Annotated in this window: 59 protein-coding genes and 3 tRNA genes (1 of these 62 running past the window's edge); 43 read left to right on the forward strand and 19 right to left on the reverse strand. The window is 58.6% G+C overall.

Annotated features, from left to right (window positions below):
- The first annotated feature begins 36 nt into the window (after window positions 1-36).
- A complete protein-coding gene (gene proS, locus ACR0KC_RS13565) occupies window positions 37-1377 on the forward strand; it encodes a proline--tRNA ligase (protein WP_170818770.1) in 1341 nt (446 codons plus the stop codon).
- Between the two features lie 30 nt (window positions 1378-1407).
- Here the strand turns inward: proS and ACR0KC_RS13570 are convergent, their stop codons facing one another.
- Window positions 1408-1764 (reverse strand): hypothetical protein, encoded by a 357-nt coding sequence (locus tag ACR0KC_RS13570; RefSeq protein WP_170401488.1) that lies wholly within the window; start codon window positions 1762-1764, stop codon window positions 1408-1410.
- Between the two features lie 392 nt (window positions 1765-2156).
- Here ACR0KC_RS13570 and ACR0KC_RS13575 point away from each other — a divergent pair, with 392 nt between their 5' ends.
- On the forward strand, window positions 2157-3443 hold the full coding sequence (locus tag ACR0KC_RS13575) for a lipoprotein-releasing ABC transporter permease subunit (protein ID WP_170401484.1): 1287 nt from the start codon (window positions 2157-2159) through the stop codon (window positions 3441-3443).
- Window positions 3436-4122 (forward strand): ABC transporter ATP-binding protein, encoded by a 687-nt coding sequence (locus tag ACR0KC_RS13580; RefSeq protein WP_480771958.1) that lies wholly within the window; start codon window positions 3436-3438, stop codon window positions 4120-4122. The genes ACR0KC_RS13575 and ACR0KC_RS13580 overlap by 8 nt, the downstream gene beginning before the upstream one ends.
- Here the strand turns inward: ACR0KC_RS13580 and ACR0KC_RS13585 are convergent.
- Window positions 4106-4543 (reverse strand): DMT family transporter, encoded by a 438-nt coding sequence (locus tag ACR0KC_RS13585; protein ID WP_170818768.1) that lies wholly within the window; start codon window positions 4541-4543, stop codon window positions 4106-4108. The genes ACR0KC_RS13580 and ACR0KC_RS13585 overlap by 17 nt on opposite strands.
- 97 nt (window positions 4544-4640) lie before the next feature.
- Between ACR0KC_RS13585 and ACR0KC_RS13590 the strand changes: the two genes are divergently transcribed.
- Window positions 4641-5048, forward strand: a complete 408-nt coding sequence (locus tag ACR0KC_RS13590) for a c-type cytochrome (protein WP_170392112.1) — start codon at window positions 4641-4643, stop codon at window positions 5046-5048.
- Window positions 5049-5053: 5 nt separating this feature from the next.
- Here the strand turns inward: ACR0KC_RS13590 and ACR0KC_RS13595 are convergent, their stop codons facing one another.
- Window positions 5054-5740 (reverse strand): hypothetical protein, encoded by a 687-nt coding sequence (locus ACR0KC_RS13595; RefSeq protein ID WP_223116794.1) that lies wholly within the window; start codon window positions 5738-5740, stop codon window positions 5054-5056.
- Window positions 5741-5782: 42 nt separating this feature from the next.
- Window positions 5783-6445, reverse strand: a complete 663-nt coding sequence (locus ACR0KC_RS13600; RefSeq protein ID WP_170512305.1) for a DNA-3-methyladenine glycosylase I — start codon at window positions 6443-6445, stop codon at window positions 5783-5785.
- A 334-nt stretch (window positions 6446-6779) separates the two neighbouring features.
- Between ACR0KC_RS13600 and ACR0KC_RS13605 the strand changes: the two genes are divergently transcribed.
- The 6 genes from ACR0KC_RS13605 (at window position 6780) to ACR0KC_RS13630 (ending at window position 13861) form a co-directional block, all read left to right on the forward strand.
- A complete protein-coding gene (locus ACR0KC_RS13605) occupies window positions 6780-7730 on the forward strand; it encodes an ABC transporter substrate-binding protein (protein ID WP_170392106.1) in 951 nt (316 codons plus the stop codon).
- Window positions 7731-7740: 10 nt separating this feature from the next.
- Window positions 7741-8790, forward strand: coding sequence for a betaine/proline/choline family ABC transporter ATP-binding protein (locus ACR0KC_RS13610; RefSeq protein WP_170512340.1), 1050 nt, complete (start codon window positions 7741-7743; stop codon window positions 8788-8790).
- Entirely contained in the window at window positions 8787-10850 is a 2064-nt protein-coding gene (locus ACR0KC_RS13615; RefSeq protein WP_480706742.1) for an ABC transporter permease, read from the forward strand. Before ACR0KC_RS13610 ends, ACR0KC_RS13615 begins: the two co-directional genes overlap by 4 nt.
- A gap of 105 nt (window positions 10851-10955) precedes the next feature.
- Window positions 10956-11621, forward strand: a complete 666-nt coding sequence (locus ACR0KC_RS13620) for an NnrU family protein (protein ID WP_170563835.1) — start codon at window positions 10956-10958, stop codon at window positions 11619-11621.
- A gap of 72 nt (window positions 11622-11693) precedes the next feature.
- Entirely contained in the window at window positions 11694-12230 is a 537-nt protein-coding gene (locus tag ACR0KC_RS13625) for a DUF2478 domain-containing protein (protein ID WP_480706739.1), read from the forward strand.
- Window positions 12231-12388: 158 nt separating this feature from the next.
- On the forward strand, window positions 12389-13861 hold the full coding sequence (locus ACR0KC_RS13630; protein WP_480791137.1) for an ArnT family glycosyltransferase: 1473 nt from the start codon (window positions 12389-12391) through the stop codon (window positions 13859-13861).
- A gap of 86 nt (window positions 13862-13947) precedes the next feature.
- On the opposite strand, the gene ACR0KC_RS13635 is transcribed toward ACR0KC_RS13630, so the two are convergent.
- Window positions 13948-14031, reverse strand: a tRNA-Tyr gene (locus ACR0KC_RS13635).
- 116 nt (window positions 14032-14147) lie between these two features.
- On the opposite strand from ACR0KC_RS13635, the gene rlmB reads away from it, so the two are divergent.
- The 5 genes from rlmB to ACR0KC_RS13660 all read left to right on the forward strand — a co-directional run bounded on the left by rlmB (window position 14148) and on the right by ACR0KC_RS13660 (window position 17055).
- Window positions 14148-14921, forward strand: a complete 774-nt coding sequence (gene rlmB / locus ACR0KC_RS13640) for a 23S rRNA (guanosine(2251)-2'-O)-methyltransferase RlmB (protein ID WP_170625271.1) — start codon at window positions 14148-14150, stop codon at window positions 14919-14921.
- 12 nt (window positions 14922-14933) lie between these two features.
- On the forward strand, window positions 14934-15209 hold the full coding sequence (locus ACR0KC_RS13645) for a hypothetical protein (protein ID WP_255612144.1): 276 nt from the start codon (window positions 14934-14936) through the stop codon (window positions 15207-15209).
- A gap of 175 nt (window positions 15210-15384) precedes the next feature.
- On the forward strand, window positions 15385-15756 hold the full coding sequence (locus tag ACR0KC_RS13650) for a YHS domain-containing (seleno)protein (RefSeq protein WP_170735482.1): 372 nt from the start codon (window positions 15385-15387) through the stop codon (window positions 15754-15756).
- Window positions 15757-16047: 291 nt separating this feature from the next.
- Window positions 16048-16518 (forward strand): CoA-binding protein, encoded by a 471-nt coding sequence (locus ACR0KC_RS13655; RefSeq protein ID WP_170392089.1) that lies wholly within the window; start codon window positions 16048-16050, stop codon window positions 16516-16518.
- Between the two features lie 120 nt (window positions 16519-16638).
- A complete protein-coding gene (locus ACR0KC_RS13660; protein ID WP_480706735.1) occupies window positions 16639-17055 on the forward strand; it encodes a VOC family protein in 417 nt (138 codons plus the stop codon).
- Between the two features lie 53 nt (window positions 17056-17108).
- Here ACR0KC_RS13660 and ACR0KC_RS13665 read toward each other — a convergent pair whose 3' ends face one another.
- The 3 genes from ACR0KC_RS13665 to hisF all read right to left on the reverse strand — a co-directional run bounded on the left by ACR0KC_RS13665 (window position 17109) and on the right by hisF (window position 18802).
- On the reverse strand, window positions 17109-17657 hold the full coding sequence (locus ACR0KC_RS13665; protein WP_480586685.1) for a hypothetical protein: 549 nt from the start codon (window positions 17655-17657) through the stop codon (window positions 17109-17111).
- 69 nt (window positions 17658-17726) lie between these two features.
- A complete protein-coding gene (locus tag ACR0KC_RS13670) occupies window positions 17727-18044 on the reverse strand; it encodes a phosphoribosyl-ATP diphosphatase (RefSeq protein WP_170401439.1) in 318 nt (105 codons plus the stop codon).
- Window positions 18041-18802 carry an imidazole glycerol phosphate synthase subunit HisF gene (hisF, locus tag ACR0KC_RS13675; RefSeq protein WP_480706733.1) on the reverse strand — a complete coding sequence of 254 codons (762 nt, stop codon included), beginning with the start codon at window positions 18800-18802 and terminating at the stop codon, window positions 18041-18043. Before hisF ends, ACR0KC_RS13670 begins: the two co-directional genes overlap by 4 nt.
- Window positions 18803-18922: 120 nt before the next feature.
- Here hisF and ACR0KC_RS13680 point away from each other — a divergent pair, with 120 nt between their 5' ends.
- Window positions 18923-19369 carry a DUF302 domain-containing protein gene (locus ACR0KC_RS13680; protein ID WP_480439179.1) on the forward strand — a complete coding sequence of 149 codons (447 nt, stop codon included), beginning with the start codon at window positions 18923-18925 and terminating at the stop codon, window positions 19367-19369.
- Window position 19370: 1 nt separating this feature from the next.
- Here ACR0KC_RS13680 and hisA read toward each other — a convergent pair whose 3' ends face one another.
- Complete coding sequence (gene hisA / locus ACR0KC_RS13685) at window positions 19371-20090, reverse strand: 1-(5-phosphoribosyl)-5-[(5-phosphoribosylamino)methylideneamino]imidazole-4-carboxamide isomerase (RefSeq protein WP_170401433.1); 720 nt, start codon at window positions 20088-20090, stop codon at window positions 19371-19373.
- A gap of 134 nt (window positions 20091-20224) precedes the next feature.
- Here hisA and ACR0KC_RS13690 point away from each other — a divergent pair, with 134 nt between their 5' ends.
- Window positions 20225-20626 carry a DUF2147 domain-containing protein gene (locus ACR0KC_RS13690; protein ID WP_170563813.1) on the forward strand — a complete coding sequence of 134 codons (402 nt, stop codon included), beginning with the start codon at window positions 20225-20227 and terminating at the stop codon, window positions 20624-20626.
- A gap of 3 nt (window positions 20627-20629) precedes the next feature.
- Here the strand turns inward: ACR0KC_RS13690 and hisH are convergent, their stop codons facing one another.
- Window positions 20630-21268, reverse strand: a complete 639-nt coding sequence (hisH, locus tag ACR0KC_RS13695; protein WP_170401427.1) for an imidazole glycerol phosphate synthase subunit HisH — start codon at window positions 21266-21268, stop codon at window positions 20630-20632.
- Window positions 21269-21856, reverse strand: coding sequence for an imidazoleglycerol-phosphate dehydratase HisB (hisB, locus tag ACR0KC_RS13700; RefSeq protein WP_480706730.1), 588 nt, complete (start codon window positions 21854-21856; stop codon window positions 21269-21271).
- 154 nt (window positions 21857-22010) lie between these two features.
- Here hisB and ACR0KC_RS13705 point away from each other — a divergent pair, with 154 nt between their 5' ends.
- A complete protein-coding gene (locus tag ACR0KC_RS13705) occupies window positions 22011-22250 on the forward strand; it encodes an Lrp/AsnC family transcriptional regulator (protein WP_170325761.1) in 240 nt (79 codons plus the stop codon).
- On the opposite strand, the gene ACR0KC_RS13710 is transcribed toward ACR0KC_RS13705, so the two are convergent.
- From ACR0KC_RS13710 to ACR0KC_RS13720, 3 genes are all read right to left on the reverse strand, one after another.
- A complete protein-coding gene (locus ACR0KC_RS13710; protein ID WP_170512318.1) occupies window positions 22247-23113 on the reverse strand; it encodes a GNAT family N-acetyltransferase in 867 nt (288 codons plus the stop codon). The genes ACR0KC_RS13705 and ACR0KC_RS13710 overlap by 4 nt on opposite strands.
- Before the next feature lie 85 nt (window positions 23114-23198).
- Window positions 23199-23273: transfer RNA gene (locus ACR0KC_RS13715), tRNA-Gly, on the reverse strand.
- Between the two features lie 33 nt (window positions 23274-23306).
- A tRNA-Gly gene (locus ACR0KC_RS13720) sits at window positions 23307-23381 on the reverse strand.
- 119 nt (window positions 23382-23500) lie between these two features.
- On the opposite strand from ACR0KC_RS13720, the gene ACR0KC_RS13725 reads away from it, so the two are divergent.
- Window positions 23501-23683, forward strand: a complete 183-nt coding sequence (locus tag ACR0KC_RS13725) for a hypothetical protein (RefSeq protein ID WP_170512283.1) — start codon at window positions 23501-23503, stop codon at window positions 23681-23683.
- 9 nt (window positions 23684-23692) lie between these two features.
- On the opposite strand, the gene ACR0KC_RS13730 is transcribed toward ACR0KC_RS13725, so the two are convergent.
- Window positions 23693-24076 carry an MAPEG family protein gene (locus ACR0KC_RS13730; RefSeq protein WP_480706728.1) on the reverse strand — a complete coding sequence of 128 codons (384 nt, stop codon included), beginning with the start codon at window positions 24074-24076 and terminating at the stop codon, window positions 23693-23695.
- A gap of 71 nt (window positions 24077-24147) precedes the next feature.
- The gene (locus ACR0KC_RS13735; RefSeq protein ID WP_480706726.1) at window positions 24148-27585 is read right to left on the reverse strand and encodes a pyruvate carboxylase; all 3438 of its coding nucleotides are present in this window, start codon (window positions 27583-27585) and stop codon (window positions 24148-24150) included.
- A 293-nt stretch (window positions 27586-27878) separates the two neighbouring features.
- On the opposite strand from ACR0KC_RS13735, the gene ACR0KC_RS13740 reads away from it, so the two are divergent.
- Entirely contained in the window at window positions 27879-30488 is a 2610-nt protein-coding gene (locus ACR0KC_RS13740; RefSeq protein ID WP_480706724.1) for an ATP-dependent helicase, read from the forward strand.
- Between the two features lie 3 nt (window positions 30489-30491).
- On the opposite strand, the gene ACR0KC_RS13745 is transcribed toward ACR0KC_RS13740, so the two are convergent.
- Window positions 30492-30782 carry a DUF1330 domain-containing protein gene (locus ACR0KC_RS13745; RefSeq protein ID WP_170401405.1) on the reverse strand — a complete coding sequence of 97 codons (291 nt, stop codon included), beginning with the start codon at window positions 30780-30782 and terminating at the stop codon, window positions 30492-30494.
- Window positions 30783-31156: 374 nt separating this feature from the next.
- Window positions 31157-31381: a DUF1127 domain-containing protein gene (locus ACR0KC_RS13750; protein ID WP_480706722.1), complete on the reverse strand. Its 225-nt coding sequence runs from the start codon at window positions 31379-31381 to the stop codon at window positions 31157-31159.
- A gap of 900 nt (window positions 31382-32281) precedes the next feature.
- Between ACR0KC_RS13750 and mraZ the strand changes: the two genes are divergently transcribed.
- From mraZ to ACR0KC_RS13800, 10 genes are all read left to right on the forward strand, one after another.
- The gene (gene mraZ / locus ACR0KC_RS13755; RefSeq protein ID WP_170392059.1) at window positions 32282-32785 is read left to right on the forward strand and encodes a division/cell wall cluster transcriptional repressor MraZ; all 504 of its coding nucleotides are present in this window, start codon (window positions 32282-32284) and stop codon (window positions 32783-32785) included.
- Between the two features lie 4 nt (window positions 32786-32789).
- Window positions 32790-33782, forward strand: a complete 993-nt coding sequence (gene rsmH, locus ACR0KC_RS13760) for a 16S rRNA (cytosine(1402)-N(4))-methyltransferase RsmH (RefSeq protein WP_480706982.1) — start codon at window positions 32790-32792, stop codon at window positions 33780-33782.
- A complete protein-coding gene (gene ftsL / locus ACR0KC_RS13765; protein WP_170392057.1) occupies window positions 33779-34147 on the forward strand; it encodes a cell division protein FtsL in 369 nt (122 codons plus the stop codon). The genes rsmH and ftsL overlap by 4 nt, the downstream gene beginning before the upstream one ends.
- Window positions 34144-35931, forward strand: coding sequence for a peptidoglycan D,D-transpeptidase FtsI family protein (locus ACR0KC_RS13770; RefSeq protein WP_170392055.1), 1788 nt, complete (start codon window positions 34144-34146; stop codon window positions 35929-35931). The genes ftsL and ACR0KC_RS13770 overlap by 4 nt, the downstream gene beginning before the upstream one ends.
- Before the next feature lie 22 nt (window positions 35932-35953).
- Window positions 35954-37435 (forward strand): UDP-N-acetylmuramoyl-L-alanyl-D-glutamate--2,6-diaminopimelate ligase, encoded by a 1482-nt coding sequence (locus ACR0KC_RS13775; RefSeq protein ID WP_480591851.1) that lies wholly within the window; start codon window positions 35954-35956, stop codon window positions 37433-37435.
- Window positions 37432-38850, forward strand: coding sequence for a UDP-N-acetylmuramoyl-tripeptide--D-alanyl-D-alanine ligase (locus ACR0KC_RS13780; RefSeq protein ID WP_480706719.1), 1419 nt, complete (start codon window positions 37432-37434; stop codon window positions 38848-38850). The genes ACR0KC_RS13775 and ACR0KC_RS13780 overlap by 4 nt, the downstream gene beginning before the upstream one ends.
- A complete protein-coding gene (gene mraY / locus ACR0KC_RS13785) occupies window positions 38850-39932 on the forward strand; it encodes a phospho-N-acetylmuramoyl-pentapeptide-transferase (RefSeq protein WP_480706717.1) in 1083 nt (360 codons plus the stop codon). The genes ACR0KC_RS13780 and mraY overlap by 1 nt, the downstream gene beginning before the upstream one ends.
- Window positions 39929-40459 carry an AAA family ATPase gene (locus ACR0KC_RS13790; RefSeq protein ID WP_480706715.1) on the forward strand — a complete coding sequence of 177 codons (531 nt, stop codon included), beginning with the start codon at window positions 39929-39931 and terminating at the stop codon, window positions 40457-40459. Before mraY ends, ACR0KC_RS13790 begins: the two co-directional genes overlap by 4 nt.
- A gap of 13 nt (window positions 40460-40472) precedes the next feature.
- Window positions 40473-41867: a UDP-N-acetylmuramoyl-L-alanine--D-glutamate ligase gene (gene murD, locus ACR0KC_RS13795; protein ID WP_480771959.1), complete on the forward strand. Its 1395-nt coding sequence runs from the start codon at window positions 40473-40475 to the stop codon at window positions 41865-41867.
- Window positions 41868-41979: 112 nt separating this feature from the next.
- Window positions 41980-42354, forward strand: coding sequence for a glycine zipper family protein (locus ACR0KC_RS13800; RefSeq protein ID WP_255611713.1), 375 nt, complete (start codon window positions 41980-41982; stop codon window positions 42352-42354).
- On the opposite strand, the gene ACR0KC_RS13805 is transcribed toward ACR0KC_RS13800, so the two are convergent.
- Complete coding sequence (locus ACR0KC_RS13805; protein ID WP_170401383.1) at window positions 42351-43529, reverse strand: BaiN/RdsA family NAD(P)/FAD-dependent oxidoreductase; 1179 nt, start codon at window positions 43527-43529, stop codon at window positions 42351-42353. The genes ACR0KC_RS13800 and ACR0KC_RS13805 overlap by 4 nt on opposite strands.
- A gap of 193 nt (window positions 43530-43722) precedes the next feature.
- Here ACR0KC_RS13805 and ACR0KC_RS13810 point away from each other — a divergent pair, with 193 nt between their 5' ends.
- The 13 genes from ACR0KC_RS13810 to ftsZ all read left to right on the forward strand — a co-directional run.
- Window positions 43723-44058, forward strand: a complete 336-nt coding sequence (locus ACR0KC_RS13810) for a cupin domain-containing protein (RefSeq protein WP_170392042.1) — start codon at window positions 43723-43725, stop codon at window positions 44056-44058.
- 252 nt (window positions 44059-44310) lie between these two features.
- A complete protein-coding gene (gene ftsW / locus ACR0KC_RS13815; RefSeq protein ID WP_480706712.1) occupies window positions 44311-45474 on the forward strand; it encodes a putative lipid II flippase FtsW in 1164 nt (387 codons plus the stop codon).
- On the forward strand, window positions 45474-46571 hold the full coding sequence (locus ACR0KC_RS13820) for a UDP-N-acetylglucosamine--N-acetylmuramyl-(pentapeptide) pyrophosphoryl-undecaprenol N-acetylglucosamine transferase (RefSeq protein ID WP_170420828.1): 1098 nt from the start codon (window positions 45474-45476) through the stop codon (window positions 46569-46571). Before ftsW ends, ACR0KC_RS13820 begins: the two co-directional genes overlap by 1 nt.
- Window positions 46568-47974, forward strand: a complete 1407-nt coding sequence (gene murC, locus ACR0KC_RS13825) for a UDP-N-acetylmuramate--L-alanine ligase (protein WP_480706710.1) — start codon at window positions 46568-46570, stop codon at window positions 47972-47974. The genes ACR0KC_RS13820 and murC overlap by 4 nt, the downstream gene beginning before the upstream one ends.
- 4 nt (window positions 47975-47978) lie before the next feature.
- Window positions 47979-48227 carry a DUF2484 family protein gene (locus tag ACR0KC_RS13830; protein WP_170401374.1) on the forward strand — a complete coding sequence of 83 codons (249 nt, stop codon included), beginning with the start codon at window positions 47979-47981 and terminating at the stop codon, window positions 48225-48227.
- Window positions 48224-48490: a DUF2484 family protein gene (locus tag ACR0KC_RS13835; protein ID WP_170392032.1), complete on the forward strand. Its 267-nt coding sequence runs from the start codon at window positions 48224-48226 to the stop codon at window positions 48488-48490. The genes ACR0KC_RS13830 and ACR0KC_RS13835 overlap by 4 nt, the downstream gene beginning before the upstream one ends.
- Window positions 48491-48513: 23 nt before the next feature.
- Window positions 48514-48807, forward strand: coding sequence for a hypothetical protein (locus ACR0KC_RS13840; protein ID WP_170392030.1), 294 nt, complete (start codon window positions 48514-48516; stop codon window positions 48805-48807).
- Window positions 48804-49730, forward strand: coding sequence for a UDP-N-acetylmuramate dehydrogenase (gene murB, locus ACR0KC_RS13845; RefSeq protein WP_480567197.1), 927 nt, complete (start codon window positions 48804-48806; stop codon window positions 49728-49730). The genes ACR0KC_RS13840 and murB overlap by 4 nt, the downstream gene beginning before the upstream one ends.
- A gap of 108 nt (window positions 49731-49838) precedes the next feature.
- Window positions 49839-50756: a D-alanine--D-alanine ligase gene (locus ACR0KC_RS13850; protein WP_480567196.1), complete on the forward strand. Its 918-nt coding sequence runs from the start codon at window positions 49839-49841 to the stop codon at window positions 50754-50756.
- Window positions 50744-51748 carry a cell division protein FtsQ/DivIB gene (locus ACR0KC_RS13855; protein WP_170512290.1) on the forward strand — a complete coding sequence of 335 codons (1005 nt, stop codon included), beginning with the start codon at window positions 50744-50746 and terminating at the stop codon, window positions 51746-51748. Before ACR0KC_RS13850 ends, ACR0KC_RS13855 begins: the two co-directional genes overlap by 13 nt.
- An 8-nt stretch (window positions 51749-51756) precedes the next feature.
- Window positions 51757-53091, forward strand: a complete 1335-nt coding sequence (gene ftsA, locus ACR0KC_RS13860; RefSeq protein ID WP_170392023.1) for a cell division protein FtsA — start codon at window positions 51757-51759, stop codon at window positions 53089-53091.
- Entirely contained in the window at window positions 53078-53497 is a 420-nt protein-coding gene (locus ACR0KC_RS13865; protein ID WP_170401361.1) for a hypothetical protein, read from the forward strand. The genes ftsA and ACR0KC_RS13865 overlap by 14 nt, the downstream gene beginning before the upstream one ends.
- Before the next feature lie 348 nt (window positions 53498-53845).
- On the forward strand, window positions 53846-55103 hold the 5' portion of the coding sequence (gene ftsZ, locus ACR0KC_RS13870) for a cell division protein FtsZ (protein ID WP_480706706.1). 344 nt of this gene lie beyond the right edge of the window; only the first 1258 of its 1602 coding nucleotides appear in the window; it begins with the start codon at window positions 53846-53848; the stop codon falls past the right edge of the window.

A 55103-nucleotide genomic window follows, 5' to 3' on the forward strand; every position in this document is an offset into this window, starting at 1 on the left:
ACCTTGCAGCGAAATTCTCACCCGTAAGGTTACGTTATGCGCCTCAGCCGTTACTTTCTGCCCGTTCTCAAGGAAAACCCCTCGGAGGCTCAGATCGTCAGCCACCGGCTGATGCTGCGTGCCGGGATGATCAAACAGGCCGCCGCCGGGATTTATTCCTGGTTGCCATTGGGCTTCAAAGTTCTGCGCAAGCTGGAGAACATTGTGCATGAAGAGCAGGCGCGGGCTGGGCACATCGCGATCCAGATGCCGATTCTGCAATCAGCCGACCTGTGGCGCGAATCCGGTCGTTATGACGATTATGGCCAGGAAATGCTTCGCATGCAGGACCGCCACGGTCGCGATATGCTGTACACGCCAACCGCCGAGGAACTGGTGACCGACATCTTCCGCGGCCACGTGAGCAGCTACAAAGACCTGCCGCTGACGCTCTATCAGATTCAGTGGAAGTTCCGCGATGAAATCCGCCCACGTTTCGGCGTGATGCGGGGGCGCGAGTTCTACATGAAGGACGGATACAATTTCGATCTGACCAAAGAAGACGCGCTGCACGCCTATAACCGCCACTTGGTCAGTTATCTGCGTACTTATGAGCGGATGGGTCTGCAGGCCATCCCGATGCGCGCTGATTCTGGACCTATCGGCGGTGACTACACGCATGAGTTCCTCGTACTGGCCGATACCGGCGAGTCCGAGGTCTTTTATGACAGCGCGGTCACCGATCTGACCTTCGGCGATCGTGAGATCGACTATGATAGCCGCGAACAGTGTCAGGCGATCCTCGAAGAGTTCACTTCTAAATACGCCCGAACGGACGAAACCCACGACGAAGCCCTGTTTGACCAAATCCCCGAAAACCGCCGCCGCGTGGCGCGTGGTATCGAAGTGGGGCAGATCTTTTATTTTGGCACCCAGTATTCCGAAGCTCTTGGAGCGACTGTGCAAGGCCCCGATGGCAAGCCGGTTCCGGTGCATATGGGCAGCCACGGCATCGGCGTTAGCCGCCTGATCGGTGCGATCATCGAAGCCAGCCATGACGATAAGGGCATCATTTGGCCCGAAGGCGTGACTCCATTCCATTGCGGCATTGTGAACTTGAAGCAAGGTGATGAAGAGGCGGACGCGGCGTGCGATAAACTCTACAGCGCGTTGACTGCGTTGGGGCTTGAGCCGCTTTATGATGATCGGAATGAACGGGCAGGGGGCAAGTTTGCCACCATGGACCTGATCGGTCTGCCGTGGCGCATCACAGTGGGCCCGCGTGGTCTGAAGAACGGTGTGGTCGAACTCACCAGCCGCCGTACCGGCGAAAGTGAGGAACTCAGCCCCGAAGCGGCCGTCACCAAGATCGCAGAAATCTATGAGGGCATCGCCTGAACAAGGCGGTGCAACCTTCGGCGGTTTAGCTCAGGAAGCTGAGGTCGGACGTGCGGTCAGGAAATCGCCGTCCGCTTCGCTGCCGCGTGCGACCACGATCGGGCGACCAAAGCGGCGTACAAGTTCCGCCAGTTCGAAGCCCAGAAACCGCAATCCACAGACGCGTTCGTCAGTGGCGCGATCCGTGATGCACAGCCGCCCCTGCCGGAAAGCAAGGCGATAGCCTTTGTCCCGCAGTATGTCGGCCAAACCGGCCCAGCTTGCTGCGCTTGTGAAAACTGGCCTGATCGCTGCCCGCAACAATGCGGCGCTTTCGCAATCCAGTTCTGTTGCTGCTGAACGGGCAGTAATCGGGCCCGTACCTTCCATATGTTCTTGAATACCCATGAGCGTGCCTCCGCCCTTAAACTCTTAAAATGTGTCCCCCACACAAATAGGGTGACAAAGTTTCTCACACTAATCAATTTGTGAAACAATATTTCGCACCTGAATGTTGCGATTGTGACTCAGTCGGGTGCTGATATCTCACATTGACTTCATAACTGAAACAATAAGCCCTTGTCTGTGAAGGGGTTCACAACCATTGGTATAATTTGCGGCCAGTGATTTCTCGCGCTGCCGGTGATGAGTTGGCGCTTGGGGCAAATGATTCGTTTCAAACTGTTCTTTTCGCCCCTTTATCGGGCGCAGTAACGCCGAACCGGTGTCCGCACGATAACTGGCTTGACCATCCGGCGAAATGTCGAAAGGGTCGCGAAAAATCTGAACCCGAGGCAGAAATGGCCAAATCTCCCCCGCCCTTTGCCCCTTTCGAATGGAAAATCGCCTGGCGATACCTCCGTGCCCGTAGGGCCGAAGGGGGCGTTAGCGTGATGACCTGGATCTCGCTGATCGGGATTACGCTCGCTGTGTTCGCTCTGATCGCGACGCTGGCTGTTCGGTCCGGATTCCGGTCAGAATTCGTGGGCACTATTCTTGGGGCCAACGCACATGTCACGGTGTATTCCGCCGGAGAAATCGATGCGCAGGGGCGGCTAGACCGCACCATCACGGAATTCGATGAAATGGCCGAGCGGATCGCGCAGGTGCCGGGGGTCGAACGGGCAGCACCGCTTGTCAAAGGGCAGGTGCTGATCACCAATGCGGACCGCAGTTCAGGCGTGCAGGTCTTTGGCATTCGTCCCGACGATCTGGCCGAGTTGCCCGGTATTGCAGAAAGCGAAGAGGCCTATGGTGACCTGTCCCGGTTCCCGGACGGCATCGCCATCGGCTCGGGCGTGGCGCGGGCCATCGGGGCGACGGTGGGGGATCGGGTCAAACTGACCTCGCCCAACGGTGTCAAAACCGCATTTGGCACATCTCCCCGCGTGAACGCTTATGAGGTGGTCTATGTCTTTTCTGCCGGGCGCTATGACATCGACCGCACGCGCGTCTACATGCCGTTTGCCGAGGCGCAAAGCTTCTTCAACCGTGAAGGCGTGGCGGACGAGATCGAAGTGATGGTCGAGCGCCCCGAAGAGTTGACCCCGATCCTGATTCCGATCCTTGAGGCCGCAGGTGAGCGCAGCCAGATCTGGACTTGGCAGGATGCCTCTGGAGGATTCCTGCGGGCGCTGGAGGTCGAAGACAATGTGATGTTCATCATCCTGTCGATCCTCGTGCTGATTGCAGCAATGAACATCGTCTCGGGGTTGATCATGCTGGTGAAGAACAAAGGGCGCGACATCGGTATCTTACGCACCATCGGGCTCAGCGAAGGATCAGTGCTGCGGGTGTTCTTCATTTGCGGGGCCTTTACGGGAATCATCGGAACAGCGATGGGCGTCGTACTGGGCTGCCTCTTCGCCATCTATATCGACCCGATTTTTTCCTTCGTGAATTACGTCATGGGCGGCGGCGTCTGGGACCCGTCCATTCGCGGCATCTACGCCTTGCCCGCCGAATTACACCTGTCTGACGTCATGAAAGCGATCGGGCTGTCACTTGGCCTGTCTTTCCTTGTCACCTATTTCCCGGCTCGTCGCGCAGCGCGGCTGAACCCGGTTGAGGCGCTGCGCTATGAGTGATGTGACTTTGAGGCTCAGCGGTCTGACCAAGACCTATCTGCAAGGCACCCCAGGAGAGGTGCAGGTTCTGCGCGGTGCCGATCTGGAGCTGCGCGCGGGTGAGGCTGTGGCACTGGTTGCGCCATCCGGGGCGGGCAAGTCGACCCTACTGCATATCGCGGGCCTGCTGGATACCCCGGATACAGGCGAAGTCGAAGTCGCGGGGCAGGGCGCGACGGGCAAAGGGGATCGCACGCGCACAGCGATCCGTCGGCGCGATGTTGGCTTCGTCTATCAGTTCCACCATCTGTTGCCTGAGTTTACGGCGCTGGAGAACATCGTGTTGCCGCAACTGGCAAACGGTGCTTCCGAGAAAGCAGCGCAAGCCCGTGCGATGCAGTTACTTGATCGCGTTGGCGTCGCTCCGCGCGCAGAGCACCGGCCAGCAGCCTTGTCGGGCGGAGAGCAACAGCGCGTGGCCTTCTGCCGGGCACTGGCAAATCAGCCACGTGTGCTGCTGGCGGATGAGCCGACCGGCAATCTGGACCCCGATACCTCGGATCAGGTGTTCGCGGCCCTTATGGCGCTGGTGCGGGATGAAGGGCTTTCGGCGCTGATCGCGACGCATAACCTTGATCTGGCGGCGCGGATGGACCGGATGTTGCGGCTGGAAGGGGGCGTGCTCAGGCCAGCTGAGTGATGGCGACCCCGATTGCCATTACTGCAATGCCTCCTGCCCGCATGAATGTCAGCGGCGTAACCTGAGCGCCGAACAGACCGAAATGGTCAATCGCAGCTGTGCTGATCAACTGGCCGAGCAAGACGAAAAACACCGCATTGCCCACGCCAAAATGTGGGGCCACATGGGTGATTGATAGCACATAGAAGGCGATTAATACGCCGCCCAGCAGCAGATGTTTGGGGGCTTGGGTGAGTTTGGCAAAGGCATCGGATCCACCGAGTAACAACAGCGCCAGCGCTGAAGCGACAAAGGCGATCGCGAACAGGACGACGGCGGCCGCATTGGGTGAGCCGATCAACCTGCCCAAGGCTGCATTCAGCGCGGCGAGGATGGGAACGCCGATCCCGGCGGCCAGCATGATGGCTGCGTATTGTGTCATTGCCTTTTGTCCCTGCGCCTATTTCGTTGATCTGGATCATTGCGTCAGCGCGACCTCCCGGCAAGTCTCGAATTGCAAGGCAGGAGGGAGAAAAGTGATGATCCGATCAATACTTGGCGCGGGCGCGCTGACTGTACTTACCATGATACCACAGGCCTCTTCAGCTCAGGACGTGGAGACCGGGGCCGAGCTGTATCAGCACTATTGCGCTACCTGTCATGGACTGGATGCAACAGGGCATGGGCCAATGGCCGGGGTGCTGGTGATCCAGCCGACAAACCTGAGAACGCTGGCCGATGCAAATGGTGTATTTCCGACAGCGCGCGTCGTAGCGCGGATTGACGGGCGCGAACCGTTGGTTAGCCATGGCAGCCCGATGCCGGTTTATGGCCCCTATTTCGAAGGTAACGACACCGCGATCAAAACGCCGGAAGGGCAGCCAATCCTGACCAGCAAGCCAATCGTGGATCTAGTGGCTTACCTGAAGACCCTGCAAGTAAACTAACAAGCTCAGCGACAGATACCATTAATCTCTGCGCCCGCCCAGGGTATCAGGACGGAGCTTTCGCGCCTGCTACCGGGCAATTTCGAGACTTCGAATTGGGCGCTTAGCATATCGTGCAGACGCTTGGTTCGAGGTGCGTCGGGGTCGAGCGCCCGGCAGCAAACATATTCCTCGACGATGGCGCCCTGCTGTTCGTAGCCATAGGCCAGAAAATCGGGCGAAGTATCAAGGTCGAACAGGTAAGGATCGTCCTTCCGGCCATGCTCTGCCGCAGCGCGGAACGGGTGATAACCAGTTGTCTTGCGATTTTGCCACTGCCAGACATGGGTTAATTCATGCGCAAGCAACATTGCCCCGATCAGGTTCACCTGATCGGGGTACTGGCTCATGTAGTCGTCCAGATACCAGTCCTTCGTGAAGTATACATGATTGAACAGCGCAACGCCCGCGGGTTTGCCGGTCACGGTTTCCTCTTTGACAGGTGGTAAGATTCGTTCACGGCAGGCAACCCGAGGGCGGGCTTTGCGGGTAAATGTAACCGCTGCGACGGGGGCACCCTCTACCAATCGCACACGATCCAGATTCAATGTGTCTCCGTGGATTTTACTGACAAATGCGCGCTCGTGATCGGTTAGAGGTCGACCACAGGCTACAAATAGAAACAGCAATGAAATCAACAGGGGGCGGATCATGGCATTGAGCCTAATGCGGCAGCTCGGCGCTGCAAGTCGTTTTCAAAGGCTCATCGCCAGAACCCGGCTGATTTCCGTCAGCGATCGCCCGGATTGTCCCATCCATGTATTGAACGCGGCCTGCACCGCGGCCATTGCTTTTTTGGAGGTTGCAGGTTTGTCGATAACGCCCTCAGCGATCAGACGAGCTGTTACATCTTGGGACAGAATAAAGCTGTCCCGACCGGCAAATCGCATAGCATACTGCGCCGAAGCACCGCCAAGCCGCGATCCGCGCTTGGCGAGCATCTGTAGCAAGCCGACATAATCCTGTGATGGCCACCCGCCCAGAATTTGCCCGACGCCACCTTCCGCGCGGAGTTCTAGCAGAAACGCGGCATTGTCGCGCACTGTGGCAATCTTAGTTCCGTTGCGGACAATGCGGGTGTCCTGCAGCAGTGCGTCGAATTTCTCGTCATCCATGAATGCGCAGCGTCCAATGTCGAAGCCGTCAAATGCCGTTTCGAATCCGTCCCACTTCGATTCGATCACTTTCCAGTTAAACCCTGCCTGGAACACGGTTTTCGTAATAATCGATAACCAGCGATCATCTGACATCGCCACCAATTCGGCGATTGGTTTAGGCTTGCTTAGCTTGCTTTCCAGTTCGGCGGGGCCGCCGTGGCGATCAGCCGATATCTGGTAGATCTTTTCAAAGTGACGCATCTCCCAGACCCTCCCTTATCCAGATGCTGCCTTATTAAGAAGATTTGACAAGGCAAATCAGATCTTGAGATGAAGCGCGTGTTTTATATTGACTAGTCAATCAATATCTTTGACGGTTCCGAACTGACGGTGTTAAGTGTGTGTATTGCCGAGTGGAGCAGCAGGGATGGGTTGTGTTTTCACGCTTGATGAAGCGCGTCGGACCCGGAACAACTGTTCCCTTTCCTTTTTCGGCTAAACTTGTGCATGTTGCGAAATGTGCTGTGACCACAAATGATCCTGGGCGGGCTCGATATCGCCATGGGGCAAACGTAAAAAACAGGGAGTTGTTGTTATGAAAAAGCTAAGCGTGAGCTTTTTGGCTATCGCAGTGGCCGGGGCGGCCCATGCCGCAGATATGGGCGCGGTCGATGAACCGATCAAGCTGGCGATCAACGAATGGACCGGTCAACATGTGACCACCCATGTGGCGGGTGAGATGCTGAAGGCTGCCGGTTATAACGTAGAATACGTGACCGCCGGGATGATGAATCAGTTCCAGGCGTTGGCCGATGGGGACATTGACGCGACATTGGAAATCTGGTCGTCCAACGTGTCCGACGAATATGCCAAGAAGATCGACGAAGGCACCGTTGTTGAAATCGGCGATCTGGGGCTTGATGCCAAGGAAGGCATTGCCTACCCGGCACATGTGGCGGAGCTCTGCCCGGGCCTGCCTGCGTGGGAAGCGCTGAAAGAGTGTGCGCAAGTTTTTGCTACGGCTGAAACTCTGCCCGGTGGCCGTCTGGTCGATTACCCAGCGGATTGGGGTACGCCCGGCGCGGATCGTATGACCGGTCTTGAATTGCCGTTCAAAGCGGTCCCCGCGGGTTCCGAGGGCGCTTTGATCGCCGAATTGCGCGCCTCGACCGAGCGCAAGTCGCCGTTGCTGATCACCTTCTGGCAGCCACATTGGGCGATGTCGGCATATGACGTACAGTTTGTCGAACTGCCTGCAGGCGAAGAGGCGTGCTTTAACGATCCGTCTTGGGGCCCGAACCCCAACGCAGTGAATGATTGCGATTTCTCGCCGTCACGTATCTTCAAGGCCGGTTGGAGCGGCATGGCAGACAAGTGGCCCGCTGCCTATGAAATCCTGACTAACTATCAGCTTTCGGTCGAAGACCAGCAGCCAATGATGGGGGCGATCGACGTAGATGGTGGCGCGGTCGAAGAAGTCGTCGCGGCTTGGATGGCCGAGAATGAAGACAAATGGCGCCCCGTCGTTGACGCGGCAACGCAGTGAGTCCGCTTAAGTGACTGAAGCGAATACGCCAGCCATCGCCTGCCAGAATCTCTGGCAGGTGTTTGGCCAAGGTGCCGACAAAGCTCTGACCGACGCGCTGTCTCGGTCAGGGAGTGACGCTGACAAAGCCGCCGCCGATTTGCGCGAACTGGGGTTTATCCCTGCTGTTCAGGATGCCAATTTCGAGGTCAAAGAAGGCGAGCTTTTTGTCATCATGGGTCTGTCCGGCTCGGGCAAATCAACGCTGATTCGTTGCATTTCGCAACTTCTGCCCGGTACGGGCGGCGAGATCCGTGTGGATGGCGAGAATGTCATCGGCGCATCGAAGAAGACCCTGACTGAACTAAGGCGCAAGAAGCTGGGCATGGTTTTCCAGCATTTTGGCCTGTTCCCTCATATGACCGTGGCCGAAAACGTGGCTTATCCGCTGCGTGTGCAAGGCGTCGGTAAAAAGGAACGTTTGGCGCGTGCGCAGGAAGTAATCTCGCTGGTCGGCCTGGAAGGCCGCGAAGATAGCTTTCCTCGGCAGCTTTCGGGTGGTCAACGCCAACGCGTAGGGATCGCGCGCAGCCTTGCGGTGAATCCCGATATCTGGTTTCTGGACGAGCCGTTCTCGGCCCTTGATCCTTTGATCCGTCGCCAACTGCAAGATGAATTCCTACGCATCCAGGCGACGTTGAAGAAATCCATCGTCTTTATCACTCACGACATTCAAGAGGCGCTGAAACTGGCCGACCGCATCGCCATCATGCGCGATGGCAAGATCGTTCAGATCGGCACGCCGACGGATATCGTGCTGCGTCCGGTGGACGACTACGTGCGCGAATTTTCTAAGGACGTGGCCAAAGGCCAGCATGCCAAGGTTGCTTCGGTCATGCGTGATGATGCTGATCGTGGGCCGGATGATCCGGGCTTGACCACATCCATGACGCTCGACGCGGCGCTCGCACATTGCATGGAGCTGTATGAACCCGTTCCTGTCCGCGATGCAGACGGCAATATTGTCGGTACGGTTCATCCGTCCGATCTCGCCGCAGCCCTGCAGGTGGATGAAGCATGACCGCTGTGACGGATATCCCCGCGCGGCAGGCCCGCCTGACGGCTGGGGCGCAGGCCGCGCTGATTACCCTTGTCGTTGGCGCGGTTTGCCTTGCGCTGGAAGGCGTCGCCCCAAGGCTGGTCACATGGCCCAAAGAATGGGAACTGCCTGCAACGCAATGGGTTGGGGCGTTTCTCGACTGGTTTCTGAATGGCATTAAACCGGCGATGCGGTTGTTTTCGGACCTGATGACGTATCCGATGAATGCTGCAAACTACGTGCTCGGCAGCACGCCCTGGCCGATCTTGATTGGGGTCGTCACTGCGCTGGGTTGGTATCTGGGCGGTTTGCCGATGGCGGCGCTGGGGTTCTTTGGCCTCAGCTTCGTTCTGGCTTCAGGCTATTGGGCCGAGAGCATGAATACACTGGCCCTTGTCGCCGTATCTGTCCCCGTGGCGCTGATTATGGGCGGGGCTATCGGTATTCTTGCCAATGAAGTGCCACGTGTGAAGGCCTTTGTTCAGGCAGTACTGGACATCATGCAAACGGTGCCGACCTTTGCCTATCTGACGCCGCTGCTGCTTCTGTTTGGCTTCGGTCCGGTGGTCGGCCTGATCGCTTCGGCCATCTACGCCGCGCCACCTATGGCTCGCAACGTTATGCTGGGGCTGGAACGGGTAGAGCCCGAAATCAAAGAAGCTGCGATCATGTCCGGCGGGACGCGCTGGCAGCAGCTCTTTCAGGTCGAAATTCCTGCTGCCACGACTCAGATCATGGTTGGTGTGAACCAATGCCTGATGGCCGCCCTGTCGATGGTGATCATCGCTGCGGTCATCGGCGGCTTCAACGACATCGGCTGGGAAGTCCTTTTGACCATGCGCAAGGCACAGTTCGGTGAATCCCTCATGGCCGGTTTGGTCATCGTTGTCTTCGCAGTGATCATCGACCGGATGAGCGGTACTTTGGCAACCGAGCGCAAGCGATATGACAGCCGCGTTGTCTGGGCGATGCTGGGCTTTGCAGTGCTATTTACCGCTGCCTTCTGGTCCCGGTTGCCGAACCCGTCTGACCTTACAATTCTGGACCCGATGGCCGAGGCGATTGACACCGGCCTGACCTCATTTACGCAGGCTAACGGGCCTTGGCTGGACGCACTCAAGAACAACTCTCTCTTCTATGTGTTGTTGCCCTTGCGGATCGGTCTGGACCAGGCTGTACTACCGTTCACCTGGGGGTTCCAGTGGACCCCGAGCATGAGCTGGGGTCTGTTCGCCGCCGGTGCGGCTATCGCTCTGCTGATGGCATGGCGCGGGCATCTGACCGGTGGACTGATCGTTCTTATCCTGATCGGCATGCTGGAAACCGGCATATCAAACCTGCCTTGGCCGTTTGTCCTGACCGGCGCGGCTGCGCTGGGTTGGGTCGCGGGTGGCTGGCGTCTTGCAGCGCTGTCGGTTGGGCTGCTGTGTACCATCCTCGTTTCAGGCCTGTGGGAGCGGGCACTCCTGTCGCTCTACCTCAGCGGTGCCGCAGTGTTTTCCTGCGCAGTAGTCGGAGGGCTGATCGGTCTTGCCAGCGCAGTTTGGGGGCCGGTCTGGAAAGTGGTTCGCCCGATCTGTGATATGCTGCAGACGATCCCACTGTTTGTGTTCCTGATCCCAGTTCTGATGGTGTTTCAGATCGGTGAGTTCTCGGCCTTCCTGGCGATCTGCGCCTACGCCATCGTCCCGATGATCCGCTACACGCGACACGGGCTGGTCAACACACCCGAGGAAATGATGGAAGCCGCAATCTCCAGCGGCGCGACCGAGTGGCAGATCATGCGCGACGTCCGCGCGCCCTATGCCGCACCGACCATCCTACTGGGGCTGAACCAGACCATCCTCTATGCCTTCGCCATGCTGGTGATTGCGGCACTGATCGGGACAACCGGTCTGGGCCAGTCGATTTATCTGGCGCTGGGACAGGCGGATGTGGGGCTTGGCATCTCGGCCGGTGCTGCCATGGCAATTTTAGCACTGATCGCTGATCGTATGGTGCAGGGTTTTGCCGAGGAACGCCGAAAGGCACTGGGCCTGTAAGACAGGGCAGGGGCGGGTAACCGCCCCTTTGCCCTCACTTGATTTCGGACAAAGACCAGCGCGCTGTCACGGCCTAAACCGGGCGCAACACGTTCGGAGATTACGATGACCGGTTGGGGCCTCTTCCTCGCAGCACTTGCCACATTCCTTCTTAGCCACATGATTCCAGCACGCCCCGCAGTGCGCGGCTGGCTGATCGGTACGATGGGAAAGCGCGCATATTTCGCCAGCTATTCAATGATTTCGCTAGCAGTTTTGGCCTGGTTGATCATCGCCGCCGCAAATGCACCCTATGTCGAAGTGATCCCGCCGCTTCCAATCTTTCGCTGGGTGCCTTTGCTGGTCATGCCTATAGTCTGCTGGTTGGCCATTGCGGGCCTGTCGATCCGGAACCCGTTCTCATTCGGAGGGCTGGGGCACCGTCCGTTCGATCCCGAAAACCCTGGAATCCTGCGCACGACGCGTCATCCGATACTTGCGGCGTTGATGCTATGGGCTTTGGCACATCTGTTGGCCAATGGAAGCCTGTCGCATGTCATCTTGTTCGGCTTGTTTGCTGGCTTTGCGGTGATGGGCATGGCGCTCATTGATCACCGCACCGCGCGCAATTTGGGGACGCAGTGGGTACGCCTTTCCCGCAATACCGCGCGCCTGTCACTCAGCGCGCCCCGCCCTTGGCCCAGCCTTTGGGTCTGGTTGACTGCTTTGGCTTCTTACGCGGTTCTCCTCCACCTGCACGCATCGGTGATCGGGCTTTCTCCGTTGCCTTAATGGATGAAGGTGGTCGGACAAGCCGACGCGTGCTATCTGAAAAGTCACCAATTGAACTTTGAGGTCCAAAAAATGCATCTGGCCTATGTTACGACAACCGATCGCGGCGCAACCGATCGCCTGCTTAGCGAATTTGCGGATGGTCTTGTGCAGGCCGGAACACCGATTGCCGGGGTTGTGCAGACCAACACCGAATGTGCCGACGGATATAAATGCGATATGGATCTGAAAGTCATGCCGACCGGGGAAACCATTCGCATCTCACAATCTCTTGGCAAGAACGCTCGGGGTTGCCGTCTGGATCCGGCTGAATTGGAACGGGCCGTCGGCCTCGTGACGCGGTCGCTTGAGGATGGCCCTCAATTGCTGATCATCAACAAGTTCGGAAAGCACGAGGCGGACGGGCGGGGCTTTCGCCCTATTGTCGCCGACGCACTCGAGCGTGAAATTCCCGTCTTGGTGGGCGTCAATCAGTTGAATATTGAAAAGTTTCAGGAATTCGCCGGCGGCATAGCCGAGGCGCTTGGCCCCGATGTCAGCAGCCTGACTGAGTGGTTTGACAAAATATCCCAAACTGACGTTCAACCCGCCGCGGCATCTGGCGGCTGAAGCCCAGGCATCCATCTGCTGAGCTGCGCGCATTGTTTCACGCGCCCAACTGCCGCAAAAATGGTGGACTTGAGCCCACACATCGGGTCTAGCTTCGGTCAAAGTTGCAATCCGGCGGCCAGATATCCTGGGCGAGTGCCGACGAAATGGGCTTATCCATGATCGAAGATCAGTGCGTCTCAGATGAGCGATCTCTGGAAGCCGCTTGCGGGGTCGATGACCCGGCAGCGAAGCAATCCCGTCTCGATGGGTTGATGTCGACAGATCGCTTCTGGTTAAGCATAGTCACGGCTTACTTTCTGCTTCATGTCGTATTGCGAGTTGCAACCGGCGGCGCGCTTGGTCTGGATGAGGCTGAGATACTTCTTGATGCGCGCCGCTTGGAATGGGGCTACGGCCCGCAACTGCCACTTTATGCCTGGCTGCAATGGGGCATCTTTCAGATCACCGGTCCCGGCATATTAGGGCTGTCACTGCTGAAGAACGGGATGCTGCTGGCGACGGTTGTCACGCTGTACCTGACCATACGAACCCGTCATGCGCCACTGTGGGCAGGGCTGTCGGTCCTGTCACTTCTGATGCTCTATCAGTTTAGTTGGGAGGCGCAACGCGCGCTGACGCATACCGTTCTGGCCAATCTCTGCTCGGTTCTGACCTTCGCGGTGATTTGGGGGCTAATTCGCAAACCGACGACTTGGGGATTCGTCTTGCTGGGCGTAGTCGTGGCAATGGGAAGTTTGTCAAAATACAACTATGCGATCGCGCTGCTGGCCATGTTGCTGGCGGCTTTCAGTGCATCTGAGACGCGCAAGCCTCTCTGGTCGCCTCGACTGCTGCTTTCGTTGGGTGTCGCCGCATTGCTTGTCACACCACCGGTGCTATGGGTTCTGAACAATCCCGAACACGCATTTGCAAGCGCGCGCAAGTTGGACATGAGCAGCGATGGCCCAACCACATTGATCGCGCTGCAAGGCTTGGTTGAGTTGGCCTTGGCGTCGGCTGGGTTTGTATCGCTCTTGCTGATCGTACTGGGCGTCCTTTGGTCGATCTATCTCAGGCAAGGGGTGGCCGCCAAAGGCGATGATCTGTGGCGATTGATGACGCGTACTCTAGTCTGGGCGTTGTTACTTATGGCGGCTGTAGTGCTTGTGAGCGGAAGCACCAACGTAAAGGATCGCTGGCTGCAACCGATTTTGATTTATGCCGGCCCCGTACTGTGTTTGTGGCTACTACCCAGAACAGGTCGTAAAGGCGTAAACCGATTTGCTCAGGTCAGCGCCGTTCTAGCGGTGTTTATCGGACTGGCGATGCTGCATCACAATCTGGCAGGGGATGCCAAACGCGCGGCCCCTTTCGCTACTTTGACCTCTGAGATAATCGCGCAAACAACGCCCGAAAGTGCAATTGTTGCTGACAATTGGATTTCCGGAAACATGGCCTATTTTGCGCCCGATCAGCCTGTTTACAGCGATCGGGACCCGCGCGCGCCAAATGCTGCTCTTCGGGTTTGGGAATCGGCTCGAAATGTCCCGAAGGACGTCGACCCAGCACAGGTGAAAACCTTGGTAGCGCCATACCGCTTTGACAACAACGAAGAGATGACGCTGTCATTTGGACCTGTGTCGCAATAGCGCGGGGACCATGGAAGTTGACATCGAACGTTGCTATCACCCAGATATCGGCCTGAACGAATGGCTCAATTTTTTCGGTGAGTAAGTGGTGGGCGACCCTGGAATCGAACCAGGCGTGCGTCTCCGCGAGGGAGTTACAGTCCCCTGCCACACCTTGCGGCCTGTCGCCCACTGTCAGGCGTTGCACCTGACGTGGAGGCGTGATTACTAGCGCGTCTAAAGGGCGTCAACAGGAAAATACCGCTTTGACGCAGGAAACCGAATTCCCGGCCCGGAGGCCCGTATCATGAAGAAACCAAAGTGGGTCGTTGAGAAGGAACAGGCGCGCAAAGCGGCTGCGGCAGAAACCGTCTGGCTGTTCGGTCTACACGCCGTACGCGACGCGCTGATGAACCCGAAACGGCAGAAGCTGCGCCTGATTGTGACGCGCAATGCCCGCGACAAACTGCTGGAAGCTATTGAATTTGCGGAGATTGTACCCGAGATCGTTGATCCGCGAAAATTCACCGCACCGATTGATCCGGGATCGGTTCATCAGGGCGCGGCACTTGAGGTCAAGCCGCTGGAATGGGGTGGGCTTGCCGAGAATTGTATCGGGCAGGAAAACCCACGTGTGCTTCTGCTGGACCGGGTGACAGACCCACATAACGTCGGGGCGATTCTACGCTCGGCAGAAGTGCTGGGCGCCAGCGCCGTCATTGGCACCCGCCACCATTCAGCGCCCGAGACCGGCGCTTTGGCAAAAACTGCCAGCGGCGCGTTGGAACGACAGCCCTATCTACGCGTGCGCAATTTGGCCGATACGATCATCGAGCTGCAGAACATGGGGTATTTAGTCCTGGGTCTGGATGGTGAGGCCGAACAGACGATAGAAGCCACGCTGGGCGACAAGCGTGATCGCCCGGTGGCGCTGGTGCTCGGGGCCGAGGGGCCCGGGTTGCGGCAGAAAACCAAAGAAACCGTCGATCAATTGGTAAAAATTGACGCGGCGGGGGGATTTGGTTCTCTAAACGTCTCAAATGCCGCGGCTATCGCACTATATGCATCCAAACCCAGATGACAGGAGGCCCCCATATCCACTCCACATAAAATTGCCACCTGCTGCTATTGCGGTACCCGTGCCGCATTGGTTCTTCGGGGAAAGCAACAGCACGAGCTGAGTTGCGCAAGCTGCGGCGCACCCCTGCATAATCTCAAGATGGTGCCAAAAGCCAAACTGGCAGATCGGCCGATCAAAAGTTACCAGCCGGCACAGAAGCACAAAAAATACAAAAAGAAGAAAAAGCGGGGTCTGTTCTCAAAGGTGTTGGACGAAGCCTGGGACGTGATCGAAGACGTTTTCGATTAACAACCGCACGCCCGTTCACATCGGCGTCATGGGGGTTTCAGATACGGTTTGAAATATGCATCTTGAAGCCCTCTAACCGCAATCCAGTGAATCACCTATGTTGTCTCGACGTTCCTTCTTGATCAGTCTCTTTTGTACCCCGTTTGCCTCTGTCGTCGGTGCGCAGGAAATGCCCATGTTCTACGTGGACGATGGGATGGCGGTCTCAGGCTATGATGCGGTTTCTTATTTCAAGGCTGGAGCACCAGAGTTGGGTCAGCCCGACATAGCGCTGATGTGGAAGGGTGCGATTTGGCGGTTTGCGTCAGAGGAAAATCGCGATCGATTTGAACGCAATCCGCGCGCCTATGCCCCGCAGTTTGGTGGTTACTGCGCCTATGCGATGGCGAAAGGCCTGCTAAGCAGTACCGATCCCAAGGCATGGCAGATTGTGGATGGGCGGTTATATCTGACCCACTCGGAAGCGATCGAACGTATCTGGGAACGCGATGTCACCAATTACATCCGCGAGGCCGAGGGGCATTGGCCTGCGGTTCTTTACCAATAAAACCTATTGCTCTTGGCTTAAGATCGGCGCGCGGCTTATGTAACGAGCCGTTCTGACCATGATCGCCGAAGGAAATGCGCACGGTCCCATTCGGCGGCATTCCGCCTTTTGTGATGTGTCATCACAAAAATGCGCGCGACCTCTTTTTTTTAGAAAACTCATGCTTAAATGTCACAGTGACCGCGGAATGGAACTGCCGCGGGTCATTTCACTGTCCCTCGTTCCAACAACTGGCGCTCAGGAGTTTCCTGGGCGCTTTTTTCTTTGCATGCGCTTGCTTATGGTGTGCTCATGAATGACTACTCCGACGATGTTCTGACCCAAATCCTTAGGCGCACCAAAGTGGTTGCGGTGGTTGGGGTTTCAATGAACCCGGTGCGGCCCAGCTATTACGTGGCGCGTTATCTGTCGCTCAAGGGATATCGGGTGATTCCGGTCAATCCGGGCCATGCAGGCAAGATGCTGTTTGGCCAGACGGTGCAGGCTTCGCTGTCCGATATTCCCGAGCCCGTCGATATGGTTGACATCTTTCGCCGCTCCGAGGCCGTGCCACCCATTGTCGACGAGGCGCTGGATGCGTTTCCCGACTTGCGCACCATCTGGATGCAGATCGGAGTTGAACATGCCGAGGCCGCTGCTAAAGCGCAGGCCCGCGATATCGACGTAGTCATGAACCGCTGCCCCAAGATCGAATATCAGCGCTTGTTTGGCGAACTGCGTATGGGTGGGTTTGCGACTGGAGTGATTTCGTCCAAGCTGTGACGGCCCTGACGTTTGTGTCTACGTCCCGGCCTGAATTGAACAGAAATGGTGCATTTGTTGAGGGGGAGGTCCAATTGACCTATACCCATTCAGCAAACCAATAAGACAGGACCATGCGGAATGATTGCTTATGTGACTGTTGGTGTTGACGATATCACGCGTGCCGAGCGGTTTTATTCGGCGTTCCTGCCCGCCCTTGGTTTTGCGTTGGAGCGGTATCACGGAGACTTGAGCTATGCGCTGCCAGTGCCGCCGGGGCAATCCCCGGTTCAGCCCGAGTTCTATGTAAAATCACCCTTTGATGGAGGCGCGGCTTCGGCTGGCAACGGGTCCATGGTGGCGTTTGAGGCGCGCACCCAACAGCAGGTTCGCGACCTTCACGCCGCTGCGCTTGCCGCAGGCGGGTCTGACGAAGGCCAGCCGGGCTTTCGCGCCTCGTATGGTCCGAATTTCTATGTCGGCTATCTGCGCGATCCTCAGGGCAACAAAATCGCGCTGTTTTCCAGCAATCCAAACGAGCCGGGGCGCGACGGGTAACGCTTTCGTCGGGTCGCTATGGCGCTTCGATCACTGCCCGCAGAAGCTCAGTCTCACGGGCTGGATGTTTGTTCCTGTCGCCGCTTTTCCAGAACCACTTCGCGTGGAACCCACTCGTAACGGGTGTCCTCAACCAGGGGCGACCAGAATAGCACTCCGCCATAGCGCCAGGGATCCAAGACAACGCCTTCGTACATGCTCTCTCCCTTGCGGCTGATAATGGCAGTGCTGTGGTCGATGCGGAACGGGTTATCCGCGTTGGCGATGGCGCGGTGCATTTCCAGAGTGCGGAACTGCTCCTGATCCAGTCGCCGCTCAATATCTTCAGCCCAGTGCCAGCACAGACCACGCGGACGCAGACCCTTGTTGACCTTGGCGTTGTGGATAAGCGGAGGGTCGGTGATCTCGTATTCCTGCGCCAGTTGCGCAGTATAGGCATAGGCGATGCGGGCGGCGCGGGTGGCCTCTTCCGGGTCGATATCGGGGCCGAGGCTTTGGATTTCAGCCGCCAGCCGCTGGACCTCATCTCCGGAAGACGGGGGAGGGGTGGCACAGGCGGCGAGGGTGGCAAGCGCTGCCGCGAACACCAAAGCTCTGATCATCTGCGCGTCCTTTGCCTCAATGCACCCGAAGCCGCAGTATAGCGGGCCGGGTCATCGCACGAAACCCGCTTAGTCTTTTGGTCGGGATGCCTTCTCCGTGATGCCGCTGGTGCCCTGTCGACGGGCCAGTTCGCCCAGCACATCATCCAGCGCAACATCGCGCGCGGCCAGCATCACTAGCAGGTGATAAAGCACATCAGCCGCCTCGGAGGTCAGTTTTCCCCTGTCCCCTTTGGCGGCTTCGATGATTGCTTCAATGGCTTCTTCGCCGAATTTCTCGGCACATTTCTCGGGACCTTTGGCCAACAGCTTGGCGGTCCAGCTGCTGTCTGGTTCTGCCCCTTTACGGGCCTCAATCGTAGCCGCCAGATCGTGCAGAATGCTCATGTCAGCCTCATCGGAATGCCAGCGGCGGCCATATGCACTTTGGCCTCGTGGATGGTGTATTCGCCGAAATGGAAGATCGAGGCGGCAAGTACCGCGCTGGCGCCACCTTTGGTCACACCTTCGACCAGATGATCCAGATTGCCCACGCCCCCGCTGGCGATGACCGGCACATCTACCGCGTCGGAAATCGCGCGGGTCAGGGGCAGGTTGAACCCGGCCTTGGTGCCATCGCGATCCATCGAGGTAAGCAGGATTTCCCCCGCGCCCTTGGCGACAACGGTTTTGGCAAATTCAACCGCGTCGATGCCTGTTGGCTTGCGCCCGCCATGGGTGAAAATCTCCCACTTGCCGGGGCTGACGGTCTTGGCGTCAATGGCGCAGACAATGCATTGGCTGCCGAACTGATCCGCTGCTTCGGCGATGACGTCCGGATTCGCGACGGCGGCCGAGTTAAAGCTGACCTTATCAGCCCCCGCCAGCAACAGGGCCCGCACGTCATCTTTGGTGCGCACGCCACCACCTACAGTCAGAGGCACAAAGCACTGCTCTGCCGTGCGTTGGACCACATCGAACATCGTGCCGCGGTTCTCATGCGTCGCATGGATGTCCAGAAAGCAGATCTCATCCGCTCCGGCGGCGTCGTATGCCTTGGCCGATTCCACGGGGTCACCAGCATCGCGCAGGCCAACGAAATTCACACCTTTGACCACACGGCCATCGGCGACATCCAAACAGGGAATGATGCGGGTTTTCAGCATGGGCTTTCCTTTGCTCGGGGCACCTGTACCGGCAAAGCCCCGCCGATGCCAGACTTGTGATTGTGATCTGTCGCGAAGCCATGGAAATTAGGGGTGAAATTTATGAAAAGGATTACGCAAATGCGACAACTTCTTTTGGCTTCAATTCTCACATTCGGAGGCGCCCTGTCCGCCATGGCTGACGACATCATCAAAGTGGAAACCAACAAATCTGTGGCCGAGGCGCTGGACGCGCTGGAAGCCGCCGTGGGCAATGCGGGCGCTACCGTGTTTGCCCGCGTGGATCACGCGGCGGGGGCGGAAAAGGTCGGAACGCCGATCCCGGCCAATCAGGTGCTGATTTTCGGCAACCCGGCTCTGGGCACTCCCGCCATGCAGATCGACCCGCGCGCGGGGCTGTTCTTGCCGCTGAAGGTGCAGGCCTACGAAGACGCAAACGGACAGGTCTGGCTGGCTTATGAAGATCCGAAAGAGACGATGGACGAGCTCGACGAAGTCGAGAAATCCCCCGTCATCGAAAAGATGCGCGGCGCTTTGGCGAAACTGACCGCCGCCGCTGCTCAATAACTCAGTTCAGGGCGCGAATGGCCTCTTTTAGGTCAATCGCGCCATCATATAGCGCGCGGCCAGAGATCGCGCCGTTCAACTCGACGCCACAATCGCGCAGGGCGATCAGGTCGTCCAGTGAGCTGACGCCTCCCGAGGCAATCACCGGAATCGAAACCGCCTGCGCGAGCGCCGCCGTGGCTTCGATATTCGGACCCTGCATCGCACCGTCGCGGTTGATGTCTGTATAGATGATCGCTGCCACGCCCGCGTCCTCGAAACTGTGCGCCAGATCGGTGACCTGTACGTCGGTCTCTTCGGCCCAGCCCTTGGTGGCAACCATGCCGTTTCGGGCATCTATACCGACGGCTACCTTGCCCGGGAAGGCTTTGGCAGCTTCGCGCACCAGATCAGGGTTTTCGACTGCAACGGTGCCCAGAATCACCCGCGCCAGACCTTTCTCGATCCAGGTTTCGATCGTGGCCATATCGCGGATGCCGCCGCCTAGCTGCGCGGGCACGTCACAGGCTTTCAGAATTGCCTCAACGGGTGCCGCATTAACAGGTTCCCCGGCAAAAGCACCGTTCAGATCAACCAGATGCAGCCACTCGCAACCAGCCTCGACAAAGGCGCGGGCCTGCGCAGCAGGGTCTTCGTTAAAGACCGTCGCCTTATCCATTTCACCACGCAGCAGGCGCACGGCGTTGCCGTCTTTCAGATCGATGGCGGGGTAGAGGATCATTTCGGGCGGCCCTATATCACTGTTACACGCGCGGGATATCGCACAGGCAGGGCAGGGGCGCAACGCGACGCTAAGTCATTCTTGCCCGGTGCCGAACGGCAGGTCAGACTGACCGGAAAGACAGGGAGATAACCATGAAGACATATTCTCTTGCAGCGGTCTTCGCTGCGATGGCCACCACCGCCTTTGCTGCCGATCCAGTAGACGGGCTGTGGAAGACCGCTCCGGGCGATACGGGCGGCTATTTGCATGTGTCGATTTCGGAATGTGGCAGCGCCATCTGCGGAACTATCGACAGCGCATTTGATGCTCAAGGCAACCAACAGCTGGAGTACGAAAACCTTGGCAAGCAGATCATCTGGGACATGATCCCCGAGGGCAACGGCAGCTATGACGACGGCAAAATCTGGGCCCCGGATCGCGACAAAACCTATAGCTCGAAAATGACGCTGGACAGCCAGAACAAACTGACCGTTAAGGGATGTGCCGTTGGGGGTCTGGTCTGCCGAGGTCAGGTCTGGACACGGGTTCAGTAAATCTCAGGGCTTCCAGGTCAGGAAATTGCCGATCATCCGCAGGCCAACGTCTTGGCTTTTCTCAGGGTGAAACTGCATCCCAACCATAGTGTCGCGGCCAATCACGGCCGTGACCTCTTGCCCGTAGTCCACATAGGCCAGCCGTTGCGCCGGATCCATCACCCGGAAGTGGTAGGAGTGCACAAAATAGGCGTGATCGCCTGATTTTATCCCGTCAAAGACCGGATGGTCGCTTTCCAGAATCAGATCGTTCCAGCCCATATGTGGCACCTTGAGCGCGCTGTCCGAGGGCTCGATCTTCACAACATCACCTGCGACCCAGCCCAGACCGTCGGTCTCAGCATATTCATGGCCCTTGGTCGCCATCAGCTGCATTCCGACGCAGATGCCCAGAAACGGGCGGCCTTTCTGCTCGACGGCTTCTACCATAGCGTCATAGATGCCTTTGTGGCCGCGCAACTCGGCGGCGCATGCCGGGAAAGCGCCATCACCGGGCAGAACCAATCGATCAGCCCGCGCGACAACATCTGCATCCGATGTCACGACGACCTCGCCCGCATCCAGTTCGCGGGCCATCCGTTGAAACGCCTTCTCCGCCGAGTGCAGGTTACCGCTCTCGTAGTCAATGATGGCTGTCAGCATCTACAGCGCGCCCTTAGTCGAGGGAATCGCATCCGCCTTGCGTGGGTCGGTTTCGACCGCATCGCGCAAAGCACGGGCAACGGCCTTGAAGGCGGCCTCGGCAATGTGGTGGCTGTTGAAACCATGCAACTGATCGATATGCAGGGTGATCCCGCCATGGGTGCTGAGCGCCTGAAAGAACTCGCGCACCAGCTCGGTGTCGAATGTGCCAATCTTTTGCGTCGGTAGATCCACGTTCCAGATCAAGAACGGACGGCTCGAGAGATCCAGCGCACAACGCACCTGTGCGTCATCCATCGGCAGGTGGCATTCTCCGTACCGACGAATACCTTTTTTATCCCCTAGCGCCTGCGTCAGTGCCTGACCCAGCGCAATCCCGGTGTCTTCGACCGTGTGGTGGTCGTCGATGTGGTAATCACCCTTGGCACGGATCGTCATGTTGATCAGCGAATGCCGCGCCAATTGATCCAGCATGTGGTCAAAGAACCCGACGCCGGTCTCGTTGTCATACTGGCCGGTGCCGTCCAGATTGACCTCGACCGAAATCTCGGTTTCGGCGGTCTGACGGCTGATCTTAGCGCTGCGCATGGGCGAATTCCTTTTGCTACAGGCGCGCTTATAGACCCGGATGGGCGACCTATCCAGACCGCTTTAAGCCTTCGTCGCAAACTGTTGCAGGGGATTGCACCCGGACGCGGCCCGTGCCAGCCTGCGGGCAACACGAACCAACAAGGCCCGGCCCATGTCCACCTGCGTTTTCATCCAGATCCGTTGTAAACCCGGCACCACTTACAAAGTCGCCGAAGAGATCGCGCTGCGTGAAATCCATTCCGAATTGTATTCCACAAGCGGCGAATACGACCTGCTGCTGAAGCTCTACATCCCCGAAACCGAGGATGTGGGCCATTTCATCAACGAAAACCTGCTGGTGATTCCCAATATCGAACGCTCGCTGACCACGATGACGTTCAAGGCGTTCTAACCCAGTTCAAACGTCGTGATGCCATATATCCGGTCAAGGTCGATGTCCGGCGCGTGACTGGAATACATACGCCCCGTTTCAAATACCTTGGTCAGCCCCAACTGTTTGGCCAATTCCATGGCTTGTGCGTTTGGATTAGGCTTGTCGATGAATACCTCGGCCTTTGCCTGATCGGCGGGTAGCGTCGTCAGAAGGGAAACCAAAAGCGCCTGCGCGATTTGTGGATTGTTGGCAAACAGAGGCCCGACCTTGTACCCGCTCAGGCAGCGCCGCAACGTTGCATAGCCTTTGATCCGCCCATTTTCCTCAAACACCCGCGAAACGTGGCTGGGTGCCTCCAACCAGCCGCGCAAGAACGTGTCGCGCGCGGCGGGGAACAGGCCTCGGTCATACGACTTTAGATCATCGGTTAGTGCGTTGATTGGACGAACCCGAGTGTCCTCCACGCGACCCAGGGCATCCAGGATGCCGCCGACGGTGCCCGCGAATCGATAATTGTCATACGCCAGTTCAAAACCGAATTTCCGATAGTTGTCCTGCTGTTCGACCACACCATCCATGCCCATGTTACGATCCTGGCAATGTGCCTTGACCGCTTCGGCGACCTGCAATCCGTATCCCGAGCCGCGAAACTCGGGACGCACGATGTAGAAGCCAAGAAATGCGTAGGCATCATCGTAGTTCACGGCGGATGCGGACGCGATCATCTGGCCGTCCAGGAAACCGCCCTTGAATCCTTCGGGGTCCGAACTGCGAAAACAGACCGCGTCGTGCAGCCCGGGGTTCCAGCCTTCCTGTCCCGCCCAATCTACAGCGGTTTGAAGTTCGTCTGCTGTTAAGGCGCGAATGACGTAATCGGGCATATCCGCATCTCCGTCGTGATTTCATGTGCAGCAAAGATGCCGCAGCAATCGCGAAAGAACCAGCATGTTCGGAGAGTTTGGTATCTGGAGCGGGCGAGGCGATTCGAACGCCCGACCCTAACCTTGGCAAGGTTATGCTCTACCCCTGAGCTACGCCCGCATCAGATACTTATATGGTCCGTAGACCTCTCAATGGAGCGGGCGAGGCGATTCGAACGCCCGACCCTAACCTTGGCAAGGTTATGCTCTACCCCTGAGCTACGCCCGCGCCGTTGAGTGAGGAGGGATGTATAAATTCCCACACGAGGCTGCAAGCGGAAAAACACAAAAAACAGCAAAAAATCTTTCGACGGAAATTCGGGGCTGCGGTGTTCAAGAGATATAGCAATGAACGAAATAAGGGATTGGGCAGAGGAAATGAAAGATATTGCAGACATTAAAATGGCGGCATTGGCGGCGCTGATTGTTCTTACCACCGTGATCTACAGTCAGAGCGATGAAACACTGGCAGAGGCGCAGCCTAGCCTCCCGCATGCTCCTTTGATCGAGACGCAGGTTTTGACGGGCTAAATCGCGCGCTCAAACAGCCAATGCGAGATTCGCGATCGCGGCAATCAGAATTGCAGTGAAGGTCAGACCCATTCCGATCTGGCGCAGGATGATGATCTGTGGGGTCTTGCCAAAACCATAAGCGTGCAGAAGCCTGCCCGCCAAAAGTAACATCCCCAGCAGGTTCACAAGCCAGCCGCCAGCATCTTGCAGTTCGACCATGGCGATAAGCAGCAAAGCAAAGGGAGCGTATTCGGCGCAGTTCGCATGCGTTCGCATTGCCTTGATCATGGCCTTGTCGCCATGATCCCCGACCGATATTTTGCCCACCCGGCGTTGCCGAATGACATTCACGCTGAGTGCGACGTACAGAAATGCGATCAACGCGGCGTAGATCGGGGTGATGGTCAGCATGCGGCCTCCTGATGTTGAAAGGGCCGCCCGGTTCCCCGAACGGCCCTTATTAGCTTAGAAGGCTAAACCGGTTATTCCAGTTCGACCAGCAGATCCTTGGCGTCGATTTGACCTCCGGGCTGGACGTGAACGGCCTTGACCACCGCGTCGCGCTCGGCGTGGATACCTGTTTCCATCTTCATCGCTTCGATGGTCAGCAGTAGATCGCCTTCTTTGACTTCTTGACCTGTGACAGCGGCAACAGTTGCAACGACACCCGGCATTGGCGCGCCGATATGGTTGGGGTTACCAACTTCGGCCTTTGGCCGCTGAGCGGTTGATGCTTTCACCAAACGGTTCGGCACGCGGATCACGCGGGGCTGACCGTTGAGTTCGAAGAACACGCGAACCTCGCCATTCTCGTCCGTCTCGCCGATGGCCTGACAGCGAATCTCCAGCGTCTTGCCGGGATCGATCTCGGCGGTGATCTCCTCGCCCGGCTCCATGCCGTAAAAGAAGGTGCGCGTGGGGAGGGTGCGGACCGGGCCATAGGTGCGGTGACGGCCCATATAGTCGAGGAACACCTTGGGATACATCAGATATCCGTTCAGGTCCTCGTCATCGATCTCTTTGCCCTCAAGCTGTTTGGACAAATCGGCGCGGGTGGCCTCGAGATCGACCGCTTCGACATGCTTGCCGGGGCGTTCGGTGTTGGGGGCCTCGTCCTTCAGGACCTTCTGGATGATGGTATCGGGGAACCCGCCCGGAGGCTGACCCAGATTGCCGCGCATCATGTCCACCACCGAGTCGGGGAAGGCGACATCAGTGTTCGGGTCTTCGACCTGCGCGCGGGTCATGTTCTGGCTGACCATCATCAGCGCCATGTCACCGACCACCTTGGACGACGGCGTCACCTTGACGATATCGCCGAACATCTGGTTCACGTCCGCATACATCTGAGCAACCTCGTGCCAGCGTTCTTCGAGTCCAAGCGAACGCGCCTGTGCCTTGAGGTTGGTAAACTGACCACCAGGCATTTCGTGCAGATATACCTCGGAGGCCGGGGCCTGCAGGCTGGACTCGAAGGCCGCGTATTGGCCACGCACTGCCTCGAAATAGTCGCTGATCTCACGGATGGCCTTGATGTCCAGCCCGGTGTCTCGCTCGGTATGGCGCAACGCCTCGACCACGGTGCCGAGCGTTGCCTGAGAGGTGTTGCCGCTGAAACTGTCCATCGCGCAATCCACCGCGTCCACACCGGCCTCGGAGGCGGCCAGAATGGTGGCGCTTGCAATGCCTGCGGTGTCATGGGTGTGGAAGTGGATCGGCAGCCCGACCTCTTCCTTCAGCGCCCGGATCAGGATCTTGGCGGAGGCCGGTTTCAGCAGTCCGGCCATATCCTTCAGGCCCAGCACATGTGCGCCAGCGTCACGCAGTTCCTTGGCCATTCCGACATAGTATTTGAGGTCATACTTAGCACGGTCCGGGTCTAGAATATCGCCGGTATAGCAAACGGTGCCTTCACAGATCTTGTTGTTTTCGATCACCGCGTCCATGGCGACGCGCATGTTCTCGACCCAGTTCAGCGAGTCGAACACGCGGAACACGTCGACACCCTTGGCCGCCTGACGCACAAACTCCTGCACCACGTTATCGGGATAGTTGGTATAGCCAACCCCGTTCGCCCCGCGCAGCAGCATCTGGGTCATCAGGTTTGGCATCGCCTCACGCAGATCACGCAGGCGCTGCCAAGGGCATTCCTGCAGGAAGCGATAGGCGACATCGAAGGTTGCACCGCCCCAGCATTCGACGCTGAATAGCTGCGGCAAGTTCGCAGCATAGCTAGGTGCTACTTTGATCATATCGATCGAGCGCATCCGGGTTGCCAGCAGCGACTGGTGCCCGTCGCGCATGGTGGTGTCGGTGATCAGCAGCTGACGCTGCGCCTTCATCCAGTCAGCCACCGCCTGCGGGCCTTTTTGCTCCAGCAGGTTGCGGGTGCCCATCTGCGGTTCGGCCTTGGGCGCGGGGGGCCTGGCCTCTTTCAGGTCGGGGCGCGGCATCGGGCGATCCTTGGTTTCGGGATGCCCGTTCACAGTGATGTCGGCGATATAGTTCAGAACCTTGGTGCCCCGGTCGCGGCGTTTCTTGAACTGGAACAGGTCCGGTGTCTCATCGATGAATTTGGTGGTGTATTCATTCGACAGGAAAGTCGGGTGCTTTAGCAGGTTTTCGACAAATGCGATGTTGGTGGAAACACCGCGCACACGGAATTCCCGCAGCGCACGGTCCATCCGCGCAATCGCCTTTTCTGGCGTTGGGGCCCAAGCGGTCACCTTGGTCAGCAGCGAATCGTAATACCGCGTGATCACCCCGCCTGCATAAGCGGTGCCGCCATCCAGACGAATGCCCATGCCGGTGGCCGAGCGATAGGCGGTGATGCGGCCATAGTCGGGGATGAAGTTGTTTAGTGGGTCCTCGGTGGTCACGCGGGTCTGCAGCGCGTGGCCGTTCAGGCGAATGTCGGACTGCGTGGCCTTGCCGGTGGCCTCGATCAGGGTCTTGCCCTCGGCGATCAGGATCTGAGCCTGCACGATGTCGATGCCGGTGACTTCCTCGGTGACGGTGTGTTCCACCTGCACGCGCGGGTTCACTTCGATGAAGTAGAACTTGCCGGTGTTCATATCCATCAGGAACTCGACGGTGCCCGCGCATTCATAGTTCACATGGGCGCAGATACGGCGGCCCAGCTCGCAGATTTCGGCGCGCTGTTCTTCGGTCAGGTACGGGGCAGGCGCGCGTTCCACGACCTTCTGGTTGCGGCGCTGGACCGAACAATCGCGTTCATAGAGGTGGTATATCTCACCGTGCTTATCGCCGAGAATCTGCACCTCAACATGGCGGGCACGGGTAATCATCTTTTCCAGATAGCCCTCACCGTTGCCAAAGGCGGCCTCGGCTTCGCGGCGGCCTTCCAGCACTTTCTCTTCCAGCTCATCCTCGGACAGGATCGGGCGCATCCCGCGTCCGCCACCGCCCCAAGACGCTTTCAGCATCAGCGGATAGCCGATCCCGGCTGCCTCGGCCTTGATGGCTGCCATGTCGTCACCCAACACCTCGGTCGCCGGGATAACCGGAACGTCGGCGGCAATCGCCACTTTCCGAGCGCTGGCCTTGTCGCCTAGCGCGCGCATGGTCTCGGCCTTGGGTCCGATGAAGGTGATGCCGTTCTGAACGCAGGCATCCACGAAATCCGGGTTTTCGGACAGCAAACCGTAACCGGGGTGGATCGCATCTGCGCCGCTTTCTTTGGCCACCCGGATGATCTCGTCAATCGACAGATACGCCGCAACCGGTCCCAGATCTGCGCCAATGCGATAGGCCTCATCCGCCTTGAACCGGTGCAGGCCCAACTTGTCCTCCTCGGCGAAGACCGCGACGGTGCGCTTGCCCATCTCGTTGGCTGCCCGCATCACACGGATGGCAATCTCGCCGCGATTGGCAATCAGGATTTTCTTGAAGTCTGTCATTTCAGGTCCCGGTCTTAATGGCTGTGGCCTTGTGCATAGGCGGACAATACGGCCACGTACATATGTAGTTCTGGGTAGAACCGGCATGTTAACGCTCGCAAACGCCGCCCTTTTGCGCAAACTTATTGCACATGCTGCATTGCGGCATCAATCCCCCGTGGGAAAGAGCAAATAATGCCCGTTTCTCCGAATATCCTCGCTGCGCCCTTTGAAGGGATGATTCTATTTGATTTGAGCGAACAAGCCGTGAACAAACCCTTTCCCTCCGCGCCCATCCGGCGTAGTTTACCGGCATGAGCAGTTTTGACGAAATGGACGCCTTCGAAGGCGCATCGCTGTCGGCGCGGGCGATGCCTGCGACCTCGGCTGAGTACCTCAACGATCTCAACCCGGCGCAGCGCGAAGCGGTTGAGCGGCTGGATGGTCCGGTGCTGATGTTGGCTGGTGCGGGCACGGGCAAAACAAAAGCTCTGACCGCTCGGATCACCCATCTGCTCAGGACACATAGGGTGCGCGAGAATGAGATTCTGGCGGTGACCTTCACCAATAAGGCCGCGCGAGAGATGAAAGAGCGGGTAGGGCGGATGCTGGGCCGACCCGCTGAGGGGATGCCGTGGCTTGGCACCTTCCACGCAATCTGCGTCAAGCTGCTGCGTCGCCATGCGGAACTGGTCGATCTGAAATCGAACTTCACAATTTTGGACACTGACGATCAGAAACGGCTGCTGAAACAGCTTACTCAAGCCGCCAACATTGACGACAAGCGCTGGCCCGCTCGGATGCTGGCCGGGATCATCGATGACTGGAAAAACCGAGCGCTGACGCCCGACAAGGTGCCTGCTGCGGATGCGGGGGCCTATAATCACAAGGGCATCGAGCTTTATGCCCAATACCAGACCCGCCTACGCGAGCTGAATGCGGTGGATTTCGGCGACCTGTTGCTGCACATGGTCACGATTTTCCAAACCCACCCGGACGTGCTGGAGCAATACCAGCGCTGGTTCCGTTACATCCTTGTGGACGAGTATCAGGATACCAACGTAGCCCAATATCTCTGGCTTCGTCTGCTTGCAGGGGGCCACAAGAACATCTGTTGCGTCGGAGACGACGATCAGTCGATCTATGGCTGGCGCGGGGCAGAGGTGGGAAACATTCTGCGGTTCGAGAAGGATTTTCCCGGTGCCTTCGTTGTGCGGCTGGAGCAGAACTACCGCTCAACCCCGCATATTCTGGCCGCAGCGTCGAACGTCATTCGTGGCAATGAGAAGCGTTTGGGTAAGGAGCTGTGGACGGCCGCAGAAATTGGCGAGAAGGTTCGTTTGATCGGCCATTGGGACGGCGAGGAAGAAGCGCGCTGGATCGGCGAGCAAATCGACGACCTAGTTAATGGTAGTTCTCCTCTTGCCAAAAGGCGGGAAAACTCTCGATCAGAGCAAATGATGAGAGAGGTTGAGCGCCTCGGTGAACTTGGTGCGTTAAAAGGGCTCAATAGCAGAGAACAAGTTTTAAATCAGCTTAAGAGCCACGAGAGCTTTTTGGCAGACGATCACCGGAAAAGTCTCATCTGGGAATTGACGATGAGGCAGCAAGAAGGTCGTTCACTGGAGGCGGCTTTCCCGAGATTCTATCTGGATGAGATCGCGATTCTGGTTCGCGCCTCGCACCAGATGCGCGCGTTTGAGGATCGGTTTTTGACCATTGGTCTGCCTTACAAGGTGATTGGCGGCCCTCGATTCTATGAGCGGATGGAGATTCGCGATGCCATGGCCTATTTCCGGCTGGTGGTCAGCCCCGAGGATGATCTGGCCTTCGAGCGGATCGTGAACACACCCAAACGCGGCCTCGGCGACAAGGCGCAGCAGACGATTCAGGTGGTGGCGCGCGAGAACGGAGTGTCTCTGGTCGAAGGCGCGCGGATTGCGGTCGATAACGGCCTGATCAAGGGCAAGGGCGGCAAGGCGCTGCGTGAATTGATCGACGGTCTGGCGCGGTGGAATGCAATGACACGTGGGCCTCGGATTGAGGTGGACGATGATACGGTGATTGATGACGGTGTTTCACCGATCCGATACGGCGCGCCCGAGCATACGCATATCGAGCTGGCGCAGATCGTCTTGGACGAATCCGGCTATACCGCGCATTGGCAGAACGAAAAGACGCCCGAGGCGCCGGGGCGGCTGGAAAACCTAAAAGAACTGGTCAATCAGCTGGACAATTTCGAAAACCTGCAAGGGTTTCTGGAGCATGTCAGTCTGGTGATGGATAACGAGCAGGACAGCGACGGGGCCAAAGTCTCGATCATGACGCTGCACGCGGCCAAGGGGCTGGAGTTTCCCGCGGTTTTCCTTCCGGGGTGGGAGGATGGATTGTTCCCCTCTCAGCGTTCGATGGACGAATCCGGTCTCAAAGGCCTCGAAGAAGAACGAAGGCTGGCCTATGTCGGTATTACCCGTGCAGAAGAAGTCTGTACGATTTCCTTTGCAGCCAACCGACGGGTGTTCGGACAATGGCAGAATTCGATGCCGTCCCGGTTCATTGATGAGTTGCCCGAAGATCATGTGGAAGTGCTGACACCTCCGGGGCTCTATGGGGGTGGTCAGCAGGCAGCCGGGATCGAAACCCGCGCAGCCGAGGCGAATGTCTATAACTCTCCGGGCTGGAAGCGGATGCAGGCGCGGCAGGGGCAATATGGCATGTCACAGCCAAAAGAAAGCCGGAATACTGTGATTGATGCGACCGCCGTGGCCAGCTTTACGCTGGGCGAGCGAGTGTTTCACCAGAAATTCGGCTATGGCGCAGTGATCGGCATCGAAGGTGATAAAGTCGAGGTCGATTTCGACAAGGCAGGGGTTAAGAAAGTGGTCTCGCGCTTTCTGACCAACAAGGATGACGTGCCGTTCTGAAGCTTACAACCCTTCGACCAGCACAAGATTCGCCGTCGCCGTTTTTTGCCTGATCTTGGCCAATTCGACATAGTCCGGATCGTCCTTCCACGCGTTTGCGGCAGCCATATCCGGAAACTCCATCAGGACGATCCCATCTTCTTCCCAACTGCCTTCGATCACTTCAACGGGTTTTGAGGATACGGTTAGAAGCCTTCCGCCATGCCGGTCAAAGATCGGCATGAATCCTTCGAGGTATTTCTGGTACCCATCCGGGTCATGAATGGAAATCTGGGCGATGAAATAAGCGGCCATGGGAGACTCCTGACAAATCGTTCACGACCCCAGCCTACATCTTGTGTGCAAAAAACGAAAAACGGCGGTTCCCAGGGAGGAGGAGGGGAACCGCCGTTCTTTTCTACATCAGGGCAGGGAGGAGGAAGCCCCGATGTATCCGTACCCGGGTTTGATCCCGGTATGAGGAAGACGCGGCGACGTCAGGGAGGAGGAAGACGTCGCCGCGCGCTTTCAACATCGAGGCAGGGAGGAGGAGAGCCCCGATGTATCAGGTTCCGGCGGTCAGGGCCGGTATTAGGTGCGGCAACGTCAGGGAGGAGGAGAGACGCTGCCGCTGAAATACAGGTCCGAAAGGGAGGAGGACGGACCTGATCTCGGTGTTCTTGTTGCGCTTACCGCGCGATCTGCTCTTCGGTGGCCTGTTGGGCCAGCCGGCGGATCATCGAGCGGTGCAAGCCCAGATCAGCCAATTCCCGATCTGACAGTCCCGACAATTCGTTGACTGTCTGACGGTACAGGCGATAACGAGCAACCCGGGTTTTTAGGGTCTCAACCAGCGTTGAGATTCCATATGCCGGTGTGCCTTTCAGGGCTGTTTGTGTGCTTGCGACTGCCATCTTCATGATCCGTTCATTCTTACTGTTGCCGGTATCGTCCGGCGTTTGCTTGAGACTGAAGATAGGCAAATGCTGCGATTGCACAATAGTTCGCGTCGTCAATGCTGCTATGCAGCAAATGCATGGATTGGCAGGATAATCCGGTACGCCCCAATAATTGCCTTTAAAATACTGGTTTTCACGTGTGGTTGACGTTTCGTGTGTCCAGACCCTGTGATGGTGACCGCTTATCTATTGAGCGGAATTGGTGTTTGTTTGGGCATGTTGTGTCAACTCACGAGGGGGCAAATCTTCTCACCGCAGGTCCGACGCCTGGGGTGGTGGTGCTATGGGAAAGCATGGGTCGACTATGGGAATGGCCTGTAAAGGGACCGTGATTCGTCCTCTTCGGCTGCCATGAATGGGTGTCTGCGCCAAATAATCCATAATTCTGAAAATTATTGGGAATTCATGGGAGAAATAATTTAGGCGTCAATTCTTACATATTTAGTGTTAGTAGGCACCAGGGGCACAATTTGTGGCATATCTGATCCGAGTTTCGATTGTATTAGTCTTGATCTGAAGCCTGCACCAGGCCTCTCCACGCAAATTTCCTATTGATTTCCATGAATTCCCATGGCATCCCTTGTGTACCCGATGAGGGCGAGGACAGTTGAGGGGCACCAAACGACCCCGAACCAAAAATACAAAAACAGGTTTCATACAGGCATCTCGCTTTCATCACTTAACAGATCCGGCGCGCGGGCGAGCAGACATCCCCCCAGGTGGCGCGCGCAGCTGGACATCCCGCAAAGCGGGTCAATGCGGCGGGTTGATCAGTGGCAGCAGATCAACCCGCCGTTTTACTTCCGGGGGGAACGTGAATTTTGAGGTGGGGCGCAAGCGAAAGGGACAGTCGTCTTGGCGCGCAGGTTTAGAGGCGAAAGCCAGCATAAGGTAGACACGAAGGGCAGGGTTTCGATCCCGGCCTCGTTTCGTCGCGTGCTTGAAGCCTCGGATCCCAACTGGCAGCCTGGCGACAATCCTGAACTCGTGATTGTCTATGGCGACCACCGCCGCAAATACCTTGAATGTTACACCATGGAAGCGATCGACGAGGTGGATGCCAAGATCGATGCGCTGCCACGTGGCTCGATGCAGCGTCGGATGCTTCAGCGGATGTTCCACGGTCAGTCCTTCCCGACCAATGTGGACGAAACGGGTCGTTTGGTGCTGCCCGCAAAGCTGCGCAACAAGATCGACCTTGAGAACGAGGCGTTCTTTATCGCTGCCGGTGATACATTCCAGATCTGGAAGCCCGAGACATACGAGGCCGAGGAACTGGCCACGACCGAGGAATGGCTTGACGATCTGCCGGATGATTTCGATCCGATGCAGTATCTCGATGGCATCGGGGATGGGTGACGGCATGGCCGGCGCTCAGACCTCATCGGACAAACCTCATATCCCCGTTCTTCTGCGCCCGTTGTTGGCCGCCGTGGCGCCGGTGTCCGGTGCCTGGCTGGACGGCACATTCGGCGCAGGCGGCTATACTCGTGCGTTGCTGGAGGCCGGGGCCGAGAAAGTCATTGGCGTCGATCGCGACCCGCTGGCATTTGAAATGGCCGCTAACTGGGCTGGGGAATACGGTGATCGGTTGGTGATGCAGCAGGGCGTGTTCTCTCGCATGGATGAATATGCACAGGATTTGGACGGCGTGGTGCTGGATCTTGGTGTCTCATCCATGCAGTTGGATCGGGCTGAACGCGGTTTTTCCTTCATGAAAGATGGCCCGCTCGACATGCGGATGAGCCAGGACGGTGAAAGCGCAGCTGATCTGGTGAATACGGCAACCGAGACGCAATTGGCCGACATCCTGTTCCATTTCGGTGAGGAACGCGCCAGTCGTCGTATAGCAAAGGCCATCGTCAAGGCGCGGGCCGAAGAACCGATCACAACAACTCTGCGGCTGGTCGAGATTATCGAATCCTGCCTGCCGCGCCCTAAACCGGGCCAATCGCACCCGGCGACGCGCAGCTTTCAGGGGCTACGGATCGCGGTGAACGCAGAATACCAAGAACTGTTTCAGGGGCTTATGGCCGCCGAGCGCGCTTTGAAGCCGGGGGGGCAACTGGCCGTTGTGACTTTCCATTCCATAGAAGACCGGATGGTGAAGCGGTTCTTCCAATCGCGCGCGGGCAAAACCGGACGCGCCAACCGTTATGCGCCTGAGATGGAGCAGGAGAAGCCGCAATTCACACTCAAGACCCGCAAGGCCGTTGGGCCGGATGAGCGGGAACTTGAAGAAAACCCACGTGCACGCTCTGCAAAATTGCGTGTCGCGATAAGAACGGATGCCCCGGCAGGGAAAATTGAGGCCCGGGCCATCGGCATGCCGCAATTGGGGGGAAGGGCAAGATGAAGAGTATTCTGTATGTGTTGACTGCACTGTCCGTGTTCGGGTTGGCGCTTTGGGCTTATCAAGAGAACTACCGCACGCAGCAGGTGCTGAAGGAAACGCAGTCGCTGCAAGGCCAGATCGGTATGGCGCAGGCGCGACTCGCCGTGCTGAATGCCGAATGGGCCTATCTAAACCGGCCTGATCGTTTGCGTGAGCTGGCGGACTTGAATTTCGAACGTCTCAGCTTGCTGCCTCTGCGGGCTGAGCAGTTTGGTCGCGCCGATCAGATTTCCTATGGCGAGGACCCGGATCTGCCCATCGTCGACCCGCTTGAAATACAGGACGTCACTGACATTCAGGCACTGATCGAGGTGCAGGTTCCATGACCCGTACACCACTTCGCCCTCTGGCCCGTATCCTCGACGCCCGTGCAAAGGGTGAAAACCCCAAGGCGATTGAACGAGAGAACATCCGCAAACGCCACGAAGACATGAAAGACCGCGCCCGCGCACGCGCCGAGGGCCGCCTGTTGGTGTTGGGTCTTTTCTTCTTTTGCGCCTTTTCGGTCGTAGGCTTTCGTATGGGCGTTCTGGCGACATCCGAGGCGCAAGAACCATTGGCAAGTGCGCCGGGGGCCTCCATCGCCATGCAACGCGCCAATATCGTGGATCGCGAAGGCCGTATTCTGGCGACCAATCTGGACACCTATTCTGTCTATGCGCAGCCACCGCTGATGATTGACCCGATCGCCGCAGCCGAGCAACTGGTCGCTATTTTCCCTGATCTGGAAAAAGAGCGTTTGGTCAAAGACTTCACCGGTAAGCGAAAATTCCTGTGGATCAAGAAGCGCATCTCGCCCGAGCAGAAGCAGGCGGTGCATGACATCGGAGATCCCGGCATCCTGTTCGGCCCGCGCGAAATGCGGCTATATCCCAATGGCAGACTCGCGGCGCATATTCTGGGCGGCTCGGGCTTTGGCCGCGAAGGTGTCAGCGCAGCTGAGGTGATCGGCGTAGCTGGCGTCGAAAAACAGTTCGACGGCTATCTGCGCGACCCGGCCAACGGCAACAAGCCGCTGCAACTGTCGCTGGATCTGACCGTTCAAGCGGCGGTAGAACAGGTGCTATATGGCGGCATGAAGATCATGAACGCCAAAGGAGCCTCGGCGGTTCTGATGAACGCCCATACGGGCGAGGTCGTCTCGGCCGCGTCGTTGCCGTCTTTTGACCCCAATGACCGTCCGCGCCCGCCGACCTCGGGCTTCGATCCCTCGGACAGCCCGCTGTTCAATCGCTACGTACAGGGTGTCTATGAGCTGGGTTCGGTGTTCAAAATCTTCACCGCCGCACAGGCGGTGCAGCTAGGTCTGGTGAACTCCAACACCATCATTGACACTTCCGGCCCGATGAAAATCGGGCGCTTCCCGATTGGCGAGTTTAACGGCAAGAATTATGGTGAGATCAGTGTCTCGGATGTAATCAAGTACAGCTCGAACCGAGGCACCGGGCGGCTGGCCTTGCAAATCGGGGCCGACCGGCAACAGGATTTTCTGAACGCGCTAGGCATGTTCGACCCAACGCCATTCGAGATTGTCGAGGCCAAGGGCGGGCAACCGCTCAAGCCCAAGAAATGGGGTGAGTTGAGCACCGTGACGATTTCTTATGGCCACGGCCTTTCGACCAGCCCCATGCATCTAGCCGCTGGTTACGCAGCGATTGCCAATGGCGGGTACTATGTCAGCCCCACGATCCTGCGCCGCAATGGCCCGCAATACGGCCCTCGCGTGATGTCCGAAAACACCGCCAAGCAGGCGCAAAATATGCTACGCAAAGTGGTCACGGATGGCACCGCCAGCTTTGGTGATGTCAAAGGGTACGACGTGGCGGGAAAAACCGGTACTGCCGATAAACCCAAGCCGCGTGGCGGGTACTATGAGGACAAGGTGATTGCCACCTTCGCCACCATCTTCCCGGCTTATGATCCGAAATATGTGCTAATCGTCACGCTGGATGAACCGTCCATCGTGGCCTATGGCGAAAAGCGCCGCACGGCGGGTTGGACTGCCGTTCCCGTTGCTGCCGAACTGATTGGACGGGTGGCGCCGCTATTGGGTCTCAGACCCCGGCTTGAGCCTGAGGCGCGCGCTGCTATAACGCTGACCTCAAATTAGGCTGTCCAGCGAAAGGTGGGTCATGGGCAATCGGTCAAAGAAACTCAGCGAACTGGCCCTGACCGCACGGGGAGGGGCCAATCCCGAAATCACCGGTCTGGCTGTTGACAGCCGCGAGGTCAAAGACGGTTTCCTCTTTGCAGCCCTTCCCGGCACCCGAGTCCATGGTGGAGACTTCATCCAATACGCCTTGCGCATGGGGGCCGCCGCGATCCTGACGGACGCGAAAGGGGCCGAGATCGCCACCGACGAACTGGCCGCATCCGATGCTGCGCTGATCGTCACGGAAGACCCCCGTCAGGCACTGGCAGGGGCCGCCGCCCTATGGTTTGGCGCGCAACCGCAGACTATCGTGGCGGTCACCGGCACCAATGGAAAAACCTCGGTCGCCAGTTTCGTCCGCCAGATCTGGACCGAGCTTGGACTTGCCGCCGTCAACCTAGGCACCACCGGGGTCGAGGGCGCATGGACTGCGCCGCTGGCCCATACAACACCCGAGCCGGTCACTCTGCACCGCTGTCTCGCCGAAGCTGCCGAAAATGGCGTGACCCATGCGGCGATGGAGGCCTCCTCGCACGGGCTTGAACAGCGTCGCTTGGACGGGGTGCATCTGACCGCTGCCGGTTTCTCGAATTTCACGCAGGATCATCTGGACTATCACGACACGTTCGAGGCCTATTTCGCAGCCAAGGCGGGTCTGTTTGATCGTGTGCTGCCCGAAGACGGGGTCGCTGTGGTCAACCTTGGTGATCCCAAGGGTGCTGAGATGCGCAAGATCGCCGAGGCACGCGGCCAGAATATCATCACCGTGGGCCCTGAGGGTTCTGATCTTTGTCTTCTGAATCAACGCTTTGACGCGACCGGGCAGGATTTGCGCTTTTCATGGAAAGGCAAGGCCTATCAAACCCGCCTGAATCTGATCGGCGGCTTTCAGGCCGAGAACGTTTTGCTGGCTTGCGGATTGGTCATCGCGGCGGGCGAGGACCCCGACCGCGTGTTCGAAACCTTGCCGCACCTGATCACCGTGCGCGGACGGATGCAGCTGGCTGCCACCCGCGACAACGGCGCGGCGGTGTTTGTCGATTACGCGCATACGCCGGATGCCGTGGCCACTGCACTGAAGGCGATGCGCCCGCATGTCATGGGACGTCTGATCGCCATTGTTGGTGCAGGCGGTGACCGAGACGCCACTAAACGCCCATTGATGGGGCGGGCCGCTGCTGAAAACGCCGATCTGGTCTTTGTTACCGATGACAACCCACGCAGCGAAGACCCGGCCACCATCCGCGGTGCTGTCATGTTGGGCGCACCCGAAGCCACGGAAGTCGGCGACCGGGCCGAGGCCATCCTGCGCGGCATCGACGCGCTGCAACCGGGCGACGCTCTGCTGATTGCGGGCAAGGGACACGAAACCGGCCAGATCGTCGGAGATCAGGTCCTGCCCTTTGACGATGTGGAACAGGCCAGTATCAGCGTTGCCGCGCTGGACGGGAGGGTCGCATGACGCTCTGGACTGCAGCCGAGGCCGCAGAGGCCACCAACGGGCGCGCCCCCACCGATTGGCAGGTGAACGGCGTCTCCATCGACACGCGCACCCTGCAGCCGGGTGACCTGTTCGTTGCGTTGAAGGCTGCCCGCGACGGCCATGATTTCGTCGCCCAAGCGCTTGAAAAAGGCGCAGGCGCAGCGCTTGTGTCGCATATTCCCGAAGGCGTGCCCGAAGATGCACCGCTGTTGATCGTCGACGATGTGCAGACGGGTCTAGAGGCGTTGGGGCAGGCGGCTCGCGCCCGGACAGGTGCGCGCGTGGTGGGGGTGACTGGCAGCGTGGGTAAAACCTCGACTAAGGAAATGCTGGCCAGCATTCTGGAGACGCAAGGCAAAACTCATGCCAGTGTCGCCAGCTACAATAACCATTGGGGCGTGCCTTTGACGCTGGCGCGAATGCCGCGCGACACCGAGTTCGCGGTGATCGAGATCGGCATGAATCATCCGGGCGAAATCGCTCCGCTGGCGCGTCAGGCGCAACCGCATGTGGGGCTGGTGACCACAGTAGCCGCCGTCCACCTCGAAGCCTTCGACTCGGTTGCGGGTATTGCTTTTGAAAAGGCTGCGATCTTCGACGGGCTGGCCGAGGGCGGCACCGCTATCGTCAACGCCGATATCGAACACGCGGGCATCTTGCGCGACTGCGCCGCTGCGCATGGTGCAAGGATCGTCGAATTTGGCCACAAGGCGCGGGACTATGCCCTGACCAACGTGCTCCAAGGCCCTGACTCGGTGCGGGGACACGGTATTGTCGGCGGAGCAGACATCACATTCGATGTCCAATCCGCGGGAACTCACTTTGCTATGAATGCGCTGGGCGCTCTGGCGGCCTGTGTCGCGCTGGGGGTCGATCTGGATCAGGCGATTGCCGGTCTGCGCGGCTGGTCTCCGGTCAAAGGGCGCGGTGTGCGCGAAGTGATCGCGCTGCCAGATGGCGGGCAGATTGAACTGCTCGATGACAGCTACAACGCCAATCCAACCTCGATGGAGGCCGCTCTCGACGTGCTGTTTGCGTCGGAGGGCAAACGCAAGATCGCGTTTCTGGGCGACATGAAAGAGCTTGGTGCGCAAGAGCAGGCGATGCACGCCGCCATGGCCGAGGTGCCTGCGATGGCGCATGTTGATCAGGTTCATTGCATCGGTCCGTTGATGCAAGCGCTGCATCAGGCTCTGCCCGAAGGCAAGCGCGGGCTGTGGACGGAAACCAGCGATGAGATGGCCGCCCATCTGCCGGAACTGATCCGCAGCGGCGACGTAGTGATGGCCAAGGGCTCTCTCAGCATGGCTCTGGCACAGATCGTTGACGGTCTGCGGCAAATGGGGCATGGCAGCGCGCCAGAGAGCCGCCGTATTGTGAGAAAGGTTTTGTAATGCTCTATTGGTTAACCGCCCTGTCGGACGGAGGGGATTTCTGGAACCTCTTCCGCTATATCACCTTCCGGGCAGGGGGCGCCTTTCTGTCTGCGCTGATCTTTGGGTTTTTGTTCGGAAAACCCTTGATCAACGTATTGCGCAAACGGCAAGGCAAAGGTCAACCAATCCGCGATGACGGCCCCGAGGCGCATCTGTCCAAGGCTGGAACCCCTACCATGGGCGGTCTGCTGATCGTGGGCGCTCTGGTCACGTCGACCCTGATCTGGGCGCGCTGGGACAATCCATATGTCTGGATGGTACTGTTCGTGACGCTGGCCTATGCGGCCATCGGCTTTGCGGACGATTATGCCAAGGTCTCAAAGCAGAACACTAAGGGCGTTTCCAGTAAGATGCGGTTGGCGCTGGGAATCATCATTGCCGTGCTGGCGTCACTCTGGGCGACGCTGCACCATCCCAGCGATTTGCAGAACCAGCTGGCTCTGCCGGTGTTCAAGGATACGCTGATCAATCTTGGCCTTTTCTATATCCCCTTTGCGGTGATCGTCATTGTGGGTGCGGCCAACGCGGTGAACCTGACAGATGGTCTGGACGGGCTGGCGATCATGCCCGCGATGATCGCGGCCTCGACCCTTGGTGTGATTGCCTATGCGGTTGGGCGGGTCGACTTCACCGAGTATCTTGATGTTCACTATGTGCCTGGCACCGGTGAAATCTTCATCTTCACTTCAGCGCTGTTTGGTGCGGGGCTGGGATTCCTGTGGTACAACGCCCCTCCAGCGGCGGTTTTCATGGGTGATACCGGATCACTGGCTCTGGGCGGTGCGCTGGGCGCGATCGCCGTGGCTACCAAACACGAGTTGGTATTGGCAGTCGTGGGCGGGCTGTTCGTGGTTGAAGCTTTAAGTGTGATCATCCAGGTCCTTTATTTCAAACGGACCGGAAAGCGGGTGTTCCTGATGGCGCCGATCCATCACCATTATGAGAAAAAGGGCTGGGCTGAACCCACCATCGTGATCCGGTTCTGGATCATTTCACTGATCTTAGCGATGATCGGGCTGGCGACGCTGAAAGTCAGATGAGCCCGCGTTGCGTCGTGCTTTCTGGATGCTCCGGTGGTGGCAAATCAACACTGCTGGAGGAGATGGCCCGACGCGGATATTCAACAGTTTCCGAGCCGGGTCGTCGTGTCATTGCCGAGGAAAGACAAGGTGGTGGTCGCGCTCTGCCTTGGGTCAACTCCGAGGTATTCTGCCGCCGGATCATTGAACTTGCGATATCAGACTTCAACAATGCCAAAGATGATCTTGTGCTATTTGATCGTTCGGCATTGGACGCGCTGATTTGGTTTGATCGAACCGTTACACCGTTGGAGACCAAAGTGCGTGAACAGATACTGCACTTGGGCTACGACCCATGCGTGTTTCTCTTTCCTCCTTGGCCTGAGATATTCGAACAGGATGATGACCGGCGGCACAACTTGGCCGCAGCTATTGCGGAATACGATGCTTTGTGCGACCGGTTACCAGACTATGGGTTCGTAATAGAAAACGTTCCAAAAGGGCCGGTCTCTTGGCGGTCGGACTGGCTGGAAGAGCGGCTCGGATAGAAGGTGTATGGCAATGATCCCGGTCAAAGGGTTTTCAGGGCAGAAAGTAGCGGTTCTGGGGCTAGGTCGGTCGGGTCTGACCACCGCACGAGCGCTGCGCGCTGGCAGGGCTGAGCCGATCTGCTGGGATGACAACCCCGCCGCGCGTGAAGCGGCAGAGGTCGAGGGATTCTCGTGTGTCGATCTGCGCCGCCACGGGGCGTTTGACGATATTGCCGCACTAATTGTCTCGCCCGGCATCCCTCATCTCTACCCCGCGCCGAACCCGGTTGCGGCCGCTGCGTTGGAAGCCGGAGTTCCGGTCGACAATGATATAGGTCTGTTCTTTCGCTCTTTCGCAGGCCCTGAATGGAACAACTACGACATCCCACCGCGCGTCATCGCGGTGACGGGATCGAATGGCAAATCAACCACCGCTGCGTTGATCCAACATATCCTGACCGAGGCCGGGCGCGACTCGCAACTGGCGGGTAACATTGGGCGCGGCGTGCTGGACATCGACCCAGGTGGCGATGGATCGGTCGTGGTACTGGAGCTATCGAGCTACCAGACCGAACTGGCCCGCGCACTGACGCCGGATGTGGCGGTTTTCACCAATCTTTCACCTGATCACTTGGATCGACATGGTGGAATGGGTGGTTACTTTGCCGCCAAACGTCGCCTGTTCGCCGAAGGAGGTCCAGACCGCGCCGTGATCGGGATAGATGAGGCCGAGGGCGCGTTTCTAGCCGGGCAACTGGCCGAGGGGCCGTCGGATGACCGGGTGATCCGCGTCTCGGTGGCGCGCAAGCTGACCGGGTCGGGTTGGCAGGTCTTTGCCCGCAAGGGTTTCCTGTCGGAATACCGCAAGGGCCGTCAGGCCGGATCGATCGACCTGCGTGAGATCAAGGGCCTGCCCGGTGCGCATAATCACCAGAACGCCTGCGCCGCCTATGCCGCCTGCCGTTCGCTGGGCCTTGCTCCGCGCGTGATCGAAGACGCGCTGCACAGCTTCCCGGGTCTGCCGCACCGCAGTCAGATCATCGCCGAGGCGGACGGCGTGACCTATGTGAATGACTCGAAAGCCACCAACGTAGATAGCGCCCTCAAAGCCTTGAGCGCGTTCAAGAAGATACGTTGGATCTGTGGCGGGCTTGAGAAAGAAGGCGGGCTTGAGGCGCTGAACGGGGCAGGGGACCACGTAATCAAGGCCTACGTCATCGGGCGTGAGGCGGCGAGCTTTGCAATGCAGTTGCAGGCCGATGCGCAAGTCTGCACCACTATGGAAGCGGCGGTTATGCAGGCCATGGCCGATGCGCAGCCCGGTGAAACCGTTCTATTGGCACCTGCTGCGGCCAGTTTCGACCAGTATGACAACTTCGAACAACGTGGCGATGACTTCGTGGATCAGGTTAAAAAACGCCTCTGAAAGCAATGCGTTTGCAATAGATCGCCGGTTCGGCGAAGCTGTGGGCCTATCTGCTTGACGCACTGCCTGCATTGGTTTTTGCCTTCAGGAAATTCAACACGAGGTCATGAATATGCCAAACCGTAAACTTCTTCTGGTCGTTCCAGCGCTGCTGGCTGCTGCGGCTTGCACCAATACCGGGGCCAACTATCAGCCCGTGATCGATGGCCCTGTAGGCCCGAACTACAATTCGGACCTGTATCAGTGCCAGCAACTTGCAGCCTCGCAGGCCAGCGTTGACGGATCGACCGCAGGTAATGCCGCAATCGGCGCTGCAGGTGCTGCAGCCGTCACCGGCATCGTTCAGGACAGCAGCGACAACCTGGGTCGCGCCGCCGTTGCCGGTGCGTTGGTTGGTGCAGGTGCTGACGTGATCAACAAGAACCAGAACAAGGAAGTCATTGTGCGCAACTGTATGCGCGGACGGGGTTACAACGTCGTAGGCTAACGGCTTGCGATGGCACTTCCGGCGGCGTGGCCCGAGGACCACGCCCATTGGAAGTTGTAACCGCCAAGCCAGCCGGTGACATCCACCGCTTCACCAATGACATAGAGGCCGGGGACATCCCTGGCCTCCATCGTTTTAGACGACAGCCCGTCAGTGTCGATCCCGCCCAGAGTGACCTCGGCGGTGCGATAGCCCTCGGTGCCCGACGGCGTAAGCCGCCAGTTGGACAATGCGGCGATCAGTTCCGACAGCGCCGTGTCGGACTGATCCGCAAGATTGCCCTTCATCGGGATATGGTGTGCGAGGTATTCCACCAGACGCGTGGGCAGGTGGCGTGCCAATTCGGTGGTCAGCGCCTTGCGCCCAACAGCCTGCCGCTGATCGCGAAGCAGATCGTATAAAGGCAAATCGGGGATCAGGTTGACCCATATTGCCTCACCCTCGCGCCAGTACGAAGACAATTGCAGCACCGAAGGACCGCTCAACCCGCGATGGGTGAACAACAAAGCCTCGTCGAAACTGGTGCGCTCGTTTGATAGTCGAGCGGGCAGGGAGACGCCGGACAAATCCTTGAACCGACCGTCCGAGAAGGTGAACGGCACCAGCGCCGCTCGTGTCTCGGTTATCTGCAGCCCGAATTGCTGCGCGATGTCATAGGCCAACCCCGTCGCGCCCATTTTGGGGATCGATTTGCCACCCGTGGCCAGAACCAGATTACGACAGGTCAGAGGGATGTGCTTGCCATCGCGTTCGACATCCAAAGCGAAACCGCTTTCGGTTTTGCGCAAGTTGCGCAGCGACGTCTGCACCCAGAGCTCGGCCTCGGCCTTGACCATTTCATTCAGCAGCATCTGGACGATCTGTTTCGAAGACCCGTCGCAGAATAATTGCCCAAGCGTTTTTTCATGCCATGCAATGCCATGGCGATCGACCAGTTCGATGAAGTCCCACTGTGTATATCGCGCCAGCGCTGATTTGCTGAAATGCGGATTCTGAGACAGGAAATTGCCCGGTCCCGCATACATATTGGTGAAATTGCATCGTCCACCACCCGAGATGCGGATCTTTTCTCCGGGAGCTTTTGCATGGTCGATCACCAGCGCCTGGCCACCGCAATGGGCTGCGCACATCATGCCGGCCGCGCCAGCACCGAGGATGATCGTCTCGAAATCCATATGCTGCGCATGGCGTGGATTGTGAGCGATGGCAAGAGCGCAGACCAAAAACGGTGTGGGTTTGGCCACGGAATTTCTCAGCAGCACTTGGGTTTGTGCCATATGGTATGTGGATTTTTACTCGTAGTGCATTCTGACATGCTAGGCTCTGTGCTAATGCTTGCCGGTTAGATCTATTTAAAGGGATAGAAATATGCGCTTTCCAAACTTCATTACAGACTTTCCAAGACTAGACGTGCCATTTCCCGAAGACGTCGTGCAGACGGCAGTCATTCGATCTGATGCTGGTTTGGTCGCCTTTTTTACTTTTCTTAAAGAAATGGAACTCCCACTACATTCACATGGTGCCCAATGGGGTACGGTGGTGGAAGGAGAAATTGAACTCACCATTGGCGGAGAGACGAAAGTTTATCTACCCGGCGACAGTTATTCGATACCAGCCGGAGTGGAGCATGGCGGGCGCATCAAGGCGGGTTCCCGAGTGATCGATGTGTTTGAAGAGCCTGACAGATACCCCATCAAAGACTGACGATTTACTTTTTAAACAATGACGTTGGGCGCGGTTGATATTCCGATGAACTTAAGCCGTGTCTCAACTGGCCTTCGATCAGAACAGGCAACTTGCGCTGCTTGAATGCATGCGCGTTTGTCGACGTCGGCTCATTGTTCCGGAATTCCAGTTCTGCCTGTCATTCTGCTAGCCCAAATGTAAAAATCCCTGTAGACTCTCAATCAGATCCCGAAAACGGGACGTTAACGAGGCAGATAGTGGCGGTATCTCATGACTGAGATGGTGTATGGCGCGGTCCAGGACCAGCGCGGAGAACCGATTCTTCCGAAGTGGTGGCGAACGATTGATCGCTGGACGATGTCCTGCGTCCTGATCCTGTTTGTCATCGGGCTTTTGCTGGGGCTAGCCTCGTCGCCGCCACTAGCGGGGCGTAACGGGTTCGATCCTTTCCACTATGTAGAACGTCAGGCGATCTTTGGCGGGCTGGCGCTGGTCGCGATGCTGCTGACCTCAATGATGTCGCCGACACTGGTGCGGCGGCTGGCGATTCTGGGCTTTCTGGCCTCGTTCGTGGCGCTGGCCTTCTTGCCGGTCTTCGGTACAGACTTTGGCAAAGGCGCGGTGCGCTGGTATTCGCTGGGTTTTGCCTCGTTGCAGCCATCCGAGTTCCTCAAGCCCGGTTTTGTCGTGGTGGCCGCATGGCTGCTGGCCGCATCACAGGAAATCAACGGCCCGCCGGGGCGGTTGTGGTCCTTTGCACTGTGTATGTCCATCGTGGCAATGCTGGTGATGCAGCCCGATTTCGGGCAGGCCTGCCTGATCCTTTTTGGTTGGGGTGTGATGTATTTTGTCGCCGGAGCCCCGATGCTATTGCTGGTCGGCATGGCCGGGGCGGTCGTTCTGGGCGGCATGTTTGCCTATTCCAATTCCGAGCACTTTGCCCGTCGTATCGATGGTTTCCTTAATCAGGAACTCGATCCGACCACCCAGCTTGGGTATGCCACCAATGCTATCCGCGAAGGCGGCCTGTTCGGCGTCGGCGTGGGTGAGGGGCAGGTCAAGTGGTCTCTGCCTGATGCGCATACGGATTTCATCATCGCGGTCGCGGCCGAAGAATACGGGCTGATTCTGGTGCTGATTATCATCGCGCTGTACTCGCTGATCGTTGTGCGTTCGCTGCTGCGGCTGATGCGCGAACGCGACATGTTCGTCCGTCTGGCTGGCACTGGTCTGGCCTGCATGTTCGGCGTGCAGGCTATGATCAACATGGGCGTCGCCGTGCGTCTTCTGCCCGCCAAGGGCATGACGCTGCCGTTTGTCAGTTATGGCGGATCGTCCCTGATTGCTGGCGGCATCGCGGTTGGCATGTTGCTGGCCTTCACCCGAACCCGCCCGCAGGGCGAGCTGGGCGACATTCTGCGCGGACGAGGCTGATGGGCAAACCTTATCTACTAATCGCAGCAGGTGGCACCGGCGGCCACATGTTCCCCGCGCAGGCGTTGGCCGAGGCGATGCTACAGAAAGGCTGGCGTGTGCGCCTGTCCACCGACCCGCGCGGAGCGCGCTATACCGGCGCGTTCCCCGCAGACGTCGAGATTGTCGAGGCATCCTCAGCCACCTTCGCCCGAGGCGGATTAGCGGCCAAGATGTTGGTTGGACCCAAGATTGCTGCTGGAGTCACTAGCATGGCTGCGCAGATGATGCGTGACAAGCCGGATGTGTTGGTGGGCTTTGGCGGCTATCCGTCGATACCGGCGCTGGGCGCGGCCATCCTGCTGAAGCTGCCGCGTATGATCCATGAACAAAATGGCGTTCTGGGCCGGGTAAACCAACTGTTTGCCACGCGTGTGGCTCAAGTGGCCTGTGGTGTCTGGCCCACCGATCTGCCTGAAGGGTCCAAGGGCATACACACTGGTAACCCGGTTCGCGCCTCCGTTCTTGAACGCGCTGCTGCCCCCTATATCCCGCCTGGGGAGTACCCGATGTCCGTCCTGGTGATGGGCGGCTCACAGGGCGCACGTATCCTCAGTGACGTGGTGCCGGGGGCCATCGCTGCGCTGCCTGAATATCTGCGCGGGTACATCCGCGTCTCGCATCAGGCCCGCGATGAGGATGGTGAACGGGTCAAGGCCTTTTACGCCGATCACGGCATACGCGCCGATGTACAGCCTTTCTTTGACGACGTACCTCGCCGTATGTCCGACGCGCAGCTGGTTGTCAGCCGGTCAGGTGCCTCCAGTATCGCCGACATTTCCGTGATTGGCCGCCCGTCGATTTTGATCCCGCTTGCCACGGCTGCCGGAGATCATCAAACAGCCAACGCGCGTGGGTTGGTTCAGGCAGGTGGGGCGATCATGATCCCCGAAAACGCCCTTGACGTTCCCGCGCTGACACAGCAAATGACCACGGTTCTCACCAACCCCGAAGCCGCACAGCAAATGGCCCATGCCGCGCTATCGGTCGGGGCACCGGACGCCACCGAGCGTCTGGTCGCCCTTGTCGAGCAACTGGCGCAGAAGGAGACCTCATGAATCCAGCAACCAAACTGCCGCAGGACGTTGGACCGATCCACTTCGTGGGCATCGGTGGGATCGGGATGTCGGGTATCGCAGAGGTGCTTTTGAACCTTGGCTACCGTGTACAAGGTTCGGACTTGAAAACCTCGAAGATTACTGACCGGCTGGCTGGGCTGGGTGCTGAGATTTTCGAAGGCCAGCGTGCCGAGAACTTGCAGAACGCCGCCGTGGTCGTGGTCTCAACTGCGATCAAACCGGGGAACCCGGAACTGGACGAGGCACGCGCGCAGGGCCTGCCCGTCGTCCGTCGCGCCGACATGCTGGCGGAACTCATGCGCCTGCGCTCGAACATTGCCATCGCCGGAACTCACGGAAAGACCACAACAACCACTATGATGGCGGAACTGATGGTCGCCGGCGATTTCGATCCCACCGTCATCAATGGCGGCATCATCCACGCCTATGGCAGCAACGCGCGCATGGGGCAGGGTGAATGGATGGTGGTTGAAGCGGATGAGAGCGACGGCTCATTCAATCGCCTACCTGCAACCATAGCCATCGTCACCAATATCGACCCTGAACACATGGAGCATTGGGGCGATTTCGATAAGCTGCGGGACGGGTTTTACGAGTTCGTCTCGAACCTGCCTTTCTACGGTCTGGCGGTCTGCTGCACCGATCATGCCGAGGTGCAGGCTCTGGTCGGCCGCATCTCGGACCGTCGTGTGCGCACCTATGGATTCAACGCACAGGCCGATGTGCGGGCCGAAAACCTGACCTATAAGGGTGGCGTCGCCCATTTCGACATCCACCTACGCCATGAAGACAAGGTGATCGAAGGTTGCACCTTGCCAATGCCCGGCGACCACAATGTCTCTAACGCGCTGAGCGCCGTGGCCGTGGCCCGTCATCTGGGCATGAAGGCCAGTGAAATCCGCGACGCGCTGGCCAATTTCGGCGGCGTCAACCGCCGTTTCACGAAGGTTGGAGAAATTGACGGCGTCACCATCATCGACGATTACGGCCACCATCCGGTCGAAATCGCCGCCGTTCTCAAGGCCGCACGTCAGGCCACCGAGGGCCGCGTCATCGCAGTCCACCAGCCGCACCGCTACTCCCGCCTGTCCGACCTGTTCGACGATTTCTGCACCTGCTTCAACGACGCCGACGTGGTCGCTATTGCGGAGGTCTTTGCTGCAGGCGAAGATCCGATCGAAGGTGCCAGCCGTGACGATCTTGTGCAGGGCCTGATCCGCCACGGCCACCGCCACGCGCGCGCGATCTTGAACGAAGAAGACCTCGCCCGCCTTGTCCGTGAACAGGCCCGCCCGGGAGATATGGTTGTCTGCCTCGGCGCAGGTACGATCAGTACCTGGGCCAACGGTTTGCCTGACCGGTTAATCGCCAAAGCGAGCTAACCTCGTGGCGTTGTCGCTCATACTCGCCTGCGTCTGGGTCTTCGCTTCCACCATTGTGGCGATGCTGCCGATGCACCTGCAATTCCCACCGGGTGTTGTACTGTTTGCCAGCGCGCCTGCTCTGATTCTTTGGCTGAGTTTAGACTATGGCTGGTTCGTCGGAGTCCTGGCTGCTGGCGGTTTTGTTTCGATGTACCGCAACCCGATCCGCTACTACTGGCGCAAGTGGACGGGTAAAGAGGTGTCGGAATGAACTGGTCGATTGCGCTTGCCGGTCTGTGGGGTGTTGTCGCCAACGTGTTGGCGATGTTGCCCAGCAAGGACAACCATTGGCGGCGCGCCTATTTCCTGATCGCCGTTGGCGTCCCCATCCTAGGCTATGTCACCTATGAAAATGGTCCATGGATTGGGCTGCTGGTTCTGGCGGCAGGTATGTCAGTACTGCGCTGGCCGGTGATTTACCTCACCCGTTGGACAAAGGCGAAAATGCAGGGCATGAAGGCGGCGAACAAGTAACTGGCCATTTTCAGGAGGCCCCTATGGTCGACATCGCCACTTTCGCCTATTTGCCGCTGATTACCTTGATCCTCGGGACGCTTGCGGGTTTTGTCGCCGCGCGCTGGATCGGCCTCAAGGCACTGCTGTGGCTGATCGGGCTGACCTCGGCCCTTGGTCTGGTACTGATCATAATGCTGGCCAGTGTCGGCACCGGGGAAGAGGAACAGGCGTTCGGCCCCTTCGTCTGGCTGACCGGTGCGGTCCTGCCCTTCCTGTTTGCGGTGATCATGGGTGGAGTAGGCGGGCGCAGCCTTGCATCCCGGGAAGGCGCATGAGCGAACTGCCCGACGTCCGTGGCCGCTTGTCCGCGGCGCGCTCTCTTTCCGAACTCACCTGGCTGCGCGTCGGCGGACCAGCGGATTATCTGTTTCAACCCGCCGATACCGAAGACCTTCAGTCGTTTCTGCGTGATCTGCCTGCGGATGTTCCCATCTTTCCTATGGGTGTCGGATCCAATCTGATCGTACGTGATGGTGGTCTGCGGGCGGTGGTGATCCGATTGGGGCGCGGGTTCAATGGTATCTCGGTCGACGGCAACACCGTCAGCGCGGGTGCCGCCGCGCTGGATGCGCATGTGGCGCGTAAAGCAGCGGATGGAGGTGTGGACCTGACTTTCCTGCGCACGATACCAGGCTCGATCGGCGGGGCCGTGCGCATGAACGCGGGCTGCTACGGCAGCTATACGGCGGATGTGCTGCAAAAGGCTACCGTGGTCACCCGCGCCGGAGAGATCGTGGACCTGACCCCGCAAGACCTCAGCTTCCGCTATCGCCAGTCCGACCTGCCCGAAGGCGCGGTGCTGATCTCGGCGACGTTTCAAGGCCCCTCGGGCGATCCAGCTGAGCTGCACGCTCGCATGGAGGCGCAGCTAAAAAAGCGCGACGAAACTCAACCCACCAAGGACCGCAGCGCCGGGTCGACCTTCCGTAATCCAGCCGGGTTCTCGTCGACTGGGCGCGCGGACGATGTGCATGACCTCAAGGCGTGGAAAGTGATCGATGACGCGGGTATGCGCGGGGCCACAAAAGGTGGCGCGCAGATGAGTCCCAAACACTCGAATTTCATGATCAATACAGGCGACGCCACCGCCGCAGACCTCGAAGGTCTGGGCGAAGAGGTGCGAAAAAAGGTTTACGAAACAAGCGGCATCACGCTAGAGTGGGAAATCATGCGGGTCGGTGATCCGCTGGAAGAATAAAGCCCCGACCGTCAGACCATAACAGGCAAATTAGGACGACGGATCAAAGGCATAAACGCAGTACGGACCACCACATAAGGTCCGGGGACATTGAGGCGCACATTGGGTATGTCGAGCAGGACAAACCTCAAAGTGGCGGTATTGATGGGTGGCCCCTCGGCGGAACGCGAGGTGTCTCTCAGCTCTGGGCGCGAATGCGCAGCCGCTCTTGTGGGTGAAGGCTTTGAAGTGGTCGAACTGGACGCAGGTCCGGACCTTGCTGCTCGCCTTACCGATATCCAACCCGATGTGGTGTTCAACGCCCTGCATGGACGCTGGGGCGAGGATGGCTGTGTGCAGGGGCTACTGGAATGGATGCGCATTCCTTACACGCATTCCGGCGTGCTGGCTTCGGCCCTTGCGATGGACAAGCAACGCAGCAAAGAGGTCTACGCCGCCGAAGGATTACCCATCGTACCCAGCCTGATCGTTCCCAAGGTCGAGGTGGTCGAGGTCCATGTGATGGAGCCGCCCTATGTTGCCAAGCCCAACAACGAAGGCTCCAGCGTCGGCATCTATATCGTGCATGAAAATGCCAACGGCCCGCCGCAACTGGACGAGGCGATGCCTGATCAGGTGATGGTCGAGAAATACGTCGCGGGCCGGGAACTGACCGTGACCGTGATGGGCGATCGCGCCCTGACGGTGACCGAGATCATGACCGATGGCGGTTGGTACGATTATGATGCCAAGTACAAGCCCGGCGGCTCGTGGCATGTGCTGCCCGCCGAGATCCCGCAGGATATCTTTGACCGCTGCATGGACTATGCGGTTAAGGCGCATATTGCGCTGGGGTGTCGCGGCGTGTCCCGCACCGATTACCGCTGGGATGACAGCAAGGGTGCCGACGGGCTGTTCCTGCTGGAAACCAACACCCAGCCCGGCATGACGCCGACTTCGCTGGTGCCCGAACAGGCCGAGCATCTTGGCATCAGTTTCGGCCAGCTCTGCGCCTGGATGGTGGAGGATGCCTCATGCGACCGCTGACCGCCACCCGCGCGCCGGTGATCCACCGGACCAAACCGTTGGCGGGGCCGGATGCCGATTTCACCGCCGCGCCAAGGCCCGAGCCCAAAACCGAACCTAAGCTGCATTTGCGCGGGGCGCGTCTTTTTGGCCGTGCGCGCAACGCGGACCCCGCGCCCTCGCGCCTCAGCTACCGCTTTCAGCGCTGGATGCTCACCCCCGGCATCCGGCGCGGGCTAAAAATTGGCCTGCCGGTTCTGGCCGTCTTTGGTTTGGTGGGTGGCTTCTTTGCCGCCGAAGAACGTCGTGAGGCGGTCAGTACCTATATCGCCGACATCAAGACCTCGATCCAGGAGCGCCCCGAATTCATGGTCAATTTGATGGCCATCGACGGGGCAGGAACCGCACTGTCTGAGGATATCCGCGAGATCGTGCCGCTCGATTTCCCGCTCAGCTCGTGGGATCTGGATGTGGAGTTGATCCGCGACACCATCACCGGGCTTGACCCGGTGAAATCGGCAACCGTACGCATTCGCCCTGGCGGGATTCTTCAGGTTGATGTGGTCGAACGCCAGCCGGTCATCGTCTGGCGCACCCGAGACGGGATCGAGCTATTGGATGAAACCGGAGCTCATGTTGACCGTGTTTCAGCACGCGCCGATCACGCAGCCCTGCCACTGATCGCAGGGAAGGGCGCGAACAAACATGTCCCCGAGGCGCTGCAAATCCTGACCACAGCCCGCAGCTTGGGCGAACGCGTGCGCGGTTTGGTGCGCGTTGGCGAACGGCGCTGGGATCTGGTGCTGGATCGAAACCAGCGCATCATGTTGCCGACCGAACGTCCGGCGCGCGCGCTGGAACGCGTGTTGGCGGTGAACGAGGTTCAGGACCTTCTGGAACGTGACGTGGCCGTGGTCGACATGCGACTGGGGCAGCGACCGACCATCCGAATGAACAAAACGGCCAGCGAAGACTGGTGGAACACAAAAGTAGATGTGAGTAGCGGGCAGTAACGACCATGATGACCGATCTTTATCAGTCCCAAAGGGCTATGCGGCAGATGCGCCGACAGGCAATGCAACGCGGTGTAGTTGCTATCCTGGATGTCGGCAGCTCCAAAATCGCTTGCCTTGTATTGCGCTTCGACGGGACGGGGCGGTTGTCCGAGGATAACTCGATCGGCTCGATGGCCGGACAAACCGGTTTCCGGGTCATTGGCGCTGCGACCACCCGTTCGCGCGGGGTGCAGTTCGGCGAGGTTACCGCGATGCAGGAAACCGAGCGCGCCATCCGCACCGCGCTGCAGGCGGCGCAGAAGATGGCCGATATCCGCGTCGATCACGTGATTGCATCCTTCTCAGGGGCGAACCCGCGTTCCTACGGGCTGGATGCGCAGGTTGATCTGGAAGGCCAATTGGTTACCGAAGCCGAGGTCGGTCGTGTCCTGAACGCCTGCGACGTGCCCGATTACGGCGAAGGGCGCGAGGTACTGCATGCGCAACCGGTGAATTTCGCGCTCGACAACCGCTCGGGACTAATCGATCCGCGTGGACAGTTGGGGCAGAGCCTTGCAGTGGATATGCACATGCTAACCGTCGATGCGGTGGCGATCCAGAACATCGTCCGCTGCATCAAGCGCTGCGATCTGGAGCTGGCAGGGATTGCGAACTCAGCCTATGTCTCGGGCATTTCCGCATTGGTCGAGGACGAACAGGAGTTGGGCGCGGCCTGTATTGATTTGGGCGGCGGCACCACCAGCATCTCGATCTTCATGAAGAAACACATGATCTATGCCGATTGCGTGCGCATGGGCGGGGATCACGTGACCAGCGACATTTCGATGGGCCTCGGCGTGCCCGCAGCGGTGGCCGAACGGATCAAGACCTTTAACGGTGGCGTTCACGCGACCGGAGCCGATGATCGCGACCTGATCGACATCGGTGGCGATACTGGCGATTGGGAGCATGACCGCCGTACCGTCAGCCGTGCCGAGTTGATCGGCATCATGCGCCCCCGCGTCGAGGAGATTCTCGAAGAGGTGCGTACTCGTCTGGACGCTGCCGGTTTCGACCACCTGCCAAGCCAGCAGATCGTTCTGACTGGTGGTGGCAGCCAGATCATGGGGCTAGACGGGCTTGCCAGCCGGATTCTGGGTCAGCGTGTTCGTTTGGGCCGCCCGCTGCGCGTTCATGGCCTGCCGCAATCTGCGACCGGGCCCGGTTTTTCTTCGGCAGTGGGGCTTAGCCTGTTTGCGGCGCATCCTCAGGACGAATGGTGGGATTTTGAGATCCCGGTCGACACCTATGCCGCGCGCCCGTTCAAGCGCGCCGTGCGCTGGTTCCGTGACAATTGGTAATGCCCTGCGTGGTGCAGCCGTTGGCGCGGCCCTTGGGCCCGCTGCGGCCCCGGCTCAAACCCTGATTACGCCAGAGGCGTTTCTGAGCGCCGTCGTTGGCAAAACGATCACCTTCCATGAAATCCGAAGCGGTATGTTGGTCGGGACCGAGGAATTCCTCAGCCCGACTCTCTCGGTCTGGCGGATGGAGGGGCGGGGCTGTGTCTATGGCCAGATCACCACGCCAAATGGCCAGATCTGTTTTCTGTACGATGATGCGCCCGATGGCCTGCCAGTCTGCTGGTGGCCCTACCTGTACAATGACCGGCTGATGGTGCGGCTGGCGCGCTTCGTCGGCAGCGAAACGCAAGAGGTCCGTAGCATCTCTGAAGATGGCCTGAATTGCCCAAGTGCCCCGGTAGGCTAAAGAAATCAGTTGCGGCAACTGCCAAATTGCCGCAAAATAAGGTTCAAGGCCCGGCAGAGGCCCAGCGGCAGGACATTGAGCAGTTTTCCGCGACCAAACGAGTGACTAAAAGTTTTCGCATCCCCTCAAGGCGGGTGGGGTCTTTCCGTGTGTAGTGGCGCATGAGCCTTTCGCCGCAACATGTCGCGGTAACAGCGAAATGCCGCTGTTTGCTGCCTTATTTCCTCCATATTTTGTGGATTCGTGCGATTTTTCTGGTGACGTTTCCGAAATGACACAGTAAAATCGACTGTGGATAGGTCAGAAAAACCGCATTTTGCGGCAACATAAAAAACAGGCGGACAGAGCATGACATTAAATCTTTCGATGCCCGGGCACGACGAACTCAAGCCTCGGATTACCGTATTTGGCGTTGGCGGCGCTGGGGGCAATGCTGTCGACAACATGATTGAAAAACAGCTGGACGGCGTTGAATTTGTCGTCGCCAACACAGACGCACAGGCGCTGCAGCAAAGCCGTTCGTCGGCGCGGGTGCAGCTGGGCGTCAAAGTCACCGAAGGGTTAGGTGCAGGTGCGCGTCCGACCGTGGGTGCTGCAGCAGCTGAAGAAAGCATCGAGCAGATCGTGGATCATCTGGCGGGTGCGCATATGTGCTTTATCACCGCCGGTATGGGCGGTGGCACGGGCACCGGCGCAGCCCCGATCATCGCGCAGGCAGCGCGGGAGTTGGGTGTTCTGACCGTTGGGGTTGTCACCAAACCCTTCCAGTTCGAAGGCGCCAAGCGTATGCGTCAGGCCGAAGACGGCGTTGATGCGCTGCAGAAAGTCGTTGATACGCTGATCATCATTCCGAACCAGAACCTGTTCCGTCTGGCCAACGAAAAGACCACGTTTACCGAGGCGTTCTCGATGGCCGACGATGTCCTGTATCAGGGCGTCAAAGGCGTAACCGACCTGATGGTGCGTCCGGGTCTGATCAACCTCGACTTCGCCGACGTTCGAGCCGTGATGGACGAGATGGGCAAGGCGATGATGGGCACAGGCGAAGCGACCGGTGAAGATCGCGCCATTCAGGCAGCCGAGAAGGCCATTGCCAACCCGCTGTTGGACGAAATCAGCCTCAAGGGTGCCAAGGGTGTGCTAATCAACATCACCGGTGCGCACGACCTGACCCTGTTCGAACTGGACGAGGCCGCCAACCGCATCCGCGAGGAAGTGGACCCCGAGGCCAATATCATTGTCGGTTCGACCCTGGACACCGAGATGGAAGGCGGAATGCGCGTTTCAGTCGTTGCCACCGGTATCGATGCCAGCGAGAAAACCGAAGATGTACCGGTCGCCCGCCGTTCGATGTCGGCTCCGCTGACACGCACGGTTTCGGCAGAAGACTCCACGCCTGAACAAATCGCTGCAGATGAGGCCCTGGCTGAGGACAACATTGCGCCCACGCTCTTCGAGTCCATCGAAGATGTCGAGTTCAACGATGGCTGGCAAGACGAACAACCCGCTGCCGAGCAGGAAGATGACGGGCTGCCTCCGCCCGCCTATCAGCCTCAGGTTGCACAGTTCGAACCGCAACCCGAAGTCGAAGAGACAGTCGACTCCT

The sequence above is a fragment of the Ruegeria sp. CF3 genome, assembly GCF_056537365.1.

Coding starts and splice junctions, on each gene's coding strand:
- proS (WP_170818770.1), top strand. CDS start 37: ATGCGCCTCAGCCGTTACTTTCTGCCCGTTCTCAAGGAAAACCCCTCG.
- ACR0KC_RS13570 (WP_170401488.1), bottom strand. CDS start 1,764: ATGGGTATTCAAGAACATATGGAAGGTACGGGCCCGATTACTGCCCGT.
- ACR0KC_RS13575 (WP_170401484.1), top strand. CDS start 2,157: ATGGCCAAATCTCCCCCGCCCTTTGCCCCTTTCGAATGGAAAATCGCC.
- ACR0KC_RS13580 (WP_480771958.1), top strand. CDS start 3,436: ATGAGTGATGTGACTTTGAGGCTCAGCGGTCTGACCAAGACCTATCTG.
- ACR0KC_RS13585 (WP_170818768.1), bottom strand. CDS start 4,543: ATGACACAATACGCAGCCATCATGCTGGCCGCCGGGATCGGCGTTCCC.
- ACR0KC_RS13590 (WP_170392112.1), top strand. CDS start 4,641: ATGATCCGATCAATACTTGGCGCGGGCGCGCTGACTGTACTTACCATG.
- ACR0KC_RS13595 (WP_223116794.1), bottom strand. CDS start 5,740: ATGATCCGCCCCCTGTTGATTTCATTGCTGTTTCTATTTGTAGCCTGT.
- ACR0KC_RS13600 (WP_170512305.1), bottom strand. CDS start 6,445: ATGCGTCACTTTGAAAAGATCTACCAGATATCGGCTGATCGCCACGGC.
- ACR0KC_RS13605 (WP_170392106.1), top strand. CDS start 6,780: ATGAAAAAGCTAAGCGTGAGCTTTTTGGCTATCGCAGTGGCCGGGGCG.
- ACR0KC_RS13615 (WP_480706742.1), top strand. CDS start 8,787: ATGACCGCTGTGACGGATATCCCCGCGCGGCAGGCCCGCCTGACGGCT.
- ACR0KC_RS13620 (WP_170563835.1), top strand. CDS start 10,956: ATGACCGGTTGGGGCCTCTTCCTCGCAGCACTTGCCACATTCCTTCTT.
- ACR0KC_RS13625 (WP_480706739.1), top strand. CDS start 11,694: ATGCATCTGGCCTATGTTACGACAACCGATCGCGGCGCAACCGATCGC.
- ACR0KC_RS13630 (WP_480791137.1), top strand. CDS start 12,389: ATGATCGAAGATCAGTGCGTCTCAGATGAGCGATCTCTGGAAGCCGCT.
- rlmB (WP_170625271.1), top strand. CDS start 14,148: ATGAAGAAACCAAAGTGGGTCGTTGAGAAGGAACAGGCGCGCAAAGCG.
- ACR0KC_RS13650 (WP_170735482.1), top strand. CDS start 15,385: ATGTTCTACGTGGACGATGGGATGGCGGTCTCAGGCTATGATGCGGTT.
- ACR0KC_RS13655 (WP_170392089.1), top strand. CDS start 16,048: ATGAATGACTACTCCGACGATGTTCTGACCCAAATCCTTAGGCGCACC.
- ACR0KC_RS13660 (WP_480706735.1), top strand. CDS start 16,639: ATGATTGCTTATGTGACTGTTGGTGTTGACGATATCACGCGTGCCGAG.
- ACR0KC_RS13665 (WP_480586685.1), bottom strand. CDS start 17,657: ATGATCAGAGCTTTGGTGTTCGCGGCAGCGCTTGCCACCCTCGCCGCC.
- ACR0KC_RS13670 (WP_170401439.1), bottom strand. CDS start 18,044: ATGAGCATTCTGCACGATCTGGCGGCTACGATTGAGGCCCGTAAAGGG.
- hisF (WP_480706733.1), bottom strand. CDS start 18,802: ATGCTGAAAACCCGCATCATTCCCTGTTTGGATGTCGCCGATGGCCGT.
- ACR0KC_RS13680 (WP_480439179.1), top strand. CDS start 18,923: ATGCGACAACTTCTTTTGGCTTCAATTCTCACATTCGGAGGCGCCCTG.
- hisA (WP_170401433.1), bottom strand. CDS start 20,090: ATGATCCTCTACCCCGCCATCGATCTGAAAGACGGCAACGCCGTGCGC.
- ACR0KC_RS13690 (WP_170563813.1), top strand. CDS start 20,225: ATGAAGACATATTCTCTTGCAGCGGTCTTCGCTGCGATGGCCACCACC.
- hisH (WP_170401427.1), bottom strand. CDS start 21,268: ATGCTGACAGCCATCATTGACTACGAGAGCGGTAACCTGCACTCGGCG.
- hisB (WP_480706730.1), bottom strand. CDS start 21,856: ATGCGCAGCGCTAAGATCAGCCGTCAGACCGCCGAAACCGAGATTTCG.
- ACR0KC_RS13705 (WP_170325761.1), top strand. CDS start 22,011: ATGTCCACCTGCGTTTTCATCCAGATCCGTTGTAAACCCGGCACCACT.
- ACR0KC_RS13710 (WP_170512318.1), bottom strand. CDS start 23,113: ATGCCCGATTACGTCATTCGCGCCTTAACAGCAGACGAACTTCAAACC.
- ACR0KC_RS13725 (WP_170512283.1), top strand. CDS start 23,501: ATGAACGAAATAAGGGATTGGGCAGAGGAAATGAAAGATATTGCAGAC.
- ACR0KC_RS13730 (WP_480706728.1), bottom strand. CDS start 24,076: ATGCTGACCATCACCCCGATCTACGCCGCGTTGATCGCATTTCTGTAC.
- ACR0KC_RS13735 (WP_480706726.1), bottom strand. CDS start 27,585: ATGACAGACTTCAAGAAAATCCTGATTGCCAATCGCGGCGAGATTGCC.
- ACR0KC_RS13740 (WP_480706724.1), top strand. CDS start 27,879: ATGAGCAGTTTTGACGAAATGGACGCCTTCGAAGGCGCATCGCTGTCG.
- ACR0KC_RS13745 (WP_170401405.1), bottom strand. CDS start 30,782: ATGGCCGCTTATTTCATCGCCCAGATTTCCATTCATGACCCGGATGGG.
- ACR0KC_RS13750 (WP_480706722.1), bottom strand. CDS start 31,381: ATGGCAGTCGCAAGCACACAAACAGCCCTGAAAGGCACACCGGCATAT.
- rsmH (WP_480706982.1), top strand. CDS start 32,790: ATGGCCGGCGCTCAGACCTCATCGGACAAACCTCATATCCCCGTTCTT.
- ftsL (WP_170392057.1), top strand. CDS start 33,779: ATGAAGAGTATTCTGTATGTGTTGACTGCACTGTCCGTGTTCGGGTTG.
- ACR0KC_RS13770 (WP_170392055.1), top strand. CDS start 34,144: ATGACCCGTACACCACTTCGCCCTCTGGCCCGTATCCTCGACGCCCGT.
- ACR0KC_RS13775 (WP_480591851.1), top strand. CDS start 35,954: ATGGGCAATCGGTCAAAGAAACTCAGCGAACTGGCCCTGACCGCACGG.
- ACR0KC_RS13780 (WP_480706719.1), top strand. CDS start 37,432: ATGACGCTCTGGACTGCAGCCGAGGCCGCAGAGGCCACCAACGGGCGC.
- mraY (WP_480706717.1), top strand. CDS start 38,850: ATGCTCTATTGGTTAACCGCCCTGTCGGACGGAGGGGATTTCTGGAAC.
- ACR0KC_RS13790 (WP_480706715.1), top strand. CDS start 39,929: ATGAGCCCGCGTTGCGTCGTGCTTTCTGGATGCTCCGGTGGTGGCAAA.
- murD (WP_480771959.1), top strand. CDS start 40,473: ATGATCCCGGTCAAAGGGTTTTCAGGGCAGAAAGTAGCGGTTCTGGGG.
- ACR0KC_RS13800 (WP_255611713.1), top strand. CDS start 41,980: ATGCCAAACCGTAAACTTCTTCTGGTCGTTCCAGCGCTGCTGGCTGCT.
- ACR0KC_RS13805 (WP_170401383.1), bottom strand. CDS start 43,529: ATGGATTTCGAGACGATCATCCTCGGTGCTGGCGCGGCCGGCATGATG.
- ACR0KC_RS13810 (WP_170392042.1), top strand. CDS start 43,723: ATGCGCTTTCCAAACTTCATTACAGACTTTCCAAGACTAGACGTGCCA.
- ftsW (WP_480706712.1), top strand. CDS start 44,311: ATGACTGAGATGGTGTATGGCGCGGTCCAGGACCAGCGCGGAGAACCG.
- ACR0KC_RS13820 (WP_170420828.1), top strand. CDS start 45,474: ATGGGCAAACCTTATCTACTAATCGCAGCAGGTGGCACCGGCGGCCAC.
- murC (WP_480706710.1), top strand. CDS start 46,568: ATGAATCCAGCAACCAAACTGCCGCAGGACGTTGGACCGATCCACTTC.
- ACR0KC_RS13835 (WP_170392032.1), top strand. CDS start 48,224: ATGAACTGGTCGATTGCGCTTGCCGGTCTGTGGGGTGTTGTCGCCAAC.
- ACR0KC_RS13840 (WP_170392030.1), top strand. CDS start 48,514: ATGGTCGACATCGCCACTTTCGCCTATTTGCCGCTGATTACCTTGATC.
- murB (WP_480567197.1), top strand. CDS start 48,804: ATGAGCGAACTGCCCGACGTCCGTGGCCGCTTGTCCGCGGCGCGCTCT.
- ACR0KC_RS13850 (WP_480567196.1), top strand. CDS start 49,839: ATGTCGAGCAGGACAAACCTCAAAGTGGCGGTATTGATGGGTGGCCCC.
- ACR0KC_RS13855 (WP_170512290.1), top strand. CDS start 50,744: ATGCGACCGCTGACCGCCACCCGCGCGCCGGTGATCCACCGGACCAAA.
- ftsA (WP_170392023.1), top strand. CDS start 51,757: ATGACCGATCTTTATCAGTCCCAAAGGGCTATGCGGCAGATGCGCCGA.